The sequence below is a fragment of the Marinimicrobium hydrolyticum genome (assembly GCF_030848505.1).
GTDB lineage: Bacteria > Pseudomonadota > Gammaproteobacteria > Pseudomonadales > Cellvibrionaceae > JAVDDU01.
In genome coordinates, this window is sequence record NZ_JAVDDU010000004.1 from 56,382 (window position 1) to 114,052 (window position 57,671).

Here is a 57,671-nt window from a genome sequence, read left to right on the forward strand (position 1 = left end):
TGGCGGCCCACGATCACCAAGATGCCCTTGCCGCCAGCGCCTTTAGAGGGTTTCAGAACAAAGCCCTCCAGATCCTGCAATTCGCGTTCAATATGGTTAATGGCGTGCTGCTCACGCACCACAAAGCGCAAAGACGGGGTAGCCAATTGGTGCTGCTGGGCCAGTAATTTGGTTTTCAGTTTGTCGTCCACCAGCGGGTACAGGTGGCGGGGATTGTAGCGACCGATAAAGTCCCGGTTCCGGCAGTTCATACCCAGCATGCCCATTTTCGACAAGCGCCAGGGGCTGATCCATCTCATAGCGTATCCCCCGGCTTGGTCAGTGCCATGGCCCGGAAGCGACGCAGCTCGGACAGTTTGTAGCCGGTGTATTGGCCCATCAACATAATCAGCGCCAGCAGTACCAGATTGAGTTCCGGGAAATTGAAACTCAAGTGGCCCGCGAGCGGGATTTCCATCAGCAAGTACGCCAACACGGCCACCAACAAGCTGCCACCGCCTTGCACCAGGACTTCTCTGGGGCCTTCTTCCTCCCACAAAATGGACATGCGCTCAATGGTCCAGGCAATGATGATCATGGGGAAAAAGGTGATGGTCATGCCGGTACTCAAGCCCAGCTGATAGCCGAGCAGGCTCAGAATGGATATTAAGAAAACCACCAGAACCACCAGGGTCGCTATCCGTGAAACCAGCAATAGGTTCAGGCGCGAAAGATAGGTGCGCAACAATAGCCCCAGCGCCACGACGAGAATAAAGCTCAGCAGGCCGGGCACCAACGAAGTCTGCAAAAACGCCAAGGAAATCAACACCGGCATAAACGTGCCGGACGTTTTCAAGCCCACCATAATGCGCATGAACACTACCACGGCGGCGCCCAGGGGCAGGAGGAAAAGCATCTTAAACATGCTCTGCTCTTCGATGGGCAATTGCTGCACACCCAACAGAGCGAAGAAGTTATTGCCGAATTGATCCTGTGCCAGGTCCAGGGCCGGCACCGTCTGGCGAATCATGGAAAAGTTTACCTGGGAGCCATGACCGCCGGTGACATCCAGTAAGGACTGTCCGCCCCGGTGCCAGAGGAGCAGGTCGTCAGGTACACCCTGTTGACCGGTGGTCGGGTTAAACAGCACCCAGCCCTGATCGGTATAGGTCTCCACCATGGGCGTTAGCGACTGGCGGCGGCGTGCATCTTCAAGATACAAACCCATCACCACCCGCGCGGGGATCTCAGCCTGATTGAGTAGTCGTGCCAACAGGCGCGAACGCTCTGGAACCTCCTCCAGCAGAAGCGACGCATTTTGATCCGCCTGGGCGTTATTGAGCAGTTTGATCAACTCGCGGGTAAGGCTTTGCGGCGTACTGGAAGTCTCCAATGCCTGGGTCAACAACTGATTGGCGGCCGTGGCCAGGGGTTCGTCCCAATAGACAGAGGCGGGCCGGGGGCGCGGGCCTTGCTCGGCGTCCGAAGAGCGGTCCTCTCCCGACGTCAGCTGGACTTTGTAGTACAGGGTTTGAGGGCCGGCCGCGCTGCGTTTGGACCACTCGCCCCGGCGATTGCCTTCGTGTTCGATGATGGAAAATCCATAGCCCGGCGATGCTGCATGCTCAGAAAACATGCGAAAGCCCGGCGGCGAATCGGGTAAGTCAAGACTGACCAGCACCTCGCCGCCTGCGGCGACAAAGTCCACTCGCGCTTCCACAAACCACACGGCCTGACGCTCTCCGGGAAAGAATGGAATTGCCATTTCCAGGTGGCGCATCCAAGCGGTAGCCAATCCCACCACCACTAGCGTGGTGATGATCAAATAAAAGGGGATGCGCGAATGGGCCATGGTCAGTCCCGACTGTTACTGGATTGCGGCGCCCGGGGTTCGGTTAGGTTGTTTTGCCCGACATCAACCAGCATCAAATCACGCAGCACATTGCGGCCAATGAGGACGGGAAACTCCAGATGGCTGCGGTTGGAAAGGGTGAACTCAGCCACTTGTGTGATTTCACCGATGGTAATACGCATTTCAATCACCGGGCGACGCTCCGGCTCATCGGTGTTGGACTGAGTAATCAGCACCCGGCGCACACGCTTGCGCTCCAGTTCAATCATGCCGTCGTTGTCCGGGTCTTCGATTTTAAAGCGCACCCACTGATCGCCGTCGCGCTCAAATATTTCCACATCCCGCGCATCCAGGGATGAAGTAGTGGCGCCTGTGTCCATGCGCGCGCCTTTCACGATGCCCAAGTCGGTCAGTAGCACCTGCTCCTTGCCCCCCACGATTTTTTTGTCGAGCTGCGCGGGTTGAGTACGGCGAGGTTCATCGACGGTGGGGCAAGATTGATCAACCTGCTCCGGGCGAGTCTCGCGTATCATTTCTCGTGCCAGCATATCGCCCCGGCGCTGCAACTCCAGCGATTCCCGTAATAGGGCCAAGGTCTCGGCGATGTGCTCTTGTTGTTCACGACTGGTTGCCTGGCCGGCTTGCTGCGCCAGCAGACATTGATCCGCCGCTTCGAAGTGGTCTTTTTTGACCAAAACATGTCGAGGCCCTGCGCAGGCTGCCAGGGCCACGGCAAGCAGAGAAATTAGGATGAGTCGGACACAGCTATTCATGATTTTGTTAATCAACCTTGCGGAACAGTAGGGATCATTAATGAAGTCTTTAGTGCGCTGATTGCTTATTGGAATGCCCGTGGCGCCAGTTACTCTAGCCAGCGCCCAAGGCAATGTAAACCGCAGCGCAGCACGGCTATGACTTGCGCGTCGAGCGATAGTGCACCGGGTACTCGGGTGGCAGCCGTCGCAAACGTTTGTATTCCCACTGGTACTGCTCCGGCGCCCGACGAACACAGGCCTCGACGCTGCGGTTCAATGCCGCTACGGACGCTTGCGGCTGCTCGCTATAAATCTCTTCATCCGCCGGTAGCACCACCATTTTAAAACCGCCGGGCACACGCTCGGCGTAGACGCTCACCACCGCACAGCCGGTGCGCTGTATCAAACTGTGCACCAGCGTCATGGTAAGAGCTGGCTGACCAAAAAAGGGCGCCACCTCAGCCCCATTACCTACCTCTGGCACCTGATCAGGCAATATACCGACAATCTCGCCCCGCTTAAGTGCCTTCAACAGTTGCGCTACACCCTTTCGATTGGTGGGAGCCATATCGATATTGGCCTTAGAGCGACCTTTGAGCACCAGCGAATCCAAAGCCGGCAGACTAGGAGGCTGGTATAAGGCGGTGAGCGGTGCATAGTCCGCCAAAAACGGTGCCACCACTTCCCAATTGCCCAAATGGGGAGCCAAAACCAGCAGCCCACGGCCCTCAGCCAAGTGGCGGTGTATCAGCTCATCCCCTTCCACGCTCAGCATCCGTCGCTCCAACCAACTCGCCGGCCGACACCAAACGGCGGCCGCCTCAGGCGCGGTCTTGCCGGTTTCCATAAGGCTGCGACGCCCCATTTCCTCGCGCTGCTGGTCGGACAGCTCTGGCCAACAAAGGTGCAAATTTTCCCGGGTGATTTTGGCGGGCCGGCTGTTGGCGTGCCACAGCATTAACCCCACCAGCGCGCCCAGGGCACGACCGAAACTCAGCGGCAACCATCCCAGTAACCGGATAACAATAGGTACAAACCAGTTTTTCATGCTAATCCTGCTCGCGGTGCAATCTGGGCGCAGCTTAACGGAAAACGCCGGATAACTGAACGCCGATGCCCAGGCTGTACCAATCGCCCCCCAACTACCGCTATAATTCGCGGCTGCTTGCGGACTTCACTAGACGCAAGACGGACTCTTTGCGGCGCGCTCTTGGGGCGCGCCGCTTCATTTCACAGCGATGCTTGGAGGCAGGTAACCCGTGTCAGACAGCCACCCCCCCGCCAGTAGTGACCGGCCCGACGTGAGCACCTTTCAGGGTCTGATCCTGGCTCTGCAAGCCTATTGGGCGCGCCAGGGCTGCGTGATTCTGCAACCACTGGACATGGAAGTGGGCGCCGGCACCTTTCACCCGGCCACGTTTTTGCGCGCCATTGGCCCGGAAACCTGGAACGCCGCCTACGTGCAGCCTTGCCGCCGCCCCACCGATGGCCGCTACGGCGAGAACCCCAATCGCTTGCAGCACTACTATCAGTTTCAGGTCGCCCTCAAGCCTTCGCCTGAAAACATCCAGGAACTCTACTTGGATTCGCTGCGCGAGCTGGGCATCGACACCCATGTACACGATATTCGCTTCGTGGAAGACAACTGGGAATCGCCCACCCTCGGCGCCTGGGGTCTGGGCTGGGAGGTGTGGCTGAACGGTATGGAAGTGACGCAGTTCACCTACTTCCAACAAGTGGGCGGTCTGGAGTGTTACCCGGTCACTGGCGAAATCACCTACGGCCTCGAGCGCATCGCCATGTACCTGCAGGGCGTGGATTCAATCTTTGATCTGGTGTGGACCGTCAATCCCAACGGCGACAAGGTCACCTATGGCGACGTCTTTCATCAGAACGAAGTGGAGATGTCCCGCTTCAACTTTGAAGAAGCCGATGTGGAATTCCTGTTCCACAGCTTTGATGTCTACGAGCGCGAGAGCCAGCGTCTGATTGAACAAAATTTACCGCTGCCCGCGTATGAAATGGTTATGAAAGCCTCCCACGCGTTTAACCTGCTGGATGCCCGGCACGCCATTTCAGTGACTGAACGACAGCGCTTTATTCTGCGTGTGCGTACCTTGTCCCGCGCTGTGGCGCAGGCGTACTTTGACGCGCGCAAAGCGCTGGGCTTTCCGCTGGCGCCGGACGCCTTACGTGCGGAAATGCTTGCGGCCGAAGGAGACGACGAATGATGAGTGCCGACTTTTTACTGGAACTGGGCACCGAAGAGCTGCCACCCAAAACGCTGCGCAATTTAATGGAAGCCCTACGGGACAACGTCGCTGCCGGTTTGAAACACCACGACCTGAGCTTTGGCGAGGTGCAAGCCTACGCCACCCCCAGGCGCCTAGCCGTACTGGTAGAGCAGCTGGCGGGCGAGACACCGCAAAAAGACCTGGTAGTCTGGGGCCCGCCTGCCAAAATTGCCTTTGATGACTCCGGTGCGCCCACCAAAGCTGCCGAAGCGTTTGCGCAGAAAAACGGCGTAGCGGTGAGCGAATTGCAAACCGAAAACGATGGCAAAGCCGACAAGCTATTGGTGCGCCAGCGGGTTGGCGGTCAGCCTTGTACCGAGCTGTTGGGCGATATTGTCAACGACGCCCTCGCCAAACTCCCTATTGCCAAACGCATGCGCTGGAGCGACCGGCGCGCGGAGTTTGTGCGCCCCGCCCACTGGCTGGTGATGCTGTACGGAAGTGAAATCGTTGATGCTGAAGTATTGGGCTTGCGCGCCAACCGCACCACGCGAGGCCATCGCTTCCACTACAACCACGACATTTCGCTGGAAGAACCCAGTGAGTACCTGAGCAAGCTCAAGGGTACTGGCTTCGTATTGGCGGACATCAATGCCCGTCGCGCGCTGATCCGACAACAAGTCGACGCGGAGGCGGGCAAAGTCGGTGGCCGGGCGATCATTGACCGCGACTTGTTGGACGAAGTCACCGCCCTGGTTGAATGGCCGGTAGCGCTGTTGGGCAATTTTGAAAAACGTTTTTTGAACGTGCCCCCGGAAGCGCTGATCGCCTCCATGAAAGAGCACCAAAAGTATTTCCACTTGATGGACAGCCGGGACAAATTGTTGCCGCACTTCATTACTGTGGCCAACATTGAGAGCGACGATCCCGCACAAGTGATCGACGGCAACGAGCGGGTTATCCGACCGCGCTTGTCCGACGCGGCGTTCTTTTTTGATACCGACAAAAAACGCACTCTGGAAAGTTTGCGCGAGCGGCTCAAGCCGATCGTCTTTCAGGCGCAACTGGGCACCGTGTACCAAAAGACCGAACGCGTCGCCGCGCTGGCCGTGGCCATTGCCGGTCAATTGAGTGCCGACGTGGACAAAGCCCGCCGCGCCGGTCAGTTGTGCAAGTCCGATTTGGTCACCGACATGGTGAGCGAGTTTGACAATATGCAGGGCATCGCTGGCTATTATTATGCGTTAAACGATGGCGAGCACAGCGAAGTGGCCAAAGCGCTCAACGAGCAGTACTTGCCGCGTTTTGCCGGCGACCAACTGCCGGACACCATGACCGGCACCATCTTGGCGCTGGCGGATCGTCTGGACACCATTACCGGCATTTTCGGTATCGGCCAGCACCCCACCGGCTCCAAAGATCCCTTTGCGTTGCGCCGGGCCAGCCTGGGCGTTTTGCGTCTGCTGGTGGAAAAAGAGCTGGACCTGGACTTGCGCGCCCTGCTTACCCAGGCCGCCGGTCAACACACCGCCCTGACGGTGGGCGATGGGTTGGTGGACCAAGTACTGGCGTATATGCTGGAGCGCTTCCGCGCCTGGTACGAGGAAGATCGCATTCCCGGGGAAGTCTTCCAAGCAGTGAGCGCCAAGGGTGTCTCCCGCCCGTTGGACATCGACCAACGGGTGCGCGCCGTGTATCAGTTCAGCCAAATGCCCCAGGCTCAATCCCTGGCGGCTGCCAACAAGCGCGTATCCAACATATTGGCCAAGTCGGGCGCACCCAAGGCGCCGTTGGAGCAAAGCCTGTTGCTGGAGCACGCCGAACAAGCGCTGGCCGAAGCGGTACACGCCAAGGCACAACATGTGAAGCCAATGTTTCGGGAACGGGACTATAGCCGTGCTCTGGAAAGTCTGGCCGACCTGCAGGCACCGGTAGACGCGTTTTTTGATCAGGTCATGGTGATGACCGATGACGCGGCTTTGCAAAGCAACCGTTTGGCGCTGCTGCAACAACTGCGAGAGCTGTTTTTGGAAGTCGCCGACATCTCTCTCCTGGTCCCGGCAAAAGGCTAATTTATGAAGCTGGTAATTCTGGATCGGGACGGTGTCATCAACGAAGACACGGCGAGTTACATCAAATCCGCCGATGAATGCGTACCCATTGAATCCAGCCTGGTCGCCATCGCCAAGCTGTGCGACGCTGGTTACACACCGGTGGTGGCCACCAACCAATCCGGGCTCGGGCGCGGTTACTTCGATCTGGACGACCTGGAAGCGATCCACGCCAAATTGACTCAGCGAGTGGAAGAGGCGGGGGGCTTTCTGGGCGGCATTTTTTACTGCCCGCACCACCCGGACGACGGTTGCAAATGCCGCAAACCCAAGGCCGGCATCCTCGATGCCATCGAAGCCGAGTTCAACACCAGCGTGGAAGGTGCTCCGTTTGTGGGCGATCATCTGCGGGACATTCGCGCCGGCCTAATCAAAGGCTGTGTGCCCTATCTGGTGCGCACTGGCCGCGGCTTTGAAGCCGAACCGGAGATACGTCAGGGTGTGGCTGCCGACGGTGAGCTGCCGGCGGTCGAACCGGGGCAAGTGGATGTTTTTGATGATCTGGCCGCGGTGGTCAATCATCTTTTGAACCCGAAGGATTCAGACTGACCGTGTACAAATTTTTACTCTACTTGCGCACTACGCTTTTTAACATTGGGTACTACGGCAGCGGCATTGTAGTAGGTGGACTCAGCCCACTTATCTGGCTCTTGTTGCCGTTTCGGGCCCGCTACTGGCTGCTCAACCGCTGGAACGTGTTTGTGATGGCCTGGTTGCGATTGTGCTGTGGCGTGCGCATACGGGTGATCGGAGAGCGGCATCGGGACCTTGAGCCCTGCGTGGTAATGGCTAAGCACCAGAGCACCTGGGAAACGCTGTATTTGCAGTACTACTTTGCCCCTATCAGCCCGATCCTGAAAAAAGAGCTGTTAAGCATCCCATTTTTCGGCTGGGGACTGGCCAGCCTGCGGCCCATCGCCATCGACCGCAGCAACCCCATCCAAGCCCTCAAGGATGTGAAAGCAAAGAGTCTGCTTCGGCTCAAGCAGGGCTGTAATGTGCTGATTTTCCCTGAAGGCACGCGCACCGCGCCCGGCAGTGTCGGTACCTATGCCCGCAGCGGCGCTGACATCGCCTGCAAGGCCAACACAGCGATCATTCCGGTCGCCCACAACGGCGCCGAGTGCTGGCCGCACAAACACTACCTCAAATACCCAGGCACCATTACCCTGGTGATTGGTGAGCCGATTTCCACCGAAGGCCGCAACCGCAAGGACCTGACCATCGAAGTGCAGGAGTGGATCGAAACTACCCTCAAAACCCTTCCGCCGGGCCGGGCCGATGGAATCCGCCTATGGCAGACCCAACCCTAAATCCAAGCCAACCGCAGACCTTTTTTCATGTTTCTTCTAACCCTCAACGCGTAAAAACTCGACGCCTAGCTGCGCGACAGGCCAGTTTGCGCCATTCGGCCTCAAAGCCCAGCAGGTGTGCCGGGCAAATACTCCGGCCCTTTGCATGCAAAGCGCGCCACTCACCTCTATAATTTATCGTATAAAGGGCAAAACGACCCTTTCCTTAAAGGTGATTTATGGCTTTCTCGCGTTCAGGTCTGCGCAACTCCGGTTTTGACCGCTTAATGTGTTTATTAGCGCTGCTACTGGCGATCGTGTGCCCGAAGCTCGTTGCGGAGCAAGAGCCCCTAAGGCTGGTTATCCCGCCCCTGGAGGAAACGGCCAGTCCCAACACCATTTACTTCCCCCGTTTACTGGCGCTGGCATTGAGTAAAACCGAGGCCAGCCACGGCCCATTTACCATCGAACACCACCCAAGACTTTGGACCGCTGGCCGATTCCGGGCCGAGCTACAACGCGGACGCACTGTGGATGTTATGTGGGCAGTACCCGACGAAGAATGGGAGCAACACCTACGCAAAATTCCCTTCCCTCTAACGCGGGGCCTGAATAGCCATCGGGTGTTATTGATCCGCGAACAAGACCGCGATGTGTATCAGAACATTGCTTCCCTACAGGATCTGCGCTCGCTTCGCGCCGGTCAGGGACGCCATTGGGTCGATACCGAGGTGCTGCGCGCGAACCGATTACCGGTAGTGACATCCGCCCACTACGAGCTGTTATTCATTATGCTCGCAGGCAAACGTTTTGATTATTTTCCGCGTGGGCTGTCCGAAGTCTGGGACGAGCATGAGCAGCATGGTCACCGAGGGTTAATCGTCGAACCCAAATTGATGTTGCGCTACCCTTCACCCATTCATTTTTTTGTACACAAGGCGAACCACGAATTGGCGGAGCGAATTGAGCTGGGATTAAATATAGCAAAAGAAGATGGCAGCCTTGATGAGCTATTTTTCAGTGTTCCTGGATTCCGTCGTGGCTACCAAGAACTCCAAAACCCTGATCGCCTGCTGCTTGATTTGGAGCTGCCGAAAACCGGTCAGAAGTCCCGTCAAAAGTAAATTCAAACACTTTTAATCGGATTGGGGCGGACGGTTTTTAGCCTCGATCCACTGAGCCATGTACTGGGTGCTTTTATGCTGATGATGTTGGAGCATGGCCCCGATAAAATTGCTACGCCGGTGTTGATCCAATTCCGCTTGGAGCAACTGCACACGCGCCAGCAGCGTGCGGCCAATAACCTCAGAATCGAAGCGCTCCGTCATTATGATTCGCCCTCTCACTCTCGCTTCTAACCAAGCTTGTTCATTACCATACAATTCAGTAGCAGCCGCAACCCATTCCTGAGCCGAGTCGGCCACGGCACCCGCCCAGGGCCTATCGCCGGCCATACCTTCCACGCCAATGCTGGTAGTCACACTGGGTGTACCGCACTGCAAGGCATCCAGTAATTTACCTTTCAAGCCAGCACCAAAACGCAGCGGTGCCAAGCACACCCGAGCGCGCGCCATGACTTCATGCGCGTCTTTGGCCCAGCCGCATAAGTGGAAGCCTTGCTTGGGATTGTGCAGCGCGGTCGCCTTGGCCGGTTGATAGGCGCCATAGATGCGCAGCTGCGCATTGGGTAAACGCTGGCGCAGCATTGGCCACAAGTGGTGCTTAAGCCACAGCACTGCATCCCAGTTCGGTGGGTGACGGAAATTACCGATAGCGACAAAGTCTTCCCGAGCGGAAAAGTCCAAATCAAAATCCGGTGCGGGCCCAGGCATAAAAGACGTGTGCAGAAGCAGCGCGGCTGGCACCCCGAACGATTCTTGCAGCAAAGCGCACTCAACGTCGGAAATCATCAGAGTCAGATCGCAGCGATAAATGGAAGCGATCTCACGCTGCGCCATATCGCTGGGCGCCATGATTTGAAAGAGTTGCTCAAAACTCGCCGGAACCGGACCAACGGCCTGCCGTTCCGTTTCCGTCTCACAGCGCTTTTGGGCCTGCTTCAGCAATTGCTGACGCGCCCAACGCAGGCTGTGTAAATCTTCCGTATCCAGAACCCGCAGAGCACGAGGACAAACTTGCGCTACACGCCAGCCGAATTGCTCTTCCGTGACAAAACGATCAAAGATCACCACATCCGGTTGCAGCTCGGCGATCACGCCATCAAAGCTGCTGCAGTTCAAGGCAATCTCAAGATCGCGCGCGCACCACGTAGAAAGGTCGGCCGCTTGAGGCGAACGAGTGGCGGCGCTGGCGAAAGTGACTTCCCACCCCTTAGCCTGAAAGCACGACATCAACTGCAGGATTCGGCTGCCAGCCGCAGAAGAGCGCGGTTCGGGCCAAACGTAACCGAGGATTAATAAACGGGGCATGCGTTTTCTCTGGTGTAATTCACAAGCGCCAAGCAACCATCAAGGAGCCGAAGTTTTGCCGCGCGGTAGAGTTTTTGTCGAGGCTGCTGCTCCCGGAAAACCCAACGGTGACACTGAGTTGTTCCCAAGCGTAAGCCCAACCGGTGAATACCGAATACTGATCGTGACGTAGATCCGCACGAGGGCCGGACCGAATGCCGCTACCGCTGACAAATATCTGGTTGTACACGTAATCCATGCCGACACCGAAGTATAGGTTCCAGCCCCGATCCACCGCCATGGGGTTGCTGATACGCCCGGTCGCTTGACTGGCGGCGATAACGCTGCGCCGCAGATCAGTTCCGTAGCGCATTACCATCGCGACACGCGCGGCACTCTCCAAATTACCCACAGACCCCGAGACCAGCAACAGCATATCCATTTCTCGCTGATCCTCTTCGTCCAACTCAAAGCGCCACAAGCTCGAACGCTCGATCTGGCCGATGGGCTCGTTGCGGATTTGATTATCCCAGCCGAGCGGTTCTTTGGATCCAGTGACTTTGTGTACCCAGCTTTGCGTGCGCTCCGCGCCCGACGCAGGGCCGACAACGCCCACGGTTACAGCCACCGAATCCACTCGGTTGTCCTTGCGGGTGAAATAACCTGAGCGCCAATACAGAAGTCCGGCGTAAGGGGCATCACCGGGGTCGCGGTCCACTTTGGACACGTCCTCGGGGGTGATCATCATTTGCCCCAAAGTGTGAACGCCTAACTCCAGGCCGCGATGGTTCTTATCAATCAGCCAGCCCGTTAGCGGGCGAGTCAACCACGGGGGAGAGAAGTCATCTCGAATATCGTCGGAGAAGGTGTACAGCGATAGAAAAAAACCGTTGGTATAACCGCCACCGTCTTTACCGATCAATAAGTCATTGTGCCAAATAACGGACAGCCAATCGGTTTCGGCCCGAACCGTTAGGCTCAGGGGCAGCAGAAAACAGAAAACGGCCAGACGCAGTGGCATATGCTTGATCCGAGAAGCCCATCGGGAAACGAGGGCCTTATTGTACAGGGTCAGTGACGCTGTTACCCATGTGAACGGTTAGTGCCCGTACTGCTGTCCAGAATAGATAGGAGTTCACCGCTTCGTAAGCAAGTCCAAGGGCCGCGCAGGGTGAGTGTTCAGCAAACGTCGTGAACCCATCCGTGGGGACTGCCTCAAAAGGTCCCTCTTTTGAGGCTTGCTGAACACTCACCCTACACGTCCCTAATAAACTACGACTAACGAGTTCTTTTCTCCCAATTCCCACCCACTGTAGTCTTTGCTGCCAATGGGGAGCCCAAAGTTTGAATGGTTTGGTTGACGCGACCGAGACAGGAGGGCGACGTGTAGCCGAATACCGATGCCCAAACGCACCACCCAAGCTGAGGGAAAGGTTAGCCGGTGTTCTGAGTCCCTCGGACGCAGGAAGTCGGCGCGGAGCGTACACGGACTGGGAATTCTAAGCCCAGACGTACCACCCAAGCTGAAGGAAAGGATAGCCGGCCTTCTGAGACCCTCGGAGGCAGGAAGCCGACGCGGAGCGTACAGGGATGTATTTACAGCGTGTCTCAGAAGGCCGGCTATCCTTTCCAACGCCCAGACCTAAACCCAACGGACCGAGACCAGTACCCAGATCAGTCGTCGTCAGACTCAGGCCGCTCCTTCGCGATGTAAACTTTGTAGTTTTCCCGATAATCTTCCAGATCCGCACGCAAGTGCTCGCGGTATTGCGTGGTCAGGAACTGCAGGGAAGAATCCATCTCTTCAGTGAATTCCTTGCGATCCAATGACGAGGCGGCCACCACAAAAGCGCTGAAGCGCGCACTGGCCTGCAGCAAGGCGGCGCTAACCGCGCTTGGGTCGGCGTCATCGCACGCCTCGTTGGCGCGCTGGATAAACTCATCCACCAAATTCCAGTAGGCCTCGTCTTCAGGCGCTTTGCTCATGCAGATCTCCTTTGTTGCGCTGCCAAAATGCGGTCCAACGCTGACCAAAACGGTCCGCGCTCACATAAAGTGTGGGCACCAAAATCAGAGTGACCAGGGTCGCAAAGAGTACACCGAAGGACAGGGAGATGACCATGGGAATTAAAAAGCGTGCCTGTACACTCTGCTCAAACATGATGGGCATAAGGCCGATAAACGTGGTCACCGACGTGAGCACAATGGCGCGGAAGCGATCGCGCCCGCCCTGCAACACGGCTTCGAGCACCTCCATGCCCTGGCGGCGTAGGGTATTGATGCGGTCTAGCAAGACCAGATTGTCATTGACCACCACGCCCGCTGCAGCCACAAAGCCGAGCATGGAAAGCATACTTACCTCGCGCCCCATAATCAGGTGCCCGATGATGGCGCCCATAAAACCGAACGGAATCGCGGTCAGAATCATTAACGGTTGCCAGTAGGAGCGGAAGTTCACCGCCATCAGACCGTAAATCACCAGCACCGCCAACAGAAAGTTTTTGCCCAGCGTGCTCATAAAATCCGCTTGATCCTGCATGGTGCCATCCGGGGTCAGAGTCAGGCCGGGAAATTGCTGACGCCACTCGGGCATGTGCCGATCCATCAGGTCGGCAACAATCGCTTGAGCATCGCCCCCCTCTTCCAATTCAGCGGTGAGCGTAATATTGCGTTTGCGGTCGAGCCGCTCGATGGACGAATAGCCGGGCACAAAATTCACGTCCGCCACGGATAGCAGCGGCACCTGGGCACCGTCGGCGGTGCGTACCCGCATCTGATCCAAATGGAACAAATCGTCTCGCTCCTGCTGCGAATAACGCACCAGGACTCGCACGTCCTCCACGCCTCGGGGAATCCGCTGCGCCTCCTCGCCGTAATAGGCCTGTCGTACCTGGCGCGCCACCTGATCGAGGCTGATGCCGAGCATTTCCGCGCCGGGGCGCAGGGTCAGTTCAATTTCTGGCCGCTCGGCTTCCATGCTGTTGCGCACGTTGGACGTTTCCGGGTATTCACGCAAAGCCTGGCTGACCCGCTCGGCAATGGCACGCTGAGCGTTGGGGTCATTGTCTGCAATGCTCAAATTCAGGCGAATGTCGTCGCCGGGTTCATTGATGGTGAAATCCAGGCGGTATTCCCGCGCTTCCGGAATATCGCCGATCAGCTCACGCCAGCGGCGGCTCACCTCCGGGCTGGAAATCTCCCGGTTTTCAGCCGCAGCCAGGTTCACGGCCACGTACACATTGACGCCCCAAGCCCAGGTGGTGATGCCATCGATAAAATCCCGTTGTGCGCTCACGCGCAGCTCCGGGTCAGCGGCCAACTGCAAGGCCGCGCCTTCCACCTGACGCATCACGCGGCGGGTTTCGTGAAAGGGGGTTCCCTCGGGTAGCACCACCCTTGCCTCCACATAGTCCGACGGCACCTGAGGCATAAAGCTCGTGGTCAGCCAGCCGGTCATAAACAAGGTCAAAGAGAGGACAAAAGCCACCACAAAGGCCGATAAAGTGGCGAACTTGTGTCGTAAAAAGTGATGTAAGCCACGCAGATAAACTCGATCCCCCACCCAGTCCAAGCCGGAAGCCAACTTGCGGCGCCCGTTGCTGAGCTTGCGCAGGCTGGCAAAACGGCTCTCCTGCTCCGGCTTCATGTGGGCCAAGTGCGAGGGCAAAATGAACAGGCATTCAATCAGAGAAAAAACGAGGCAAAGAATCACCACCGCCGGAATGGCGAAGGTGATGGTGCCCATGGGACCGGGAATCGCCAACATGGGGGCAAAGAAGATCATGGTGCTGATGACGGCAAAAAATACCGGCACGGCAACCATTTTTGCACCGCTGGCCGCACTGGCAGCGCCCTTCAAGCCATGTTGCTGGCGGGAGTAAATATTCTCACCCACGATAATTGCGTCATCCACCACAATCCCGAGCACCAACAGGAAGGCGAACAGGGAAATCATGTTCACACTCACCCCGGTATAGGGCAGCAGCCAGACGGCGCCCGCAAATGCGGTGGCAATACCCACACACACCCAAAGCGCAAGCAAGGGGCGCAGGAACAGCATCAGCACAATAAACACCAGCAACAGGCCCTGCAGGGCATTGCCCAACAACAGGTTCAAGCGGCTTTCGTACAGCTCCGAAGCGTCCTGCCAAACAGTTAATTGGACACCGCTGGGTAACTGCACGGATTCCATATAGGCGCGCACTTCTTTTGCGGATGCCACAATGTCCGGGTTCTCGGTAATGCTCAGCTCCAGAAAGGCGGCGGGCTGACCATTAAACTGAGCAAACACATCCCACTGATCAAAGCCGTCGCGAATATCGGCGATATCGCGCAGCAATACCCGGGTGCCATCGGCGCGGGTGATCACGGGTATGGCCCCGAAATCGTCGGCAGTGTAGGCCTGATTGCGGGTTTGAATTTGGATATCGCCTTCATGGGCTCGAATCTGCCCGGCGGGCACGTTCAGGGACGAAGCCCGAATGGCGGTGGCGATTTGCTCAAAGGTGAGTTGGTGGCGGCGCAACGCCTGTTCGGACACCTCTATGCCCATTTGGTAGGGGCGGGTGCCGTTGAGGGCTACGTGGGAAACACCGGGCAAAAGGGACAGCTCATTGCGTACCCAGTGAGCGGTCTCCTTCAGAGCGGCCTCGTCTACGTCCCCATGCAGCGCCAAACTCATAAGCGGGCTGCGGCCAACAATTTGGGTGGTAACCGGACGCTCCACGGCACCGGGGAAGGTGTCAATGGCATCGACGCGGGTTTTGACTTCGTTCAGCACTTGCTGGGCGTCGTAACCTTCCATGACTTTAATGGTGACTGTACCGAAACCCTGATTGGCGCGGGCGACGATTTCCTCCACGCCATCCAGATCGGCCACCGCCTCCTCAATCCGGATCACCACCTGCTGCTCCACCTCCGACGGCCCGGCGCCGGGGTAGCTCATGCTCACCTGAATGTAATTGATGGCAATGGTGGGAAAGACTTCCTTGTCCAGTTTGGTCGTGCTCATAAAGGCACCGATAAAAATCAGTACCATCAGCAGATTGGCGGCGACTTTGTTTTCAACAAACCACTGAATCAGCCGGTTCATTCATCGGCTCCCGCCGAGGTAGCGGCAAGCTGCTCGTCCTCACCGGCCTCATCTTGCTCGCCGGCAATGGCCACCTGAACGCCCGGACGAAGGTAGCCTTGGCGGTCTGTGATCACGGCCTCTTGGTCGCGCAGATCGCCCTTAACCCACACTCGGTCTGCTTCCACGCGCACAATCCGCACCTGTTTGGGGGTCACCTCCCCCTCGTCGGACACGGTATAGATTTGATTGCGCTGAAATACGGCGCTGCGCGGCAAGGCGGCCAAGCCGGGGATCGATCGACCGCTGATTTCCGCCTCCACAAACAGCCCCATCAGCAGCGGTGCGGGCTGTCTCTCCCGATTGAACGGTTCGGGAATTTCCACAATCGCATGGAACATACGAGACTGGGCATCCAGGCTCGCCTGGGTGCGCGTGATACGACCTTGCCATTGGTAGCGTTCCCCGGCGATTTCACCACTCAGCACCACCTCCGGAAAAACCTCCTCGTCCCGATCGAAGCCAAGGGGCAGATCCAGCAGGGCCGCTTCGCCATCCGTCAGCGCCAAATGCACCTCAGCCACCGAAGCATCATAAATGGTCGCAATGGGTGTGCCGGGGGCCACGTATTGCCCCAAGTTCACTAATGTGTCGCGAATTCGCCCTCGAAAGGGCGCACTGACTCGCGCCCGCTCCAAATCTAACTGCGCGCGTTCCAGATCCGCCTGGGCCGCTGCTACCGTCGCTTCCGCCGCCGCTAATTGCGGCTTGCGAAGAAATAGGGCGTTGGCATCTTCGCTGCCCAAGTCACGCCACTCCCGCTGTGCCTGCCGGCTCAGTCCGCGCTCGGCGGCCAGTGCCTGCTGGGCATCGGCGAGCCGGGCCTGAGCGCCCGCCAGGGCAAAGCGGTAATCCCGCTCATCGATTTGCACCAGCCATTCGCCGGCGGCAAACGTCCCGCCGCTGGCATAGTTGGGGGCCACATCCACGACTGTACCGCCCACTTGGCTAACCAGCTGAATCTCCCGCCTCGGCTCGACGGTACCCTGGCTGCGCACCGTCAGGGCTCGGTCTTCCAGAACGACACGCGTCACATCCACCACCGGCGGTGGTGGTTCCGGCTCGGGCCTGGGCTCGGGGCGCGGCCGCAGGGTAATCAAGGCCGCCATTAGCGCGGCGCCCAGCACCAAAATGATCAGCGCTGGCGGCAAACGCCGCCATAGGGATCCCATTTTCAAAACCTCAAACCTCGTCGTGTTCTTGCTCACTGACCCAATTAATGACGAAAGGCGCCGTCGCTAATACACAGCTGGTCCAAAACTCCCGTCTCCCACACCGTGACGACTTTGTCATCTTGTATTTGAGTTCGTCAATTTCACCTTTGTGTAGGCTCGCCTAAACGCAAAAAATTCCTTTTTCCGATGATAAGCGCTGACGACACCTCATCGCAGTTCTCAATCACGCAAGCGCTGGCTGAGCCGGGAACCGCTGCTGTACCCGTGCCTTCAATCGCACACCTCCGTAGTAAGCACAGGGCACCAGGAAGAGTGTGATCACCGAGGCGAACGCCACGCCGAATGACAGGGAAACCACCATCGGCTTCAAGAACTGCGCTTGCAGGCTACGTTCAAACAGAATCGGCATCAAGCCCACAAAAGTGGTTACGGAGGTGAGCACAATCGGCCGGAAGCGGTCCACCCCGGCGTGCAGCACTGCCGTGAGGGTGTCTTCACCGCGCTCGATTAACTTATTGATGCGCTCAAGCAGTACCAGATTGTCATTCACCACGACGCCCGAACAGGCTAGAAAACCGAAGGCCGAGAAGAGACTGAAATCCAGCCCCAATAGAAGATGACCGAACACAGCCCCGACGAACCCGAAGGGCACGGCAAGCATAATCAACAGCGGTTGGAACACCGAGCGGAAGGCGATGGCAAATAACGCCAGTACCAGAACAAAAACCGCGAGAAAATTACTGGCAAAGTTATCCCCGAATTCGGCTTGGGAGCGCAAATTACCATCTGTGGTGAGATCAAAGCCCAGGTGTTGTCGACGCCATTCGGTGAGGTTCTGATCCAGCATATCACTGACGATTCTGCCGGCGTCGTGTCCCTCTTCCACCTCAGCGGTAATGGTAATGTTGCGTTTGCGGTCCACCCGGCGGATGGTGCTGGAGCCGGGCACCAGCTTGATGTCCGCCACGGCGGAGATGGGTAGCTCCCGGCCATCATCGGTACGAATTCGAATATGGTCCAGGGTATCCAGGGTCTGGCGCTCTTCGGCCGGGTAGCGCAGCATGACCCACACATCTTCCTTGGCGCGGGGAATGCGCTGAATCTCTTCGCCATAGAACCCCTGGCGAACTTGCCGGGCTACGTCAGCTCGGGTGATACCCAGCGCCTCGGCAAAAGGCTTGAGCTCCACCTCCGCTTCAACGCGCTCGGAATCGAAATCGCTGCGAACGTTGGATACGCCGGGGTAAGACGCCAGCACCTTGCGCACCTCATCAACCGCCGCTTGCTGCATCTCCCTGCGGTTCTCCAGCATGGTGAGGTTTAGCGTGATCTCGGGGCCGCCACCACTCATAGCGGCGTTGAGAGAAAAACTTTGCGCCTCCGGCAGCGGGCCAATCAAAGCGCGCAATTTTTCACCCACTTCAGCGGATGACACGTTGCGCTCTTCGTCCGGCGTTAACCCGATAAACACGCTGGCGTGGGTGTTGTTTAGGCTGCGGTTTACCTCGCGAATAAATGGCTGGCCGTCATTCTTTCTCAGCAGCTCTTCATCCTGGCTCACAATGTCGATTTGCTCCTGAATGTGCAGCGCCGTTTCCTGAGTACGCGAAAAGGGCATGCCGTCGGCGAAGCCAACGTTGACGAATATAGCGGGCTGCGGCACCTGCGGGAACATTCTCAAATTGACCCAGCCCGTCATCACGATGGTCACGGTTATGGCGAATACGAAAAAGAATCCCAAAAAGACATTGCCCTTGTTCGCCAGTGCGCGTTTTAAGCCGGGCTGATACACGTTGGAGGCAAACCGCTCCATACCATCGGAGAACCGGTGTCGAACCCGGCTAAGTTGCTGCAGGGCGTAAAAACGGCTGGGCCGTTCTGGCTTCATATGGGACAGATGCGACGGCAATATGAGTAAGGTTTCGATCAAAGAGAAAACCAAGCACAGAAATACCACCCAAAAAATAGACCGGGTATAGATCAACACATCCGATGGAACATTCATCATGGGCAGGAAGAACAGTATCGTGCTCATCACCGCCAAGAAGACGGGTTTTAGAACAGAAACGCTGCCAGAATAGGCCGCCAGTTTTCCCGTCTCGCCCCGTTGCTGGTGACGGTAAACACTTTCACCAACGATGATGGCATCGTCCACCACGATGCCCAATACCATCAGAAAGGCAAACATGGACAGCATGTTAATGGACACGTTCAGATAGGGCAGCAACCAAATGGCGCCGGCAAATGTGGTAGCAATGCCCACCACCACCCACATGGCAAGTACGGGGCGCAGGAACAGCATCAGAATCATAAACACCAAAAACAAGCCCGCTAAGGCATTTCCCTTAAGCAGGTCATAACGGCTGTCGAATATGCTCTTGGCTTCAAAGTTGATCTTGAGCGTCACGCCTTCCGGCAAGTACTGCTGAAAATTTTCCACATAGGCGCGGGCGTTCTCCGTGCCTTCTACCAAAAGCGGGTCATCGCTCATTTTTACTTCGAGATTCAGCCCCGGTTTGCCGTTCATGGAAAATTCCATGTTCTGCTCGGCAAAGCCGTCTGTGATGTCGGCAATATCGCTTAACAGTAAGCGGCTGCCATCGCGTCCGCTGCGCACCACTATCCGGGAAAAATCTGCGTAATCAAATGCCTGAGCACGAGTCTGCACCGCCAGGTCGCCGTCCTTTGAGCGAATGGTCCCGGCCGGCAAGTTAAGGGAGGAGTTGCGGATTGCTCGGGCGACTTCGTCAAAGGTGAGGTTATAGCGCCGTAAGGTGGCTTCGGAAACTTCAATGCTCACCTCGTCGTCGCGCAAGCCCATGATCTGAACTTCGGAGACGCCTTCGAGCAGGGCCATTTCATCCCGTATCTGATAGGCCAGATTCTTAATCACGCGCAGATCGACATCACCGTAGATGGCCATCCACATCAAAAACTCGCGGTACACCAGCTGGGCGATGATCGGCCGCTCCGCGGAGGAGGGGAAGGTGTTGATAGCATCCACCCGGCCTTTGATGTCGCTCAGTAGCTCGCGCACAGCAAAGCCTTCCGTCACCTGCACGTTCACTCGACCAAAGCCCTCATGGGCTTCTGAGCTAATCTGGTAAATTCCGGGCAAACCCGCAATGGCTTCTTCAATACGTACCACGATCTGTTGCTCCACTTCACCGGGAGCCGCACCTGGGTACACCATGGAAATACTAATCTGATTGCCTTCGTAGGTGGGGAAGGCTTCTTTATCAATCATGCCATAACTGGCGATACCACCCAGCAGGACGGCAAGCATCAAAAGATTGGCTGCAATAGGATTGTCGACAAACCACCGCATAAGTCCGCGCATGGGATTAATCCTCCTGCGGAACGTGGAGTGCCTGAGTGATTACATCACTCGGCATGGCCGGGGCGATCTCAGTATTCCACACCGGCTCGACCAGGGTTCCAGCGGGCGTGAGCGACTGTTTCTCCAGGGCGATGAACGCATCGTGCGCAACCTCTCCTTGAACCCACACAAAATCTTCCGACCGGCGCAGCACGCGCACCCGTTGCTCCGTAATTTTGTTCTGTTCGTCCAAGGTCAATAGTTTGTCCCGCGAGTAAAGTGCCGAGCGGGGCAAGCGTAGGACCTGATCGAGAAGTCGACCTTCAATCTCCGCGTCAACGAACACGCCCGGCAGGAGTGGCACTTGCGGTTGCCCGTCGAGTGCTTCGATGCCAAAGGGATCCTGAACCTCAACCACAGCGAATATCATGCGGGAGTTATCATCAACGAAGGCATCGGTGCGGGTAATTTCCCCTTCCCATTGATGACGACGCCCCGCCACCGTGCCGGTAAGAGTCACTTTAGGGCGCCCCAGAACCCGGGCTTCAGCGGCTGTCAGAGGTAGGTCAAGCAGTGACGCTTGTAGATCCGTCAGGGGCAGCCTGATCTCAACGGTAGTAGAGTCATAGACCGTGGCCAGCAATGTGCCGACGGAAACATATTGCCCCACATCGGCGTGCTTTGACTTAACGCGACCATAGAAGGGAAGCGTTACCTGAGTGTTTTCCAGATTCATTTCCGCGACTGCCAGGGCGGCCTGAGCGGATTCGACACCCACCTCGGCGGCGGCCAGTTGGGGTCTGCGCAGAAACAGATCGTTCGCACTCGCATTGCCCAAGTCGCGCCATTCACGTTGGGCCTGATGGCTTAACCCGCGCTCCTCCGCCAGGCGATGTTCCGCCTCGGCCAACTGAGTCTTGGCCTGCAACACGGCTGCGCGATACTCTCGGTCCTCGATTTGTAGCAAGACCTGGGACGGATCAAAGAAACCGCCGCTGACAAACACCGGCTCCACGTTGACGATTCGGCCGGAAACCTGAGCGACCAGCTCAATTTCCCGCTTAGGCCTTACCGTTCCCTGCGCATTGACGGATAGGCGCATCGCCTCAGCTCTGGCCTTGGTGACAGCCACTTCGATAACCGTTGACTCGTCCTGCATGGGCTGCGGTTCAGGCCTGGGTTTGGCTACCACCAGAGTAGCCATAATCAGCCCGCCGAACACACTAATCCCAACTGCGACCAAAATCTTCCTAAGCATTGAATGTTCCCCAATAGTCCCTAATATTTGAAAGGCTGTTTACGCCGAGCGCCAGCGTTCGGCAGAAAAAAATGCAAGCAACCAGTGACATAATCCTCACAACTGCTCGTCCCGAAGTTTCAACTCCCACGCTGTGATCAGCATGTCGCGCCTGATGCTGTATTCGAGCTCGTCGATATCACCTTTGCTATAGGCGATCCTCAACGTAGAGATTTCCTTCTCCAGTTGAGGATCGCCGGCAAATTTGTTGTCCCGCGTCTCGATTACACAAGCTCCGGCGGTAACCGATAAAAGCAGCAACGCAGCGATGGCTAGCTTTGTGTTCATTGTTCCGCTTCCCGCTAAATGACAGTGTTGTCTATGCGATCGTCCATGCGCAAAGCTAAGCTTTCCGCGGCCCAAGCGCTGACCGATGCCTACTATGACGCTCGCCCGAGGCGGTTTGGATTCAGCGTCTGAAAAAAATTGTTAAAAAACTTGGCAGGGTTGTGTTGATAAGAGAGTCAGCACTGAATGCGCTCCGCTACAGGCCAACTCTGCTGCCTATTGCTACCGAGACTGTGCGCGGATCAATCGGCGCTTTATCTCTGCATGTTCCTGCTCGGTAATAACTCCTTCGTCCAGCGCCGCTTGCAAGTCGGTCAACTCGGCTCCCAAGGTCGGCGGATTTACATGCCGCTCGTCACCTTCGTGAATTGCACAACCCGTGGCAGCAGCGCACAGCAGTAAGAGCGCGGCCAATCTGATCCTTGAAGTCGACATGTTTGTTGATGTGGTGCTCATTGGACTTATCCTTTTCGTTGAGAGGCTTTAATTCGATGGGTTTACTAGCGCTTGCGCTTTTGGTCCGCCGCCGGCGCTGTGCGGCCATCGATCAAGCGCTCTTTTTTACGTGCATACTCTTGCTGGCTGATGGCGCCTTTATCCAATGCCGACTGCAAGTCCAACAATTCCTGGCCGAGCGTGGGCTGATGGATGGTTTCCTGGGTGCCGCCGTGGTACATGCAGCCCGCCATCGTGAGGGACAGGGCCAAAAATGATGCCGCTTTGATTTTGTTGTTCATTGGTAAACTCCTTTCGTAATTGAAACGTTGTGGTTGGGCTTTCCGAGCTCAGCGCTTACATTTTGTAGCCTCTGATTTCGTCATCCCCGCGAAAGCGCACCTCTGTCCGGGATAAATGGATTCCAACTTCGTAAGCAAGTCCCTGGGCCGCACAGGGTGAGTGTTCAGCAAACGTCGTGAACCCATCCGTGGGGACTGCCTCAAAAGGTCCCTCTTTTGAGGCTTGCTGAACACTCACCCTGCACGCCCCCAGTAACCTCAGACTATGGTTTTCTTTTCTCAAGCCCGAAGGCAGGAGTGCCGTAGTCGCGGCAACGGAGGCGCTTAGTTGATACGTTGTTCACTGCGCCCGTGAAAACTTCAAACTCTAAATTTCGTAGCGGTTGTTGCGTAGCCAGATGCTGGCCAATACAAACATTGCGCAGACCGCCAGGCCCCCGAACAGTGCCGGGCTCACCAAGCCATTGCCAAGTTGATTCGTCAGTTCGCTCGGCCCCTGTATGGCCGCAACAAAGGCCATAACACCCGCGCCGATTTGCCCGGCAATGGCGCCCCCGAGATAACTGCTACCGAGTACCCAACGCTCCAGAATCACCGCGCCCAGGGGCAGCCCTATAGCCCACAAAAAAGGCGCTTTTTTGGCGACCGCCGAGGCCAGCAACAACCAGGAAAACAGCGGCAGCAGCCAAAGCGCCAACAATGTCCAAGCCAGCACCATCTCAAATGCGCTACTCACGAGTGCAGATAGCACAGCACCGATTCCAGGCAGTGGCACGCCCAGCGCGATAGCGCCATATAGAAAGAGCAGCAAAAGGTAGATCACACCGGTAGCCAGTGCCGCCAAGATGTAGATGCCGGGCGCTAGCAAAAGGGCGGTGCCCAATTTGGTCAAAACGCTCTGAGTCTCGCTCATGGGCAGAGATTTCCAGAACAAAATACTTTGATCGCGCCGATCCGTATAAAGGCTGCCGAGTAAATACGAGGGAATGACCAGCAGCAACACCAGCACAAACATGGTATGGATAGCGGCCAGGCCAGCGGTCAGGATACGTGGATGCACTTGAAACAAGTCGCCGCTGAACAGCAGCGCCAGAAACTCACTCGCATCGCCCTCAACGTTTACCTCAGCCCACTTGCCACCCGTCAGCTCTTGAACATTCTGCTGAGTGGTAAACATGCCCACCAACAAAAGCGCCACCAAAATACCGCCCAATATCAGTGGGGTACGCAGAATGCTCGCTCGAGACTCCCAAAGTTCACGTTGAAACTGCATCAGCATCTTATTCATGTTCACCTCCCGCCGCCGCGTCCCGGGGCATTTCCATTTTGGCCACAAACAGATCCGCCAGTGTGGGCGTTCGAGTTTCCCCGAGCGGTTCCAACTGTGCGCGTGCAACGTCTTCAAAAATCATCGCTCGACCGCCCAGAATGGGACGGCTGTGTATGGGCTGTAACGCTTGCGCGGCAGCCACTTGCTCCTGGCTGACCTGCAACTCGGTGTAGCGATGTTCGATGTCATCCATCTCGGCCTGCAAGCACAACTTGCCGTTTTTAATAAACACCACATGGGTGAGCAGGTTTTCGATCTCCTCCACCTGATGAGTGGTGACCAGTATGGTTTTTTGCTCGTCGAAATAATCGTCCAGCAGGGCGCGGTAGAACTGTTTGCGGTAGAGAATATCCAGGCCCAGAGTTGGCTCATCCAACACCAGCAGTTTGCTGTCGATGGCCATAATCAGAGCCAGGTGCAACTGGGTCATCATGCCTTTGGAAAGTTCACGCACCCGGCTGTCACGCTTAATGTCAGTGCGCTTGAGGAAGACTTCCGCCTTGGCGCGATCAAAGCGCGGGTGTACTTGCTCCATGTAACTGACGGCCTCGTGCACCTTTAGCCAGCGGGGCAGAATCGCGGTATCGGCGATAAACGACACTCGCTCCAGCAGGCGGCTGCGCTCGTGGCGCGGGTTCATGCCCAGTACCGATAAGTCGCCTTCCACTGTAGCCAGGCCGAGTATGCCTTTTAAGAGGGTGGTTTTACCGGCGCCGTTGGGCCCGATCAGGCCCACGATCTGTCCGGGGGCCACATCCAAGTCAACGCCATCCAGCGCCGGGGTTTTGCCGTAGACTTTGCGCAGGTCACGGGCGTGAATTACTGAGTCCATCAGGGTGTCTCCTTCAACATTACTTTGATTTGGGCATTGAGTTCGGCCTCCGAAATGCCCAGTTGCCGTGCCCGCTCCAGCAGGCGCGGCAGGTCATCCTTCAACAGCTTGTCGCGCTCGGTGGCGGCTACTTTGTCGCGCGCACCCGGCAGTACAAACATGCCCAGGCCGCGGCGTTTTTCCACCAGCTCCAGCTCCACCAGCTCTTGATAGGCCTTGGCCACGGTCAGGTGGTTGATCTGGTAATCGGCCGCCACTTGGCGGACCGAGGGAATGGCTTCGCCCTCCTTGAGCGCGCCTTTCAGAATTAACGCCAAAATGCGCTGGCGCAGCTGGCGGTAAATGGGCTCGTCGTCTCTCCAGGGTTCTTGCATGGGTCAGTCTCTTTAACCTCGTCAGGCTAGCGGTAATCCGGGACCGGCCTCCGTACCGGTGTTATACATAACTATATCACAAGGAAAGCGGGACGCAAGTATTTTTATGCGCGCACAGATTTTTGCCAAAAACAAGACTGTTCTCGCCATGGGTTTTGCGCATAATAAGCGGCTCAGCTTAAGGCCCGGCGACCGCACCGGGCCCCACTCAAGGTGTCCGACGTCAGCCGTTGGCACTCACCTGAACAGACCCCGTTATCAGAGTCAGCTTGCCCATGAACAGTATTTCCCAACGCATTGCCGAAGAACTTAACTGCCGTGAACAACAAGTGGCGGCCGCCGTGGCCCTATTGGATGAGGGCGCCACCGTGCCTTTTATCTCCCGCTACCGGAAAGAGGTGACTGGCGGCCTGGATGACACTCAGATGCGCAACCTGGAAGAGCGCCTGCGTTACTTGCGTGAATTGGAAGACCGGCGCGCCGCGATTCTGAAGAGCATTGGCGAGCAGGAAAAGCTGACCCCGGAGCTGGAGCGAGACATTCGTCAGGCAGACACCAAAACCCGCCTGGAAGATTTGTACCTACCCTACAAGCCCAAGCGCCGCACCAAAGGGCAAATCGCCCGGGAAGCGGGTCTGGAACCCCTGGCCGACGCGCTTCTGGCCGACCCGGCGCTGGATCCGGAAACCGAAGCGGTGAAATACCTCAACGCGGAACACAAGATCGACGACGCCAAGGCCGCACTGGACGGCGCCAAGTACATTCTTATGGAGCGTTTCAGTGAAGATGCGGCGCTATTGGGCAAACTGCGCCACTTCCTACACCAGGAAGCCAAGCTCAGCGCACGCGTCGTCTCTGGAAAAGAGGCGGACAACGCCCAGGAAGTGCAAAAATTTCGCGATTATTTCGAACACGACGAACCCCTTAAATCCACTCCCTCCCACCGGGCTCTGGCCATGTTCCGTGGCCGCAATGAGGGGGTACTGACTCTGGCACTCACCGTGGGTGATGAGGCCGAACGCAGTGGCGGGCACCCCGGCGAAGTGATGGTGGCCGAGCACTGGCAGGTGCGTGACCAGGGCCGGGCGGCCGATAAGTGGCTGGCGGAAGTGGTGCGCTGGACCTGGCGGGTCAAGTTGCTCACGCACCTGGAAACCGACCTGTTAGGTGAGCTGCGGGAAAAAGCCGAAGAAGCCGCCATCAAAGTCTTTGCCGACAATATGAAAGACCTACTACTGGCGGCACCGGCCGGCCAGAAAGCCACCATGGGACTGGATCCCGGATTGCGCACTGGCGTTAAACTGGCAGTGGTGGATGCCACCGGTAAAGTACTGGATCACGGCGCCATTTTTCCCACCGCGCCCCAATTCAAAATTGCTCAAGCCGAAGCGGTGGTCGTGGAGTTGTGCAAAAAGCATCAGGTAAGTCTAATTGCCATTGGCAACGGCACCGCGTCGCGGGAGACGGAAAAATTTGTTAAAGATGTGCTCAAAAAACACAATGACCTGAACGCCACCAGCGTCATGGTGAACGAGTCCGGCGCCTCGGTGTACTCGGCTTCTGAGTTCGCGGCAAAAGAATTTCCGGATTTGGATGTCACCATTCGCGGCGCTATTTCTATTGCCCGGCGCCTGCAGGACCCGTTGGCGGAACTGGTGAAGATCGACCCCAAATCCATCGGCGTAGGCCAATATCAACACGACGTGTCGCAAACCCAACTGGCACGCTCCCTGGATGCGGTGGTGGAAGACTGTGTAAACGCCGTGGGAGTGGAAGTGAACACCGCGTCGGCGCCCTTGCTGGCACGGGTTTCTGGTCTTAACCAGACGCTGGCCAACAACATTGTGGAATTTCGCAACAGCAATGGCGTTTTTACATCCCGTGATGCGCTGAAAAAAGTCCCGCGCTTGGGAGACAAAACGTTTGAGCAAGCGGCCGGCTTTTTGCGCGTGGCTGGTGGCGATAATCCATTGGACGCCTCCGCAGTGCACCCGGAGTCCTACAGCGTGGTGGAAAAAATCGCTCACGCTAGCGGTCGGCCGGTAAAAAGCTTGATCGGCGACTCACCGTTTTTGCGTAGCCTCAAGGCCGCCGACTACATTGATGAAACGTTCGGTTTGCCCACTGTTACCGACATTATTCTGGAACTGGACAAACCCGGCCGTGACCCGCGCCCGGAATTCAAAACCGCTCAGTTCCAGGAAGGCGTGGAAACGATCAAAGACCTGAAAGAAGGCATGATCCTCGAAGGCACCGTCACCAACGTCACCAACTTCGGCGCCTTTATCGATGTGGGCGTGCATCAAGATGGCCTGGTGCATATTTCCGCGCTCTCCAACACCTTTGTGAAAGATCCGCGCGAAGTGGTTAAGGCGGGTGATATCGTCAAGGTCAAAATGATGGAGGTGGACGTGGCGCGCAAGCGCATCGGCCTGTCCATGCGTTTGGATGACGTGCCTGGGGAAAGTGAATCCCGTGGAGCGAAAAGAACTGATGGCGGTGGCCGACATGCACAGCGCACGCACAACGGCGGGCAAGGTCAACGTCAAGGAAAAGGCCAGGGCGCTCCAGCGGTTGGCTCCATGGGAGCGCTGTTGACCGAGGCCATGAGAAAGAAGTAGAGAGTGCATGCCGATCAAACACTTTTCGGCAACCTGAACGATTCCGAAGTTAAAGCCTTGAGCGAAAACTGGTCACGGTTACTTCAATCAGAGCGTTATCTCGCCGAGCGATTGCACGGACTGGAAAAGTCTCGGCGATACATGGATTACTTCGAGCAGGGCTTGAAGTCCCGAACGGGAGGAATTTTGATTGAAGGTGCTGAAAACCAATGGCTAGAGGTAGCGTTCACGCGCGGAAACGCGGTAAGGCTGACTTTTTTCCAGGGTTATCGGAAGTGTATATATTACGCGGTGTGTACGAATAAATGATACTCCCCGCATGAACAAAAAATTTACAACCATGTGATGCCTGCGAAGAGCACTCAAGGGACACCGTTCTTTTCTTTGGAGTACGCGCGATGTTAAACCATCTTTGGTCTGTCCTGGCCCTATTGACGCTGGCGCTTGCTTTTCGGCACGAATCTGCAAGTGCACATGAAGAGATAGTGGCGCCGCTTTCAAAGCTAGAAACTGTCTATTCAGCACCCGCGCCACTGGATGATATACGGGTCACCTATATTATTGATAGCCGTTCTCATGCGACCCTAACCGTTGAGAGCCGTTTGTTCAGCACTCGTGTGTCAGCCACGGGGTTGGCGGATTTGCCGCGCCCGGACTGGGGTAGCATGCAGGTATACTACTCGCTGATGTCCCGCAAAGAAGAGCGATGGGAAGATAAACCTTACGTCTCTGTCAGAGTGCCACTGCATGGGCCCACCGGACAAGCTTGGGAGCTAACCTGGGCTACCTTTATTATCGATGCGGATAGTTCAGCAAAGCGATATTTGTATTATTTCATTCCAGACGAGTCGACGAACAGTGCCCGCAGTAGGCGCAAAGAGTGGCCGATCGGGTCCGGCGTCTCAGCCGAGAGTCTTCGTGAATTCACCCCCGATCCCTAAAGCGATTAGCTTGCCAATGCCACGATCTTTCGTTGGGTAAAACGACGAATTTAATCCCGATCTTTGCTCCAGCGTCCCCAAAACCCTCTACTTGCATCCAGATCGCCCCGGGGCATATACCTTCCTGACAGTAACGCTTGCGAATGCCCACCACAGCAGCCACGGCCTCCTTGTCCGTGGTGTATAACTTCTCATTGATAATTTCCGGCGTGCTAGCGAGATAAAAGGACATCCATAGTTTAAGGGCCATTCGCCGCCGATCAGTTCACGCCCTTTTCCGGTACTCAGCACTCCGCTTTAGCCTCACAATGGGAACCAAGTTCAAGTGTGCTCTTCCATAGCACTACAGATTCTTTGAGCCTGTCGATTTTCAGAAGCCTCGTTCGACGATAGGTGGGAGCAAATCGTGCCAGCCGGATTACCACGTTCCCCTAAACCACTATCCAACAGGAGAAGCAATCATGAAATCAGTCAATATCTATCTCAACTTTCCAGGCAACACCGAGGAGGCCTTCAACTTCTACAAATCCATCTTTGGCGGCGATTTTATGGGGGGCATCATGCGCTTCAGAGATTTTCCGCCAATGGGAGGCATGGAGGACATGCCGCCCTTAAAGGAGGAGGAAAAGGACCTGGTCGGGCACGTTTCCCTGCCCTTGACGGAACACGCTACCTTGATGGGAACTGACTTCACGTCAAACATGCCGCAGGAGCTGATAGTCGGCAACAATATGCAAATCACCCTCGAAACGGACAGCGCCACCGAAGCGGAGTCGCTTTTTAATCAGCTATCCGAGGGCGGCGAAATTGTTATGCCTTTGAGTGAGACGTTTTGGGCGGACAAATTCGGTGCCTGCGTCGATAAATTTGGAATCCAATGGCAGCTTAATTACACGGGTGACAAGACGATGGATTGACGGGGACCGTCCCTTATGGGCTCCCAGCGGACGTTGCGTCGCTACGAATGCTGGGAGCGCTACAACCTATGACGCCTTAGTGTCTGTTTTGCTTTGTGTTTTAATGACCACGGCGTGACCCGCACGACACTTCGGGCTTGCGCCCATACGGAACTCGCTCCCGGGTTCCCGGTCCCCACTAGTAGGCGGTCGGCAAGCTGACCGTATTCATTTGAGTCACTTTCCGTCAACTCGCCGATGCCGAGACAGTGCGGGTTGATACTGACTCGTTGTCGTTAACACGCTGGCTGGAGGCCCGTGTTCTTGCCATTCGCGGTACTCCCCAGAAACCACTTCCCGAAGGAGTACGTTATGAAAGTGAAAAACGTAATGAGCGATAACTGTGAGTTCGTATCCCCCGGCTCGAACCTTCAAGAGGTCGCGCGGAAAATGCGTGATCTGGATTGCGGCTTTATGCCTATTGGTAATGAAGAAAACGGCCGACTGGAAGGCGTTATAACGGATCGGGATATTGTTATACGCGCCGTTGCCGAGGGCCTGAATCCCTCCGAATGCCTGGTTCAGGATTGTTCCACCCATCGAGTACTTTATTGCTTTGAAGACGACGACTTGGATTCCGCCGCCATGAGCATGCGCGAGCAGCAAGTGTACCGGCTCATTGTGTTGGACAACCCGCAAAACAAGCAGCTACGGGGTGTAATTTCTCTCGGGGATATACTTCGGCACCACGAAGCTCAACTCGCGGCGCGCACCGCCGAGGGCATTGCAGCCGGCAGCCCACCCTTAAGCTGAAATTCAAAGGAGGAAGCGACTAATGCAACCCATCAGTCATAGTGATCTGAAAACTATGAACGACGCTCAACATCAGGACTTTGTGCTTATTAATGTTCTACCTCGGGACACGTTTAACAAGGAACACATCCGCACCTCTGTGAATGTGCCCGTGAGCGAAGACGACTTCACGTCCAAAGTGGAAACGATTGCCGGCAATAAGGAACGCAAAGTTGTCGTGTACTGCGCGAGTTTCGATTGTGACGCTTCAACCAAGGCGGCCAAGAAGCTGGAGGACGCGGGCTTCACGCAGGTTTACGATTATGAAGGCGGGACCAAGGACTGGTTTGAACATTAGAATGTTCCCTAAGCGCGTGACGGTTTCACAGGGCGGCATTCAGCCGCCTTTTTTTGTGTCCCTCTTGCGGCGAAAAATCTCACCCATCCCGGGTGAGATTTTTCATCCATAAGCGTTTACCGATACGCCACCAAGCGGGGAAGAATTTGAAAGCATCCTCTAAAAACATCAGCGCATAGATCACCAGAAAGGGCCACTCCAGCCAAAAAATAGCCAAAGCCACTACCGGCAATCCAATGACCCACATCACCGTAAAGTCCATGGTCAGCACAAAACGATTATCACCGCCAGCGCGCAGCACGCCGATAATGCGCACCATGTTCAAAACTTTTATCCACACCAACACACAGAATATAATCAATGTGTGATTGAGCAAGCTCGCCGCTGGTTCTTCTACCTGCCCAAAAAAGCTCAATATCCAAGGCCGAATCGACCAAAGCAGCAAAGCCAAAAGCAACACTAGAATCAACGTTAGGCGATCGAATATTTTGTACAACCGCCAGGCCTCATCTTTCTTATCCGCCCCCAGGCTCCTGCCCACCATCACCGCACTGGCGTTGGCCAAACCCACAAACAATGCGAAGAATGCGCTTTCAATAGGTACGATCACGCCCATCACCGCCAGGGCATGAGTTCCGGCGTAGCCAGTGAGTACGTGGTACGTGGCATTACCCAAACCCCAAATGCCATAGTTGATCATCAGAGGCAGCGTAAAGGCCACAAAGCGGGAGATGGTCTTCCAGACCAGGGCTTCCTTAAAGTGATGCCAGCGCAACGCGAAGCCGTGATTGCGACCGTAGACCCAGCCAACAATAAACAGCATTTGTAGCGTCCGGGCCACCAAAGTGGCCCAAGCCGCGCCGGCAACACCCAGCGCCGGGAAACCAAAATGCCCGAAGATCAGCACATAATTCAGTGCGATGTTGATCAGTACTGATACAGCGCCGGCCACCAACGGTAGGGTGGTGTTACCCAGCGCGCGCAGAGAGGCTTCAAAAATCACCGATACTTGGATCAGCAACAGCGCTGGAGCGGTAATGCGCAGATACTGCGCCGCCAACTCCACCACTTGCGGGTCCGGGTTAATCCAGCCCAGCCACACTTGTGGAGCCACACCAAAGAGCAACACAAACGGCACGATGGTGACCACACCCACCACCAGGGTCACAGCTAAAGTGCGCTGGCAACTGGAAAACTTGTTTGCGCCGCTGTATTGGGCCACCAGCACGCTGCAACCGGTGCCCAGCCCGCTCATCAGCACCAGCAACAGGAAGTGTAATTTGGCCGCGAGGCCCACAGCCGCCACCGCCTCTGAGCCCAAACCACTGACCATCACCACATCCGCCATGCCCAGCAGGGATTGCAGCAACATTTGCAGGGCTATGGGCAGCGCCAACATCACCACAGTCCACCAAAATGTGGATGAGCGGGGCATAAGCTGGCCGGAGGAGTTGGTCTGCATAATAGGGGCGGGCTCAGGAATACAACAGGAGGCCACGCATTGTACGCCCTCCATAGCCCTAGGAAAACGGCAACTTGTAACCACAAGCAACCCTATCGCAATGACTACTATTCAGCGCGAGCGGTGACGAATCTCGGAAGCGAGTAGTTTACGTGGAAGTAAGCAGCTCCAAGGGTCCGCCTTGGAGCTGCTCCTTAGGAGCTAAATCGACACTTAATCGATCGGCCTGACCATAATAGCTTAGTCGCGCTCGCCAATATGCGTGTCGAGGAACGTCACCAGATGTTGAAGTGTTTCCAAACGGCTCTCAGCCCGGTGCAGGTTGTGATCGTCGTTACGGATAGTCACCAGCTCCACGGATTTATTAGCCCGCCGCAGGCGTGAGCGCATGACTCTTGACTGATCATGATCCACCACCCGATCATTTTCACCGTGAATCAACAGTACCGGAGCCTGAAAGTTATCCGCTGCGCGGGCTGGAGACACGGCGCGCAAGCTGTCTCGGGTGGCCTCGCCCTTGGCAATAGAGTCTTCCCAGTAGCTTAATACCCAGTGATTTCGGCCGTACTGGCTTCTTTCGGTACTCATCATTCGGGGCAAGTCACTGACACCATTGATGGACGCTACGCACTGGTAGAGCTCCGGCGTAAACGCACCGCCTGCCAAAGCCGCGTACCCGCCGTAACTCCATCCGACGATGCATACCCGGTCCGGGTCAACGAGATCTTCCCCGATTAGCGTTTTCAACCCGTCGGTGACGTCATCCTGCATTTTTTTACCCCATTCTCCGCGGCCGGCGTTCAGGTGCGCCAAACCAAAACCCGTGGAACCGCGAAATTGAGGTTGAATCACCAGATACCCCTGACTGGCCAGTGCTTGCGACAGCCAATCAAATCCCACCCGGTCATGGTAAGCCGGGCCACCGTGAGGCAACATGACGGCGGGTAGCTTGTGCAAACTCTCCTGATGGGCACGGGGTACAGTAAGCAGGGCGGGAATCTTCATGCCATCTCGAGCCTGGTAGAAAAATTCCACAATTGGATTGATGTCCGCCGCCGCAATAGTAGGCCGGGCTTCGGCAAGAAAGCGAGGCTCTTTCCCTTGGGAGTAAAGCATAAAATCGCCTGCAGAAGCACTGCCTTCCACTTTGATCACCAAGTGCTTCCAGTCAGGGCTCCAACTCACCAAGTTCACAGACTGCCCCGGATAAGCGGCGACAATCGCCTCCACACGCTGATTCAGCTCGTCATCAAAAAACTGGTAGCTGGGTCGAAAACCGCCGTACTGGACACCCTGCACCACCCGATTAACGCCCATAAGGGGGCGGCTCACGTCGGCATTCTCACGTGCAAATAAAGGTTCGACTGAGCCGTCATGCAGATTCAGCGCACTCAAGCTTAGCCGCCCTTGTGCAGCGTCACTGATCACCAGCGCTTTCTCGTCCAGCGTTAAACCCTCAACGTCCAGTTGCGGAAAAGGAGCTTCCACTTCGAACAGATCCTTTGGGCCTTCTTCGGCGTAATACACGAGGGAATGCCGGTTCGCCCGATTATTGAAACGCTCTTCCGCCAGTAGCTCTCCATTGCTGTCCAGGAAATAATCGATGGTGTCGATGGTGCCTGAATGGGCCGTTCTCGGGCGCCTGGGTCGCGCCAAATCCACCTCCATCAAGGAGTAGTTAGGGGTCGCTTCAGGGCCTCCCCCCTGAACCAAACCTACTGCACGTCGGCGCGAAGACGCGAAAGCCGGCATATAGACATGCTTAAGATCCGTGGAAACACCGACTATACGGCCCAGCCCCGTTTGGCCTACGATGATGTTGTCGCCAGGGGTGAGTAGTTGCTCGAGTTTCCCCGAGCGGGGGCTAAACACAAAGGCAGTGCTGACATCAAAGCTACTTCGGTAACCTAGCACTCGGCGGTGCTCGGAGGTTTCCAAGATAAGTTGATCCTCAGCCAAAAAGTACGCCCGCCGGAGCTGGAGGTTATTCACACCCAGTCCATTTAACATTTCGCCGGTTTTCAGAGAGACAACGACGAGCGTGTCCTCACCTGACGTGTTGGCTCGAAAGGCCAACGTCTCGCCGCTGGGCGAAATGGCCATTAAGGAGACAGAGGGCAGAGCGGCGTAGTCTTCAATGGTCGGCCCCTCCGCTGCAGAGGAGTTCGGGGCGCCAAAAGCGGATTGGGCAAGTAAGGCGACGGTAGAGAAACACACGGCCAACCAGCGGGTGGCTGATGATTGAAAGGGGTTCATAGATTCGCTGTTCCCTGTTGGTTTTTATTTTGAGTCCTGACCAGTTGTACTGGTGTCTGCCATGGTAATCCTGAAACTCTCTCAACGGCAAATTTTTGTGCCATAAATACTCATTCGCACCTTTTTTGGGCGAGTTAATCCGTTAGTGGCGACCCTTCCCACCTATACCGATGTGCCGCTGAATGGCGCCTACATTGCCTTACCAGAACTCTGATGACTAGCAAATATTTGCAGTTGGGAGCATGGGGATTGGGTGCCGACGTGCGTTTGTCCATGCTGATCGATTAGTCCATTAAGCGTTGCTTTCAATTCACCTGCAGATTAGGCTTGCTGCTCAATAACAATCCATACACGAGGCAAGCCATGGACACCATCCGAAGCCGGTTTTTGGGCATTCTTCTGCTATTTGTTTCTATTCCCGCCCTGGCCCAAACCACGCTGTTTGAAGTCACCGACGGCGAAAGCCGCATTTTGGTGGGCGGTACCATTCATTTACTGCACCCGGATGAGTTTCCGTTGCCCGATGCCTTCGATCGAGCCTATGAACAGGCCGACCGGGTGTATTTCGAGATGGATCTGGGTGAGGCCCTGAACCCGGCCTTCGGGATGCAGATGATGGAGGTTATGAAAAACCCCGAGGGACGCTCACTCCAATCAAAACTGAGCCCGGCGGTCTGGGAGCGTCTGGAGGCCTACGCTAAAGAGACGCAATTCCCACTAGCCATGTACCAACCGTTTGATCCGGCACTGCTGAGCATGGTGCTAGTGGTGTTTGAATCCCAGCGCCGGGGCATACAAGGCGGCGTGGATGAGCATTTTTACCAACGCGCACGTGCGGATGATTTGCCGTTGGGCAATCTGGAAACCACCGAAGAAGTGCTTGGCTATATGGAAGCCATGACCGGACTGGATGGTGACTGGTTGATCGAATCAACGCTTAGGGATTTAAACAACTTTGATGACATGATGACCGCCCTGGTTAGGGCTTGGCGCCGCGGCGATATGGACACTATTTATAAAGAGATGGGAAAACCCATGCGCGAGGAGTCTCCTGAGTTGTACGAGCTGTTGCTGATCAAACGCAACCAGCAATGGCTGCCGCAACTGGAAGCCATGTTCTCTCAGCCGGGCACCGAGTTGGTATTGGTGGGCGCTATGCATTTGGCAGGCCCCCACAGCGTACTCAAGATGCTTGAGGACGAAGGTTATAAGGTGACACGGTACAACGCTAGCCACTAGCACGCAGCGCCCCGGAGCCATTTACCGCCGGGGCCACTCCCGCTGGCATCGCCGTGCGCAGAAGAAAAAAGAGTCTGCTAAGGCGGGACTGGTAACACCGCTACGCCGAACCAAAAGTCCTCAATGGTTCGCGCCACTTGATAAAAGTGCTTTAGCCCGGCTGGCTTGATGATGTAACAGTTGGCGTGCAACTGATAGCAATCGCGAACGTCTTTTTCCGCTTCGGAGGATGTCAACACCAGAACCGGTATATGCATTAACTGCGGATCGCTCTTCACCACGGCGAGAACATCGCGCCCATCCATGCGCGGCAAGTTCAGGTCTAGCAGGATAATATCCGGTTGCACGGCCTCAGCGTAGTCGCCTTCACGATTCAGAAATTGCAAAGCCAGCTCACCGTTACTCACGGTATGGAGGCGGCTGGGAGTCGTCGACTCCTCAAAACTTTCCAGAATTAAATCCACGTCGGCGGGGTTATCTTCCACCAACAAAATTTCGATCGGCCGTACGCGCTTGGTCATATTGGAGGGTCCTTCTGCCCTTTTGGATGCATGGGCAAAGTGAAGAAAAACGTCGTACCGTGCCCGGGCTGAGATTCGAACCAGATCTCACCCCCGTGGCGCTCGACAATACGCTTGGTAATGGCCAGACCAATGCCGGTTCCCGGATACCGGCTTCGTTCGTGTAGGCGCTGGAAGACCAGGAATACCCGATCGGCGTATTTCTGATCGATACCGATACCATTGTCCGTAACCGAAAACAGCCAAGTATCTCCTTTGGCTTCACAGCTCACGTGCACACGCGGTGGTTCATCACCCTGAAATTTGAGTCCGTTACCCACCAAATTCTGAAACAGCTGTACCACCATGGACTCGGTCGCGCAAAGTACCGGTAGTGGATCCCAGGTAACCTTGGCGCCGGGGCGTTCCTCAATGGTAGCCCGCAATAAAGTCACCACATGACTGAGCACTTTGTTGAAGTCCACTGGATCCCGCTCCAACTCCCGGCGACCAGCCCGTGAAAAGGCCAACAGGTCACTGATCAAACGCTGCATCCGCTCCGCGCCTTCAATAACGTAGTGCATATACTTGCGGGTTTTTTCATCCAAGCTGTCTTGAAGCTTCTGCTCCAATAACTCGGTATAACTGCGCACCATGCGCAGTGGCTCCTGCAAATCGTGAGACGCCACATAGGCAAACTGCTCCAATTCCGCGTTGGAGCGACGCAGCTCTTCGGCTTGTTCGGCAAGCGTTCTTTGCGCCTGTTTGCGGTGGGTTAAATCAATGATGGCGCTCAGTACATGCAAACCATCGGGCATTTCAATGGGCGTCAGCCCCACTTCTATGGGGATTTCGTCTCCTTGCTTGCTGATCCCGTAAAGATCCCGCCCCTGCCCCATAACCCGAGGCTCGGGTTGAGAGAAGAAGTGGTTTCTGAACGAAACATGATTTCCGCGTATCGACTTTGGCAACAGGATTTCCACCTCCTGCCCCAAAAGCTCTCCATCCTCGTAGCCGAACAGTTGCTCCGCCGCTTGGTTTACCAGAGATATTTTTCCATCGCTGTTGATCATGACCAGTGCCGAGGGCGAGGTATCCACCACAGCGCGATAGCGCTTCTCGGCCGCTTCAATCTCCGCGGTTTTTTTGGCGAGTTCACGTTCCGCCTGCTTACGAAAGGTGAGATCCACAATGGCACTTAAGACATAAGTACCATTGGGCATTCTGATGGGGGTAAGGCCCACCTCAATGGGAATTGAAGCACCGGTTTTACTGCGTCCGTGCAGGTCCCGGCCCTGGCCCATAATACGCGGCTTTGGGTCACTCACATAATGACTGCGGTAAGCCGCGTGATGCCCGCGCGCGGCTTCCGGTAAAAGAATCTCTACGGGTTCGCCCAGCAGTTCCGTTCGACTGTAACCAAACAGTCGTTCTACGGCGCGATTCACCAAGCAGATTGACCCCTTGGGGTCCACCATCACCAGAGCCGAAGGTGCTGTATCAATAACGTTTCGGTAACGCTCCACGGCGGCTTCCAAAGTGTGCACCCGCTCCTGATCGGATTCCGGACGAAAGCGCTTAGCCCGATACGCGATCGCCGCCAAGCAAGTGCAGACGATAACCCCTGTGGTCAGTACAACCATCGGCGAAGGCGCCCAGCCCGTGTATAGGCTCCAACTCCAAACCAAAAACACGGCGAACACAATGACACCCATCAACATCGGCAGGCTTTTAGTCAGCACTCTTTCAGAGCGATTTTTTTTGTTACCGCCGCGCAGCATGACAATTTCCTTAAAGCGAGTGCGCCTAAAGCGCCGGGGGGTGGTCACGCAGCCAATTGGTTATCTGCGCTGGTGTTCCGGGCCGACAGATGTGAAAACCCTGCAAAATATCGCACCCAGCATCGGTAAGAAAGTCGCGTTGTATCTGAGACTCGACACCCTCGGCGACGACTTTTAATTTGAGTGCGTGCGCTAACCCCACGAGACTGTGTAAGATGGCTTCAGTCTCCTGGTTGTGGCCAATATCCTGAACGAAGCTCTGATCGATTTTAAGCACGTCCACGGGCAAGCGCCGCAAGTAGCTCAGTGATGAATAACCCGTGCCAAAGTCGTCAATGGCTACCGTTACGCCCAGCGCCCTGACTTCCTCCAGTGTTCTTTGGGCCCGCTCCGGATCACCCATAATGGAGCTTTCCGTTAACTCAAGCTCCAGGCAGTCCGCAGGCAAGCCAAACTCTTTAAGAACTTTCTCTACCTCCGCACCCAAGTGGTTCTCATACAACTGCCGCATCGACACATTCACGGACACGCGAACGGGCACGTTGGTTAGCTCCATGGCAACCTTTGCCATAGCCGCCGCTGAACGTAAAACTTTGCGCCCGACTTGGCCGATGAGACCGATGTGTTCAACCACCGGAATAAATTCTTCAGGCCCCAGACATAGAGTGGAATCTTCTGGCCAACGGATGAGAGCCTCCATACCCACAGTAGCACCGTCACCTGCACTCACCAAAGGTTGAAACGCAAACCAAAACCTGTCGTCCGCGACCTCCTTCCGCACGGCTTGTTCGATTCGAATGCGATTCAATACTGAATCCTGCATATGGTCCGCGTAAAATTGAAAGTGGTTTGTGCCTTGCTCTTTGGCCCGATACATGGCGGTATCGGCGGCCCGGTACAAGGCCTTAACACCGGTACCCGAGCCAGGGTAGGTCGCAATACCAATGCTCAAGCCTATGGTCACTTCTGCGCCATGAACTTCAAATGGCGCCTCGAAGCGATGTATCAATTTCTCTGCCACATGAGCGATTTCCTGAGGGCTGGAAAAAGACGGCAGGATAAGAGCGAACTCGTCGCCGCCAAGCCGGGCCAAAAAATCTTCTTCGCGCACTGAAGACTTCAAGCGCTTGGCCACCTGGCACAACAGCTCATCGCCAGAATCGTGGCCCATGGTGTCGTTGACGTATTTGAAGCGGTCCAGATCGATAAACAGCATGGCTAACAGGTACTTTTTCCGGTCGACGCTGCTGATCTGTCGCGCCAAATAGTCGAAGAAGTAGGTGCGGCTCGCCAGGCCAGTGAGCTGATCAAATTGCACCAGCTCCTTCAAACGCAGCTCCGCTCTCTTGCGCGATGTAATGTCCCGGTAAACAATCAGCGCCGCTGGCGCAGAATTCCAATCCACATCCACGGACCGAACTTCCACCACTTGCTGCCCAGACAGGGTAACTTCGCTATTGCCTGAACTCCTAAGTTTCTTCGGCAGTGGCAGCCCAACTGAGTTTATGGGGTCAAGGTCCAACAGGGTGCAGGCCATCTGATTGGCAAATAACACTGTGCCATCTTTGCTTAAAACCACGACGCCGTCCGGGCTGGTTTCCAACACCCGGGAGTATTGTGTTTGCAAACGGTGACGCTCAATGGCATGGCGAATAGAGTGCATGAGCAAGGTGGCGTTCAAGTCTTGCTTGGCGCAAAAATCCTGCGCGTGTTCTCGAATCACCTGAATGCCCAACTCTGCATCTCGGTTGCCCGTTAAAACCACAATAGGAATGTCGGGCGCGAAGCTTCGAATGGCGGCGACTGTGGCCACTCCTTTGGAATCTGGTAATCCCAAATCCAGTAACACCACATCCACGGTATGATTGCGCATCAATGTTTCTGCAGTTTCTACTCGGGTAGCGTGCAAAATGGTTATACGGGTGCCAAACCCCTCTTCCAGGTAATGCCGGCAGAGATCAGCGTCGCCTTCGCTGTCCTCCACTAACAACACCTGAAGTCCCGATGATTCTTCAGCTAGAAATCGATCCCGATTATACGCATGCATTGGCGGCTCCTCCGCTTGGCCATATCTGGCTGCCAAGGAGCGCAGCTGCGGTACTACCTAAGAAAAAAATCATTACACTGTTAGCCTTTTTTCTGTACAAATATTCTTTGCAAGCACTTTGGCATGAGTCTTCCCCATTGGTTGCATGCGGAGGGTGACTTATATTCAACGCGTGGTAACAATATTCATTTCCATGTCAGAAACGTTTTCGTCGTAAGCGTTTTTCTGTCGGGAATGTGCAATCGGCGGGCCAGCCAGAGAAAATAATGACTTTGTGACTATATGCGCAGCCGCGCATTTTCATTAGCAAACTAGTTTTACCCCAAATCCCCGCAATAGTGAGTCCCCCGCTCCGCCGAGTCGATGTTTCCCGGCTATACGGTCTCATTAACGAATTTACTTGGAAATAGCGTGGATCAATTTAGAAAGGAAAAATTTACGTACTCAAAGGAAATTTTTTCCAGCTGATACAGAGAGCCATAAACAGCGCCACTCGATCCCTCATTCGTAAACTCACTTTCAGCCGAGAGGGCAATAACGTCGTGAGGCCGCAACCTTAGGCATGGGGGTAAGTTTTGTCGATCTCCATTCGCCGTACCAACTGTCGATACCACCGGTGGCCAATCCAAGCAGAGACACCCAGATAGGGAATGGCACCCAACACCCACATTATTAAACCCGCCAATTGCTGGTCGGTAAGGCTGCGCGCTTCGTCGTAAAGTGGCGTCTGTGCGAAGGTCAGTAATGCGCCCAAGAAACCCGTGTGCATAAGCGTGAATAACAACGCAAGCAGTGCCCAGGGTGCGCGGCGCTCGCTGCCGGTCATTATGGACCACCAAAACCAACCGGCGGTCAGCAAAAAACACGCGTGTTCAAACGCGTGCCACCAGGGGTCTTCTACGGCGACCATATAGAACACGGGTGTGTGCCAGATCCAAATAGCGGCGGCATGAAGATAGGCAGTTAACATTGGATGGCGCACCAAACGCAGCATAGGGCGGGAGCACCACAGGGCGACTCGTCCCGCGCCGGCGACCATCTGCGGCAGCGGTCGGCTCAGAACCCACAGAGGCGCTATTACCACCATAAGCATCATATGCTGGGTCATATGTGCGGCGGTGCTGGTTTTGGCCCAATCATCCAAAGGCCCCAGCAAAGCTAACGCGCACAGAAGTGCCGAGCCGTGGAATAGGAAGGCTTGACCACGTGTTGGGCGGCGACGCCAGGAACCTAAACCATAGATTCCCCAAAAGGCCATAAGAAGGAGTGCACTGACTATGGCCGCTAGCTGCTCCTGCCCGTCGCTACTCAGTGGGTTGTGCGCCATGGCCACGGGGCTGTAAAACAGCAGCCCCAACAGGCACGGACCTATTACACGCACGGCGGCAACACCAATCCGGGCAGAATCATAAAAACCACGGCACCTGCGGCCACCAGGTGAGCGCCAGCGGCCACCTGAGCAATAAAACGAGCCGTAGCCGTTAAGCCTGCATCAACCGAAGCACGCCAGCTTCGGCGTGCCCAATACAAAAGTACCGCGATGAAAGGTAAGCTCAAGGCAATCAGGAGCCAGTTGATCCAGGATAGGGAAGCACCAATGGATTCCGGCGGCGCCAGCGCGCAGCCCAGGGACAGAGCCGAGTACCAAACCACAAACCAGAGGGCCCATACCGTAAGGCCTAACGCCAATTGCATCGGGTGGGTGGGTGCCAACATCAGTGCGCTCCCCAGCCAAGCGGCATCAAAATAAAAGCGGCGATACTCAGCCAGAAAATGCCCAGGGTATAAATCCACAGCGGCCGCAACACAATGGGTTCATACACCAAGGCTTTGCTGACATAGCCTTTTCTAACCCTAAGCGCCTGCAAGGCTGTCGTTATCGTCGCCAGGCCAGAATGTATTAATACATAAATCAGCATTACCGTTAGCACCGCATCGTGCGCCAACTGAGTGGGAGAAAGCGTCGAGCTCGCAAACGTCCAAACAATCAGCAGCACGTGCGCCAGGCCCAGCAGCGTTACCCACCAAAAATTCCCTTCAAGACGATCGCCGCGCCCTTGTTTCAAACCCGACACGATCCAATGGTAAAAAACCACCGCCACGCTGAGCACTACACCACTGACGATTAAGGGGACCAGTGCGATCGGTGTTTGCTCAGGCACCTGCCACTCTGACGCCACCGTCCACAAATAAAACCAGCCAAAGAGCAGAGACATGTACAGGGTGGCATCCGCCAACAACGCCACGACCATGCCCCACAGGCCTGGTCCGTCCTGGGTACGCGAGTGCAAGGGGAAGTCGTTCGGTTCGGTTCCTTCAATGGGCGCCGCCTTAGGGTGTACACCGTTCTCCCAGCTCCAGCACAGGAAAAACACCAGCGCTACAAGCGTCGCTCCCAGGGCCGGCCAGTAGGTGCGTACCAACAAACTGATGCACACGACGGCGAGCGCGGCCGCAGCCAACAGCGGCCACCAGGAATTGGTGGGCAAGTGCATAATTTCACGGGTGCGCCCGCTGATCGGGTCGCAACCAAAAATCTCCCGCCGACCGTGATCACTCGTGGCCAGACCGTGCTTGCCCTCGGCCATGGTGTCCGGCAGTTTCGGATCCTCCCAGAGCGGATGGCGACTGGTTACCGTCGGTAGACTGACAAAGTTGTAGGTGCTCTGGGGTTTGTCGACCGCCCACTCTAAGGTGTCGGCATTCCAGGGGTTACGGGCGGCCTTGCGGCCGAACCGGAAGTGCAACGCAATATCCACAATGATGGCCGCTATGCCGGCCGCCATCACAAAACCGCCGATGGACGACAGCAGATTGAGCCAATCCCAGCCCAAGCCGGCCTCGTAGGTGTAAACGCGGCGGGGCATACCGATCAAGCCGGTCAAGTGCATCAGGAAAAACGTCAGATTAAAGCCGACGAAGGTCAACCAGAAGCCCCAGTAACCCAACTTCTTGGTCGGCATACTCCCGGTGGCCTGAGGCAGCCAATAATAAAAGCCTGCCAACGCGGGGAACAGCATGCCCCCAACCAACACGTAGTGCATGTGCGCGACGACAAAATGGGTATCGTGGACCTGCCAGTTAAACGGGACCAACGCGAGCATGACACCCGTTAAACCCCCGGCCACAAAGATGAATAAAAAGCCCATAATCCACAGCATGGGCAGCGCGAAAATTACCTTTCCCGTCCACAGAGTCGCCAACCAGGCAAAGATCTGTATCCCCGTCGGTATCGCCACCAACATACTCGCCGCGGAGAAAAACGCTTGCGCCAACTGAGGAATGCCCACGGTGAACATATGGTGCACCCACAGCCCGAAACTGATGAACCCCATAACAATGATGGACAACACCACCCAACGGTAGCCCACCAGGGGGCGCTGCGCGAACACCGGCAACAAGGTGGATACCACACCGGCGGCGGGCAGGAAGATAATGTAGACGTCAGGATGACCAAAGAGCCAAAACAAGTGCTGCCACAAAAGTGGATCGCCGCCGCCAGCCACTTCAAAAAATGGCAAGCCGGCGCTGCGTTCCAGCTCCAGCAATATACTAGCGAGAATCAAGGGCGGAAAGCCAAAGACAATCATCAACGCCATGGCCAGGATATACCAACAAAAAATCGGCATGGTGCCGAGCGTCATACCGTTGGTGCGGGTGCGCAAAATCGATACTACTAACTCGACACCCGCGGCCATAGCCGATATTTCCACAAAGGTAACGCCCAGCAACCAAAAATCGGAACCAGGGCCCGGCGCGTATGTGGAACTGCTTAATGGCGTATACATAAACCAGCCGGAATCGGGCGCGACGCCCAGAAACAGGCTGGAAAGAATGATGATTCCACCGAATAGATAACAGTAATAACCGAAGGAACTGATGCGCGGGAAGACCAGATCGCGCGCACCGATCATTTTGGGAATCATATATATCGCCAAACCTTCGAGAATCGGGATGGCGAAGAGGAACATCATCACCGTGCCGTGCATGGTGAAGATTTGGTTGTACAATTCGGCGTGCAGAATTTCCTGTTCGGGCAGGGCCAATTGGGTGCGCATCAGCATGGCCAAAATGCCGCCAATCAGAAAAAACACCACCCCGGTTAAAATAAAGCGCAAGCCAACGGTGGTGTGGTTCACTGCCGATAGCGTGCCCCAGCCCGGCAGGTTGGCCCAAATTCGCTCCAATTGTTGGTGCAAGCTGCCGTTGTTGTGAGCGCTGTTATTAATCATTCGCTTCCAACTCCTCATGGGCGTCCTGCCACCACTGCTCGAAATCTTCCTCCGCGTGGGCGTGTACTACAAATTTCATGTGCGCGTGGTCACGGCCACAAAACTCCGCACATTGGCCGCGATACACGCCCGGCTCATCCGCTTGTATCCGCAGCACGTTGGTATGGCCAGGAATCATGTCGGTTTTGCCACCCAAGCGCGGCACCCAGAAGGAGTGAATCACGTCCGCGCTGCGCAAATGCACATCCACCGGCACGCCCGCGGGAATATGGACTTCATTCACCAGAGCCACGATGGAATCGGGGTAGCGCACATCCCACCACCATTGGTGGCCGGTGACGTCGACTCGAAACGCCTCACCATCCTCTGGCGGCAAAGGGAGCATTTTGTGCCCAGCAGGGATACCGAAAATCAACAACGCCGTAATGCTAACAAGCGGCAATACCAAGCCGCCGCCGATAATCCAGCGCCGATTTAATCGCGTAGTCGTGTTTGTGTCAGAGTCGTCGTACTTATGACGTATGGCATAAATCCAAAGCCCTAAAACCACCAACAACACCACGCCCGCATAGGCCGCCATGGCCCACCAGAGCCAAAGGGCAATTCGTGCAGAAGGGCCGGCCGGATCCAATGTGGAGTACGGTCCCGCGCAGCCGCTGAGCAAGATGGGGATGAATACCCAGCTCAGGCCTGTTAATCTTTTCTGGACAGCATTCCAAAACCCGCTACGGATGAGAGTAAGCCAATGCCCCTGGAACCCATACTGAGCAAGATGTCGATCCGCGGCCATCCCATTCACCCCGCGTTGATTCATTTTCCTGTCGCAGCGTTGATCCTGCTGATTGGTGCGGACTTGGGGTACATACTGACCGAAGACGTTTTTTGGGCTCGGGCCGGCTTGTGGCTCGCGGGGGTCGGTACCATCGGTGGGTGGGTTGCCGGCACAGCTGGCTTGATTGACCTTGTATTGGTCATGCGCATCCGCCGGCTGATTACCGCTTGGTCCCATGCCATACTGGCGGTAATGATGTTGTCTTTGGCCACGCTCAATTGGCTGTTGCGATACGCCGACCCTGTCGTCTTTATCGTGCCGTGGGGCGCGTACCTTTCGCTTTTGACCGGCGCACTGATCGCTGCCAGTGCTTTTCTGGGCGGTCAGTTGGTTTACGAGTATGGGGTAGGTGTCAATACGGAAGAAGCGCTGCGCCGACGCGTGAAACCCTAAGTATCCACTAACAAAGCCCATCAGCTTTTTCATACAAAGGCCCCCGTTAGCCAGGGAAAGGACTCCGCGGGCGGCTTAGCGAGGACAATCCACACAATCAACAGCATAAGCACACACAACACTACACCCAGCACCCAGCACCACAAGCGTTGAGATTCATCCGGTTGACGCTCCAGGCGCAATACCAGAAGACCCGATGAGGCATGCGCCACAACCAGCCCAGCCACCAGCGTTAACTTCACGATTAGCCAAGGATCCAGTATTGGCTCCACAACGAACACCAAAGTGCCGAAGATAATCGCTAACAACGCCGCAGGTGTTGCAATGTGCGTAAAAACAAAACGCGCCACGGAGTCCTGGCGGTAGGGTGTTTCAGTAATTTCAATTTGCTCGTTCGCTGCCCCAACGATGAGCGCAGGAAGATAGAGCAGTGCCGCACACCAGAAAAGCAGTGCGGATATGTGCAGCACAAGAAACCATAGCATTCTCAGCACTCCCTCCTTTGGCTTGGCCTACTTGCACCCCAGTATAAAGATCCGCGTGTTCTTTTCAATGACACGGGCACAACGGACCGGATATTTCTCCTCAACAAACCCCGAATCGGCAATGAAACTTTGCTTAGTACTGCTACTCGTAGCTGTTAGGTGAAGCTATCCGGAATTACCTAAAGGAAAATTGGGCGCGCTACCGAGATGCATACGGCGGCGCACAGCGCTTAGGGCGACTCATTTATAAACAAGGGAGGTTTGTCATGTCGAACAAAGCGATAGAACGTAAAAAGCGCTTCAGAAAAAAAGTGCTGTACGGAGCCGTTACCTCTGCAATATTAGTGGCGCCACTGACTCATGCCTCTTCATTTTATTTATTGGAACAGAGCCCAGCGCATTTGGGCCACGCTTTTGCTGGCACCGCTTCCAATATTGGCGACGCCAGCACCGTTTACTTCAACCCGGCCGGCATGACCCAACTAGAAGGGCGGCAGCTGACGGGTGGACTAAACTGGGTACGGCCTAGTTCACGGTTTACCGATGGCGGATCTAACACCGGCGACGTTGGCTCGCGCACCAATGAGTCCGCGGTCATTCCCAATCTGTACTACACACACCGCCTGAACGAACAATGGTCTTTTGGCCTGGGCTTAAGCGTTCCTTTTGGCCTGTCCAGTGACTGGGGAGATGAATGGTCTGGTCGGTATCTCGCCACTTTCAGCGAATTGGAAGTTTTGAATTTCAATGCCACTGCCGCCTTCGCCGTCAATGAGCAACTGTCAGTGGGCTTCGGCATTAACTACCAAACGATGGACGTGACCCTACAGAGTCAAGTTGACTCCACTTTAGGGACAAATCCTTCGCCCGGTTCTGACAGTTATGGCCAGATCACGGGTGATGCCGACGATGTCACTTTTGATCTCAGTGTTTACTATCAACTGGACGACGCGACAGCCTTTGGGCTTACGTGGCGCCAAGGCGGAACCTTCGGCCTGACCGGCCGCGCGAACTTTTCGCGCAACGCCTTTTGCGAGCCCGGTGCAGGCGCGCCCGTTGGCGAGACGGGTGCGACCACCGGTACCCTCTGTGCGCAAGCGCTGGATCAGCTCGAGGGTAATGTTAGAGCTGACGTAACACTACCGGATATTCTGACCTTCAGTGCCAGCCATCGCTTCAACAACGATTGGAGCTTCCACGCGGATGTATCCTGGACCCAGTGGAGCAGCATTCAATACGTTGACGTAGTCAACAACGAAACCAACAGCCTGGTGGAAACACTCGACCTGGAATACAGCGACACCTTCCGAGCGGCCCTAGGAGCGACTTATCACATGGACGGACCCTGGACGCTGCGTGCGGGCATTGCCAGAGACCACGCACCGCAAACCAGTCCTACCCGTATGACTCCGCGCATTCCCGATGAAGATCGCACCTGGTTGAGCGCAGGTTTTAACTACGCGCATTCCGAGGAGCTTACGTTTGATGCTGGCTACGCGCACTTGTTTATAGGCGATGCGGATATTGCCAACTTGGACCCCGACACAGGAAACAATGTGGTCGGGAGCTTTAGCTCAAACGTTAATATCTTCAGCGCTCAAGTCAACTGGCGTTTTTAAGCAAGCTGGATCTTGCCGAGGGCAGGGACGCCCGTTTTTTTTGCCAAGGCGGGAAGCACCTCACCGGAAAATCAGTCATTTTTACAAAAATATATTCGCGTACTACCGAGCTTAGAGCCAATGGAAGACAGATACTCAGAAAGAGCGGGGTTTCCCCTCATGGCCCACTCTTTGCTTTTAGGCTTATTGGCCTTTTAGGTAAAACCTACTTCAATATTTGTCATTAGGAGGAACCCAATGAAATTGTCTGCCACTGCGGATCGAGTCAACAGCAATACACCGGAAGAGCTCAATGAGCGCATTCAACGCGCTACTGAAGCCTCCATTGAGTATCACCAGAATCATCCAGAGTTAATTGAACAAAGACTTCAAGAACTGAACGAGGAGTGGGACATTGAGCGCGCACTACAGACCAACGCCTCTGCGTTAATATTAGGCGGCAGCGTGTTAGGCCTGTTTGTGAACCGCTTATTTCTCACCGTGCCCCTGGGAGTCAGTGCATTTTTGTTGCAACACGCACTGCAAGGCTGGTGTCCACCCTTGCGAATGCTGCGCCAAAATGGCTACCGCACGGCAATGGAAATTGAAATGGAGCGCCACGCTCTGCAGAGTCTCAGAAGCAATGGCAAGGCGGGAGACGCTGAAAGACCCAGAGGAAATGGCCGCAAGGCAAAGGCCTCCGAAGGCAGCGGGCAGTCAGCGCAAAAATCGTAACAAGCCACCGACGTTATACGCCAGTTGGTGCCCGCTCCGGATGAGTCGACAGTTGGCGATATATGTCGTCCACTGTCGACATATCATCAATTTGATTGCCCGCCGTTTTCACTGCGGCGGTGGCCGCTGCAACCCCATATCGAAACGCTTCGGGCACCGAGTTGCCACGATGAAGCTGATAGGTCATAACCGCTACAAAACTATCGCCTGCCCCCACATGGCTAACAATTTTTGTCGGCGGTGGCGTTAGCGCCCATCGGTCGCCTGCGCGGCTCACCAATAGCGCCCCTTTCGGGCCCAAGGTGACCACTAAAACTTCCACATAGCCTTTGGCTACAATATCTTCCATCGCCGTCAATTGTGCTTCGGGATCGTCCGGGCCAGTGTAGCCAAGTTGCGCGAACTCCTTTCGATTGAGCTTAGCAAGATACACGCCTTCATCGAGCGGTGGCTGTAGGGCAGAACCGGAGACATCCAGCACAACCTTAGTGTTTCGCTCCGCGGCCGCTTTGGCGACGCGCCCATAGAAATCGCTGGGGGTTCCCCGAGGTAAGCTGCCACTAATGACTAGGTACTCGGGCGCCGGGTCCATAAAGCTGATTCTGTCCAGGCACAGCTGCCATTCAGAATCCTGTAGCACAGGCCCGGGAAAAACAAAGTGATACATTTTTGTGGTAGAGGTTTCGGTGAGCGCCAGGTTTTGCCGCGTTTCGCTGTCCACCGGCACACCTAGGCAGGGCAAACCTTCGTCGCGCAGCAGTCGCTCTAAAAGCTCGCCATTTAAGCCGCCACGGGGGAACACCGCCAGCACATCCGCACCCAGGCGTCGCAAGTTACGAGCGACATTAATGCCGCCCCCACCGGGCTGACGTCCAGTTTCCTGGCAGCGTGTTTTACTTTCATCAAGAAGACGCTCAGCGGTTCCGAACAAATCCACTGAGGGGTTCATGGTTAAGGTAATAATGGCACTGATAGCTCGCACTCCTTCGGTTGCAGTCGCGGGGCTTTCAATCAAAAACAGCGCGCGCTTTTTCCTAGCCATTATAGCGAGTGCATAGGCCCAAATGTTGAGGTAGATCAAGTTGGGAAGCGGAAATGACGAGTAGCATAAATCTGAAGGACGAACCCAGGAGAGGCTAATTCATGTCGTACTTTAGAGAGTTGCAAGCGACCATTGATGATCTCGCGGACCCGCACCGGGGCATATTGGCGGCGGACGAAAGTAGCGGCACCATCGCCAAGCGATTCGAAACGGTGGGGGCGGAAAATACCGAAGATAATCGGCGCTGGTATCGGGACATGTTGTTTTCCGCCCCGGAAGTCGGCAAGTATCTGAGCGGTATCATATTGTTTGAAGAAACTCTCAACCAGACCGACACTCACGGCACGCCCTTTCCCGAGTTGATCGTCAACCAGGGCATGGTACCGGGAATTAAAGTGGATTTAGGCAAAGGATCTCTACCGGGCGCATCCGGCGACATGATCAGTTATGGTCTGGATGGCCTGGCGGACCGGCTCGCCACATACCGGGAGCGCGGCGCACGCTTTGCCAAGTGGCGCAGCGTTTATCCAATCACCGATCATAACCCGACACCTTTGGGCCTATCCGCTAATGCCGAGGTCCTGGCTCGTTACGCGGCCGAGTGTCAGGCCGCAGGAATCGTCCCCATCGTGGAGCCGGAAGTGCTGATCGACGGCAACCACAGCATGATGCGCGCGGCGCGTGTGAATGAACACGTTTGGCATTCGGTGTTTCATGCCTTGCACCAGCACGGTGTTACCCTGGAGCACATGATTCTAAAACCCAGCATGGTTACGCCCGGGAAAGCCATCGGCAAAGCCTCCCCCGATGAAGTGGCCGAGGCGACACTGAACAGCCTGTTGCGCACGGTGCCCGCCGCCGTACCCAGCATCAACTTTCTCTCCGGCGGACAAACCCCCACCGAAGCCACTGCAAACATCAACGCTATTAACCAGCACGGCACGCGCGCGCCCTGGTTATTGAGCATTTCCTTCGCCCGCGCTTTGCAGGAGCCCGCATTGGAAGCCTGGGGTGGAAAACCAGAAAATCACGATCGAGCGCAAGCGGCGTTTTTGAAGCGGGCACGACTGAACAGTTTGGCACTGCAGGGTGAGTACTCTGAAGATATGGAGAATCGTTAGTCGGGTGCGTTAGCTTTTGCACTGGTTAGCGATGAACCTTGCTACCCGTGTGCGAGATAACGCCACGAAAGAAAAGGAGCACACCCATGCATGAGGACGTACAAACCTACATCCAAGCACAAGTTCCAGAAGATCGTGAAATTTGTGAATTGCTGGCGAAGGAGATCGAACACCATCTTCCCGAGGCAGAGAATAAACTGTGGCATGCACACCCCGTCTGGTTTCTAGAAGGCAATCCCACTGTGGGCTTCAGCAAACTCAAGAACTGCATACGCTTGCTCTTTTGGAGCGGGCAGTCCTTTGAGACTGAAGGACTAAAAAAAGAAGGCAGTTTCAAGGCCGCCGAGGCCCGCTACTCCCACGTTGAACAAGTCGATACACACAAGTTGAAGCAGTGGTTGGCTGAAGCTCGTAATATTCAATGGGACTATAAAAACATCGTCCGCCGCAAAGGCAAACTGGAGCGACTTAAGTAGTCAGTCTCCCGCTCTCGCCCAAACGTAATGGCTTTCATCCTCGTCCTCGCGCCCACATACGGCCACCGAAATTCTAATGATTGCGCTTTCACATTCCCTGTTCGTGCACCAAGCGGCATATAAAAGCGCTTGCTAAGACGTGTGCCAGATAGTGCAAAAGAATCTAGCGAAATCTGCCCCAAATCGCTCACCTTGACCGATACTTAAAGACGAGGAGCAGGGCACTTCCTGGATCCTCCCACCACAATACTGTCAAGGCAGTAAGGAGGTGTTAGATGACCATGAAAACAACAATGGTTTCCACCCTGGCGATATGCGCCTTTCTCTCAACGGCGGCTACCGTCGCAACCAACGACCATCCCATTTGGAACGACGGGGTTAATTCCGCTCTCGAAGCTCTAAATCTCAGTGAGCAAGAAGCCATTGAGGTTCAAAGCGCGGTCGAACAATTTCGAGAGGATAGACGCAGCGCCAGCGATACTCTGCGTAGTACCGGTGAGAACCTGCCACCGCAGGAAGAAATACTCGCGGTTCGAACTTACTCGGAAGCCAGTCTGGAAGAACGCCTCGCGCATTTGCTCTCGGAAGAGCAGCTGGAGACACTGATGGCTGCCATCCACGAGCAACGTGAACAGCAGTTACGGTTACAGGCGCAACGCTGATCGGTTGTGTAGTCGCTAATCGCGCGTCCGCTATCGGCGCAGGCGCCGTGTGGGAGTTCGCGTGAAAAAATCTTACAACTCGGGGCAGCGCCCTTCGAGTTTAAGAACGCTGTGCTGTACTTTTGATTAGGCCTTCCATGCGAGGCCGGATATGGATATTCATCGCAAGTCGATAATTCAATCCCCAGACTTTTTCCTCTGCGCACGCGGGTGCGCCTGATCATAAACTTTCGCCAGATGTTGGAAGTCCAGGTGGGTATACACCTGGGTGGTGGAGATGTTGGCGTGGCCGAGCAGCTCCTGCACCAGACGCAGGTCGCCGCTGGATTCGAGCATGTGGCTGGCGAAGGAGTGGCGGAGCATGTGCGGGTGCACGGGGTTGTCCATGCTCTGGCGTTGGCTCAGTTGCTGCAAGCGCAGTTGAATGGCGCGGTGGCTGATGCGCCGTCCTCGGGCGGTGATGAACAGCGCTTGCTCGTCAGCGCTGACAGCTTGTGTGCGAACCGCCAGCCATTGTCGTAATGCGGCAATGGCTTGTTTTCCCACCGGCAGAGTACGGGTCTTACTGCCTTTACCAGTCACTACCACCAGGGCGTCCTGCAAGTCGATATCCTGAATATTCAGACCGGCGACTTCGGCCAGACGCAGGCCGGAGGAATAGATCAGCTCCAACAGCGCGCGATCACGACGGTCCAGAAAGTTATCGCCGGACAGCTCCACAAATTGGCTGGCCTGATCGGCATCCAGCACTTTGGGCAGTTTCTTTTCGATCTTTGGCGCTTGCAGATCTTCAGCGGGGTTGTACTTGAGCCAGCCGCGGCGGATGGCAAAGCGGAAGAAGGCGCGCAGTGATGACAGCCAGCGGCGCAGGCTTTTACCGCTGAGCCCGGCGCGGTGCAGTTGCGCTAGGTTTTGGCGCACGCTTTGGGCGTTGATTTGATCGAACTGAGTGATGTTGTGGTGCTGGCAGTAGGCGAAGAATTTTTTCAGGTCGCGTGCGTAGCTTTCCTGGGTGCGGGGGGAAAGTTGCTTTTCGCTGCGCAGATAGGAGTCAAAAGCCGTGCGCTCGTCAATAAAGGGCTCGGTAGCGTCGGTCATGGAAGCGGCCTCTTTTTTATCCACCTGCGGAGCGGGCACGGCCGTGATTTTTTTGTTTTCGTGACCGCGGCGCGGATTCAGCTTAGCGCGGCAGGTAGCTGGGCAGCAAGCGATTTAGCACTTCGGCAATGTACCCCAAAAACAAGGTGCCCATACTGGAGCGGTAGTAGTGAGGATCGCGATTGCCGATAGCCAGCAAACCGAACGCGGTGCCGTGCACCAAGGGAACAGTGGCGACGGAGCCAATGTGTTGTGCCTGTTTGCCGAACAGGAACTGCAACTCGGCGTCGCCCAGGGTGCCGCACATGGCGCGATTGTTTTTTAGCAAGGGGCCTATGTGCTGTTTGGCTTCGCTCAGCGTGACGATTTTTGCCTGACTGCTGGGAATTTTTTCTTCGTGGCCAAAAAACAGCAGGCTGGTGTAATGAATCTCGTAATCTTTGTCGAAACTGTAAAACAACGCATCGACGATATCACCCAAGTCATTGCCTTCCACCAGCGCTAATACCAAGCGTTTGGTTTTATCAAACAGCTTGTCATTTTCCCGGGCGTTGTCCAACAATTTGCTCAAACGATGACGCATGTCCATATTGCGTTCTCGCAACACGGACACCTGACGTTCAACCAAGGATACGGCCGGGCCACTTTCGTGAGGCAGGTTCAAGTCCGCCAACAGACGCTTGTTGTGCACAAAAAAATCCGGGTGCTCTTGCAGGTACTCACACACCTGTTCGGCGCTCAGTCGAGTACTCGGGCGGCTGTCTTTGGGCTTATCTGACATTATAGTTTTACCTGTCCATGAAATACGGTAGTGGCCGGGCCTGTCATGGTGACTGGTTGGCCCGGCCCCGGCCAGTCGATGGTCAACCGACCGCCGGGAAGATTGACGTTAACGGTGGCGTCTAGCAATTGGCGCTGGCGCCCGGCCACCACGGCGGCACAAGCGCCGGTGCCGCAGGCAAGCGTTTCGCCCACGCCGCGTTCATACACGCGCAGGTTGATTTCAGCCCGGGAGACAATGTGCATAAAACCCGCGTTCACCCTTTTGGGGAAACGGGGGTGGGACTCGACCAGAGGCCCAAGCTCCTCGACAGGCGCGTTGGTCACATCGTCCACCAGGGTGACGGCGTGAGGGTTACCCATGGACACGGCGGAAACTTCCAAAACGCGACCATTCACTTCCAGCTCGTACACGGGCGCTTGGGCTGAGGCCTGAAACGGAATCGCCGCTGGCTCCAGTTGTGGCACGCCCATGTTGACGCTGACGTCACCATTTTCCAGCACGTGAAGTGTCATATCGCCGCCAGCGGTTTCCACCCGAATGGTGCGCTTGCCGGTTAGGCGGCGATCCAGGACGAAGCGGGCGAAACAACGTGCGCCATTGCCGCAGTTCTCCACTTCTCCGCCATCGGCGTTGAAGATGCGATAGCGAAAATCCATATCCGGGCGGGTGGGGTGTTCCACCACCAAAACCTGATCGCAGCCCACGCCAAAATGACGGTCCGCCAGTTGCCGGACTTTGTCGGCACCGAGACGCACCTTTTGGCTGACGCCGTCGATGACGACGAAATCATTGCCCAAGCCGTGCATTTTGCTAAACCGCAGGCGCATGTCCCATCCTTACCAAACTGCTATCACGATCATTCAACGTTTCGGCTGACTGAGTTCTTTGGTGGGCCAAGCCCACCTCACCATACACCGCTAGGGTAACAGCTGCTCGCCCCGCAGTTGATCCTCTAACGTTTCCCGCGCCCGAGCCAAGTGGGCCTGGTCGCCATCGACGACCACTTCGGCCGCCCGGCCACGGGTGTTGTAGTTGGAGCTCATGCTAAAACCATAAGCACCCGCAGACATTACCGCCAGCAAGTCGCCCTGCGCCAGCGCCAGCTCGCGCCCTTTGCCCAGAAAATCGCTGGTTTCACATACCGGGCCCACCAGATCCCAGGTTTTTGTTTCGTTGGCCTCAGACGGCTGTACGGACACGATGTCCTGCCACGCCTGGTACAGGGCCGGCCGCAGATTGTCGTTCATGGCGGCATCAATGATGGCGAAGTTCTTGTGCTCCGCAGGCTTTAGGTAAAGCACACGCGTGAGCAGCACACCGGCATTGGCGGCAATGGAGCGCCCGGGCTCGAACATCAAGCTCAGCGCCCGATCGCCCAGCCGGGTTTTGATGGCCGTCATGTAATCACTGATGGGCGGCGGTGTTTCATCCCGGTAGGTCACCCCCAAACCACCACCGAGGTCCAGATGGCTGATGTGAATACCTTCAGCCGCCAACCCATCCACCAGCCGCAACAGCCGGTCGAGAGCGTCCAGAAAAGGGGAGATCTGGGTCAACTGGGAGCCGATATGGCAATCCAAACCCTTGACCACCAGACCGGGCAGGGCCTCAGCCCGGCGATAAACCGCTGGGGCGCGCTCAATGTCTATGCCGAATTTGTTGTCTTTCAGCCCGGTGGAAATATACGGGTGGGTCTGGGCATCCACGTCCGGGTTGACCCGCAGGGAGATATGCGCCGTTTTACCCAGAGCGGTGGCCACGTCATTCAGCTGTTCCAGCTCCGCCTCGGACTCGACGTTAAAGCAGTAAATGCCCACTTCCAGCGCCCGAGCCATTTCCTCACGGGTTTTGCCCACGCCGGAGAACACCACGCGGGCGGGATCTGCACCCGCGCGCAGCACGCGCTCCAGTTCGCCACCGGAGACGATGTCAAAACCCGCCCCCAGGCGGGCCAACAGATCAAGCACGGCGAGGTTGGAGTTGGCTTTGACCGCATAGCAGATCATGCCCGGGTGATCACCCAGCGCCTGGGCGTAAGCCAAATAGCGCTCGGTAAATGCCGCCCGGCTGTAAACATACAGAGGCGTGCCGTAGCGCTCCGCCAACTCAGCCAGTGGAGTCTCTTCTACATAAAGTTCGCCTTCACGGCGTTGAAACACGTGCATGGGGTCCGAATTACTCCTCGTCGCCGGCCTCCTGGGCCGAACTATCGTCATTATCTGGTAGGTAGAGCGGGCCCTTTTGACCGCAGCCCGCCACCAACAGCAGTGCCGCCAGAAGGCCGGCACAAACGGGCATACGCCAAATTTTCATGACGGTTCCTCTCGCCGGATAGGGTGAAAAAACAGTGGGGCAGTATAACCGCGCCCCGACACAGCCACAACAAAAGGCCGCGCGCCGCGTGGCCCTGGACAGACGTCATAAGTTGTCGTGAGCGAGGGGGAAATGAGGAAGGGGAAAGTGGTCGGCGCTTAAGCGCCGACCACTCGGGTTAGCGGGCGGTTGAAAAACGTTTTCGAGGCAGGCGATGCCGACAACTGCTCCTGCGTTGTCTAATACATGCCTTCCCTGGCATAAAAGGCAAAAACAGGCGAAAAAGCGGACGCCTACACGGATGTAGGCGGTAGGGCGTCGCAGGAGCCAAAGCCGAGTTTATATGCAATAAATGAGCATTTTGATCGGACTGGCGCACCAGCCTGTTTTTAACGCCGCAGCGGCCACGCAGATAGTTTTTCAGCAGCCTGCTAGGTAGCCCAGGCCCGATCGCCCTCTTCGTAGGGCATACAGCCATCGAAGTGGCCGGGAATGGCCACATAACGAAGCACTTCAGTACCGCCTACCTTTGAGGTGAAGAAGCTGAACAGGGTCAGCTGCTTGATCATGGTGAAGTAATGCGGATCCTCGTGGTTGAGATTGTACTCCCGCGCTTCCCGGTCTAATTTGGTCACCACTGCATGACGCTGCTCCGGTGTCAGCTGCAGAAAGTCCCGGCCGAACTCGTTTTGACTGGCCACATCGATCTGCGGTATCCCCCGGTGGAAGATTTCTTGTTCCTCCGGAGTGTAGGTGTTGTTCACCATTACAGTCATATGAGCACCAACCTCGGCATCCTTAGCGCCCGGCGTGTCGGTACGGGGGATGATGGTTTCCGCCACTTCATCGAGCAGGATCACGTCCTGAGAAGTGAAGCTCTTGTCGAGCTCAGTTTCGGTGCGGGCGCAGCCCGCAGCCAACAGGGTGCTGCCGCCAATCATGGCTGTGCCGGTGGCGGCTGCAATACACTTTAAGAGTTCGCGCCTGTTCATCACAGATTACCTTTCTTCAGTTCTTTAACAGCGAAGTCCGCCGCTCGGGCGGTAAGCGCCATGTAAGTTAGAGACGGGTTCACGCAAGAGGCGGACGTCATACAAGCTCCATCGGTTACGAACACGTTCGGGGCATCCCAGACTTGGTTGTTGCCATTGAGTACGGAGGTTTTTGGATCCCGCCCCATGCGCGCGGTGCCCATTTCGTGGATACCCATACCCGGCGCGTAGCCCCAATCGCCACCGCCTACGTCTTTCACGCCCGCCGCTTCGAAGATCTCCACGGCATCCTGGATCATGTCCTTCCGCATGGCTTTCTCGTTATCCCGAATTTCCACGTCCATGGCCAGCACCGGCAAGCCCCAGTGGTCGGTCACATCCCGATTTAGGTAGGCACGGTTTTCGTGATAGGGCAGCATTTCGCCAAAGCCTGTCATGCCGATGGTCCACACGCCCGGTTCACTTAGGGACTGTTTCAGCTCTGCGCCAATGCCCATTTCGGCAACGTCGCGGTTCCAACCCTGGCGACTGGCCGAGCCCTGATAGCCAAACCCGCGCAGGTAATCGCGCTTGTCGCCGTTGACGTTCCGGAAGCGCGGCACGTAGAAGCCGGTCGGGCGCCGGCCGTAGTAGTACTTGTCCAGATAACCCTCGACGCGCCCACCCGCGCCCGCGCGGAAGTGGTGGTCCATGACGTTGTGGCCCAGCTCGCCACTGCTGCTGCCCAGACCATCCGGCCAGATGTCTGTGGCGGAGTTCATCAGAATCCAGGTGGAGTTAAGGGTGGAAGCATTCAAGAACACGATGTTGCTGGTGAACTCGTATGTTTGGTTGGTTTCCGCATCAATGACTTCAACACCGCGTGCACGCTTGTTGTCTTTGTCGTACAGCACTTGGGTAA

Annotated in this window: 52 protein-coding genes (2 of these 52 cut by a window edge); 17 read left to right on the forward strand and 35 right to left on the reverse strand. The window is 56.0% G+C overall.

From position 1 onward, the window contains the following. From RBH33_RS08860 to RBH33_RS08875, 4 genes are all read right to left on the reverse strand, one after another. Positions 1–299 carry the 5' end (the start) of an alpha-L-glutamate ligase-like protein gene (locus RBH33_RS08860; protein ID WP_306731815.1) on the reverse strand. The gene continues 694 nt to the left of window position 1, outside the view, so only the first 299 of its 993 coding nucleotides appear in the window; its start codon is at positions 297–299; the stop codon falls past the left edge of the window. Next, complete coding sequence (locus RBH33_RS08865; RefSeq protein WP_306731816.1) at positions 296–1,831, reverse strand: UUP1 family membrane protein; 1,536 nt, start codon at positions 1,829–1,831, stop codon at positions 296–298. The genes RBH33_RS08860 and RBH33_RS08865 overlap by 4 nt, the downstream gene beginning before the upstream one ends. A gap of 2 nt (positions 1,832–1,833) precedes the next feature. Continuing rightward, positions 1,834–2,604 (reverse strand): ATP-dependent zinc protease family protein, encoded by a 771-nt coding sequence (locus RBH33_RS08870; protein ID WP_306731817.1) that lies wholly within the window; start codon positions 2,602–2,604, stop codon positions 1,834–1,836. Between the two features lie 136 nt (positions 2,605–2,740). After that, positions 2,741–3,634 (reverse strand): lysophospholipid acyltransferase family protein, encoded by an 894-nt coding sequence (locus RBH33_RS08875; RefSeq protein WP_306731818.1) that lies wholly within the window; start codon positions 3,632–3,634, stop codon positions 2,741–2,743. A gap of 211 nt (positions 3,635–3,845) precedes the next feature. On the opposite strand from RBH33_RS08875, the gene glyQ reads away from it, so the two are divergent. The 5 genes from glyQ (at position 3,846) to RBH33_RS08900 (ending at position 9,347) form a co-directional block, all read left to right on the forward strand. After that, positions 3,846–4,817: a glycine--tRNA ligase subunit alpha gene (glyQ, locus tag RBH33_RS08880; protein WP_306731819.1), complete on the forward strand. Its 972-nt coding sequence runs from the start codon at positions 3,846–3,848 to the stop codon at positions 4,815–4,817. Then, positions 4,817–6,892 carry a glycine--tRNA ligase subunit beta gene (glyS, locus tag RBH33_RS08885; RefSeq protein ID WP_306732126.1) on the forward strand — a complete coding sequence of 692 codons (2,076 nt, stop codon included), beginning with the start codon at positions 4,817–4,819 and terminating at the stop codon, positions 6,890–6,892. Before glyQ ends, glyS begins: the two co-directional genes overlap by 1 nt. Positions 6,893–6,895: 3 nt before the next feature. Beyond that, on the forward strand, positions 6,896–7,480 hold the full coding sequence (gene gmhB, locus RBH33_RS08890) for a D-glycero-beta-D-manno-heptose 1,7-bisphosphate 7-phosphatase (RefSeq protein WP_306731820.1): 585 nt from the start codon (positions 6,896–6,898) through the stop codon (positions 7,478–7,480). Positions 7,481–7,482: 2 nt separating this feature from the next. Further along, positions 7,483–8,244 (forward strand): lysophospholipid acyltransferase family protein, encoded by a 762-nt coding sequence (locus RBH33_RS08895; RefSeq protein ID WP_306731821.1) that lies wholly within the window; start codon positions 7,483–7,485, stop codon positions 8,242–8,244. A 218-nt stretch (positions 8,245–8,462) separates the two neighbouring features. Next, positions 8,463–9,347: a type 2 periplasmic-binding domain-containing protein gene (locus RBH33_RS08900; protein WP_306731822.1), complete on the forward strand. Its 885-nt coding sequence runs from the start codon at positions 8,463–8,465 to the stop codon at positions 9,345–9,347. A gap of 12 nt (positions 9,348–9,359) precedes the next feature. Here the strand turns inward: RBH33_RS08900 and RBH33_RS08905 are convergent, their stop codons facing one another. From RBH33_RS08905 to RBH33_RS08965, 13 genes are all read right to left on the reverse strand, one after another. Beyond that, positions 9,360–10,652 (reverse strand): glycosyltransferase family 4 protein, encoded by a 1,293-nt coding sequence (locus RBH33_RS08905; protein WP_306731823.1) that lies wholly within the window; start codon positions 10,650–10,652, stop codon positions 9,360–9,362. Positions 10,653–10,671: 19 nt separating this feature from the next. Beyond that, positions 10,672–11,652 (reverse strand): lipid A deacylase LpxR family protein, encoded by a 981-nt coding sequence (locus RBH33_RS08910; protein ID WP_306731824.1) that lies wholly within the window; start codon positions 11,650–11,652, stop codon positions 10,672–10,674. 653 nt (positions 11,653–12,305) lie between these two features. Then, positions 12,306–12,617, reverse strand: coding sequence for a DUF3144 domain-containing protein (locus tag RBH33_RS08915; RefSeq protein WP_306731825.1), 312 nt, complete (start codon positions 12,615–12,617; stop codon positions 12,306–12,308). Next, complete coding sequence (locus tag RBH33_RS08920; RefSeq protein WP_306731826.1) at positions 12,601–15,723, reverse strand: efflux RND transporter permease subunit; 3,123 nt, start codon at positions 15,721–15,723, stop codon at positions 12,601–12,603. The genes RBH33_RS08915 and RBH33_RS08920 overlap by 17 nt, the downstream gene beginning before the upstream one ends. Further along, on the reverse strand, positions 15,720–16,934 hold the full coding sequence (locus tag RBH33_RS08925; RefSeq protein ID WP_306731827.1) for an efflux RND transporter periplasmic adaptor subunit: 1,215 nt from the start codon (positions 16,932–16,934) through the stop codon (positions 15,720–15,722). Before RBH33_RS08925 ends, RBH33_RS08920 begins: the two co-directional genes overlap by 4 nt. 226 nt (positions 16,935–17,160) lie before the next feature. Then, positions 17,161–20,277 carry an efflux RND transporter permease subunit gene (locus RBH33_RS08930; protein ID WP_306731828.1) on the reverse strand — a complete coding sequence of 1,039 codons (3,117 nt, stop codon included), beginning with the start codon at positions 20,275–20,277 and terminating at the stop codon, positions 17,161–17,163. Between the two features lie 4 nt (positions 20,278–20,281). Then, positions 20,282–21,514: an efflux RND transporter periplasmic adaptor subunit gene (locus RBH33_RS08935; RefSeq protein ID WP_306731829.1), complete on the reverse strand. Its 1,233-nt coding sequence runs from the start codon at positions 21,512–21,514 to the stop codon at positions 20,282–20,284. 96 nt (positions 21,515–21,610) lie between these two features. Beyond that, entirely contained in the window at positions 21,611–21,841 is a 231-nt protein-coding gene (locus tag RBH33_RS08940) for a hypothetical protein (protein WP_306731830.1), read from the reverse strand. A gap of 222 nt (positions 21,842–22,063) precedes the next feature. Next, positions 22,064–22,297, reverse strand: a complete 234-nt coding sequence (locus RBH33_RS08945; protein WP_306731831.1) for a hypothetical protein — start codon at positions 22,295–22,297, stop codon at positions 22,064–22,066. Between the two features lie 44 nt (positions 22,298–22,341). Beyond that, positions 22,342–22,578, reverse strand: coding sequence for an SHOCT domain-containing protein (locus tag RBH33_RS08950; protein WP_306731832.1), 237 nt, complete (start codon positions 22,576–22,578; stop codon positions 22,342–22,344). 367 nt (positions 22,579–22,945) lie between these two features. Beyond that, positions 22,946–23,866: a hypothetical protein gene (locus RBH33_RS08955; protein WP_306731833.1), complete on the reverse strand. Its 921-nt coding sequence runs from the start codon at positions 23,864–23,866 to the stop codon at positions 22,946–22,948. After that, positions 23,859–24,740 carry an ABC transporter ATP-binding protein gene (locus tag RBH33_RS08960; RefSeq protein WP_306731834.1) on the reverse strand — a complete coding sequence of 294 codons (882 nt, stop codon included), beginning with the start codon at positions 24,738–24,740 and terminating at the stop codon, positions 23,859–23,861. Before RBH33_RS08960 ends, RBH33_RS08955 begins: the two co-directional genes overlap by 8 nt. After that, the gene (locus tag RBH33_RS08965) at positions 24,740–25,114 is read right to left on the reverse strand and encodes a GntR family transcriptional regulator (protein WP_306731835.1); all 375 of its coding nucleotides are present in this window, start codon (positions 25,112–25,114) and stop codon (positions 24,740–24,742) included. Before RBH33_RS08965 ends, RBH33_RS08960 begins: the two co-directional genes overlap by 1 nt. 275 nt (positions 25,115–25,389) lie before the next feature. Between RBH33_RS08965 and RBH33_RS08970 the strand changes: the two genes are divergently transcribed. The 5 genes from RBH33_RS08970 to RBH33_RS08990 all read left to right on the forward strand — a co-directional run bounded on the left by RBH33_RS08970 (position 25,390) and on the right by RBH33_RS08990 (position 30,722). Next, entirely contained in the window at positions 25,390–27,735 is a 2,346-nt protein-coding gene (locus RBH33_RS08970) for a Tex family protein (protein ID WP_306731836.1), read from the forward strand. Positions 27,736–28,133: 398 nt separating this feature from the next. Continuing rightward, positions 28,134–28,676, forward strand: coding sequence for a hypothetical protein (locus tag RBH33_RS08975; protein ID WP_306731837.1), 543 nt, complete (start codon positions 28,134–28,136; stop codon positions 28,674–28,676). A 461-nt stretch (positions 28,677–29,137) separates the two neighbouring features. Continuing rightward, positions 29,138–29,593 (forward strand): VOC family protein, encoded by a 456-nt coding sequence (locus RBH33_RS08980; protein ID WP_306731838.1) that lies wholly within the window; start codon positions 29,138–29,140, stop codon positions 29,591–29,593. Between the two features lie 351 nt (positions 29,594–29,944). After that, a complete protein-coding gene (locus RBH33_RS08985) occupies positions 29,945–30,385 on the forward strand; it encodes a CBS domain-containing protein (protein ID WP_306731839.1) in 441 nt (146 codons plus the stop codon). Between the two features lie 22 nt (positions 30,386–30,407). Further along, positions 30,408–30,722 (forward strand): rhodanese-like domain-containing protein, encoded by a 315-nt coding sequence (locus tag RBH33_RS08990; RefSeq protein WP_306731840.1) that lies wholly within the window; start codon positions 30,408–30,410, stop codon positions 30,720–30,722. A 79-nt stretch (positions 30,723–30,801) separates the two neighbouring features. Here RBH33_RS08990 and RBH33_RS08995 read toward each other — a convergent pair whose 3' ends face one another. Further along, entirely contained in the window at positions 30,802–32,184 is a 1,383-nt protein-coding gene (locus RBH33_RS08995) for an MATE family efflux transporter (protein WP_373568248.1), read from the reverse strand. A 240-nt stretch (positions 32,185–32,424) separates the two neighbouring features. Next, the gene (locus RBH33_RS09000) at positions 32,425–34,440 is read right to left on the reverse strand and encodes an alpha/beta hydrolase family protein (RefSeq protein WP_306731841.1); all 2,016 of its coding nucleotides are present in this window, start codon (positions 34,438–34,440) and stop codon (positions 32,425–32,427) included. A gap of 363 nt (positions 34,441–34,803) precedes the next feature. Here RBH33_RS09000 and RBH33_RS09005 point away from each other — a divergent pair, with 363 nt between their 5' ends. After that, positions 34,804–35,679 (forward strand): TraB/GumN family protein, encoded by an 876-nt coding sequence (locus RBH33_RS09005; protein WP_306731842.1) that lies wholly within the window; start codon positions 34,804–34,806, stop codon positions 35,677–35,679. A gap of 77 nt (positions 35,680–35,756) precedes the next feature. Here the strand turns inward: RBH33_RS09005 and RBH33_RS09010 are convergent, their stop codons facing one another. The 7 genes from RBH33_RS09010 to coxB form a co-directional block, all read right to left on the reverse strand. Continuing rightward, positions 35,757–36,200 (reverse strand): response regulator, encoded by a 444-nt coding sequence (locus RBH33_RS09010; RefSeq protein ID WP_306731843.1) that lies wholly within the window; start codon positions 36,198–36,200, stop codon positions 35,757–35,759. Further along, a complete protein-coding gene (locus RBH33_RS09015; RefSeq protein ID WP_306731844.1) occupies positions 36,197–37,960 on the reverse strand; it encodes a sensor histidine kinase in 1,764 nt (587 codons plus the stop codon). The genes RBH33_RS09010 and RBH33_RS09015 overlap by 4 nt, the downstream gene beginning before the upstream one ends. 25 nt (positions 37,961–37,985) lie before the next feature. Next, complete coding sequence (locus tag RBH33_RS09020; protein ID WP_306731845.1) at positions 37,986–40,007, reverse strand: putative bifunctional diguanylate cyclase/phosphodiesterase; 2,022 nt, start codon at positions 40,005–40,007, stop codon at positions 37,986–37,988. Between the two features lie 556 nt (positions 40,008–40,563). Continuing rightward, positions 40,564–41,388, reverse strand: a complete 825-nt coding sequence (locus tag RBH33_RS09025; RefSeq protein ID WP_306731846.1) for a cytochrome c oxidase assembly protein — start codon at positions 41,386–41,388, stop codon at positions 40,564–40,566. Further along, entirely contained in the window at positions 41,379–41,723 is a 345-nt protein-coding gene (locus RBH33_RS09030; RefSeq protein WP_306731847.1) for a hypothetical protein, read from the reverse strand. Before RBH33_RS09030 ends, RBH33_RS09025 begins: the two co-directional genes overlap by 10 nt. Beyond that, a complete protein-coding gene (ctaD, locus tag RBH33_RS09035) occupies positions 41,723–44,239 on the reverse strand; it encodes a cytochrome c oxidase subunit I (protein ID WP_306731848.1) in 2,517 nt (838 codons plus the stop codon). Before ctaD ends, RBH33_RS09030 begins: the two co-directional genes overlap by 1 nt. After that, positions 44,232–45,053: a cytochrome c oxidase subunit II gene (coxB, locus tag RBH33_RS09040; protein ID WP_306731849.1), complete on the reverse strand. Its 822-nt coding sequence runs from the start codon at positions 45,051–45,053 to the stop codon at positions 44,232–44,234. Before coxB ends, ctaD begins: the two co-directional genes overlap by 8 nt. On the opposite strand from coxB, the gene RBH33_RS09045 reads away from it, so the two are divergent. Then, positions 44,985–45,464 (forward strand): DUF2231 domain-containing protein, encoded by a 480-nt coding sequence (locus RBH33_RS09045; protein ID WP_306731850.1) that lies wholly within the window; start codon positions 44,985–44,987, stop codon positions 45,462–45,464. The genes coxB and RBH33_RS09045 overlap by 69 nt on opposite strands. Before the next feature lie 29 nt (positions 45,465–45,493). Here the strand turns inward: RBH33_RS09045 and RBH33_RS09050 are convergent, their stop codons facing one another. Then, complete coding sequence (locus RBH33_RS09050; protein ID WP_306731851.1) at positions 45,494–45,949, reverse strand: CopD family protein; 456 nt, start codon at positions 45,947–45,949, stop codon at positions 45,494–45,496. A 266-nt stretch (positions 45,950–46,215) separates the two neighbouring features. Between RBH33_RS09050 and RBH33_RS09055 the strand changes: the two genes are divergently transcribed. Together RBH33_RS09055 and RBH33_RS09060 are read left to right on the forward strand one after the other, a co-directional pair. Beyond that, positions 46,216–47,568 (forward strand): OmpP1/FadL family transporter, encoded by a 1,353-nt coding sequence (locus RBH33_RS09055; protein ID WP_306731852.1) that lies wholly within the window; start codon positions 46,216–46,218, stop codon positions 47,566–47,568. A 237-nt stretch (positions 47,569–47,805) separates the two neighbouring features. After that, a complete protein-coding gene (locus tag RBH33_RS09060) occupies positions 47,806–48,282 on the forward strand; it encodes a hypothetical protein (RefSeq protein WP_306731853.1) in 477 nt (158 codons plus the stop codon). 13 nt (positions 48,283–48,295) lie between these two features. Here RBH33_RS09060 and RBH33_RS09065 read toward each other — a convergent pair whose 3' ends face one another. Continuing rightward, positions 48,296–49,324 carry a 1-phosphofructokinase family hexose kinase gene (locus RBH33_RS09065; RefSeq protein ID WP_306731854.1) on the reverse strand — a complete coding sequence of 343 codons (1,029 nt, stop codon included), beginning with the start codon at positions 49,322–49,324 and terminating at the stop codon, positions 48,296–48,298. A 101-nt stretch (positions 49,325–49,425) separates the two neighbouring features. Between RBH33_RS09065 and RBH33_RS09070 the strand changes: the two genes are divergently transcribed. The 3 genes from RBH33_RS09070 to RBH33_RS09080 all read left to right on the forward strand — a co-directional run bounded on the left by RBH33_RS09070 (position 49,426) and on the right by RBH33_RS09080 (position 51,583). Next, positions 49,426–50,445 (forward strand): class I fructose-bisphosphate aldolase, encoded by a 1,020-nt coding sequence (locus RBH33_RS09070; RefSeq protein ID WP_306731855.1) that lies wholly within the window; start codon positions 49,426–49,428, stop codon positions 50,443–50,445. An 86-nt stretch (positions 50,446–50,531) separates the two neighbouring features. Further along, complete coding sequence (locus tag RBH33_RS09075; RefSeq protein ID WP_306731856.1) at positions 50,532–50,921, forward strand: DUF1801 domain-containing protein; 390 nt, start codon at positions 50,532–50,534, stop codon at positions 50,919–50,921. A gap of 275 nt (positions 50,922–51,196) precedes the next feature. Beyond that, the gene (locus RBH33_RS09080; protein ID WP_306731857.1) at positions 51,197–51,583 is read left to right on the forward strand and encodes a hypothetical protein; all 387 of its coding nucleotides are present in this window, start codon (positions 51,197–51,199) and stop codon (positions 51,581–51,583) included. A 177-nt stretch (positions 51,584–51,760) separates the two neighbouring features. Here RBH33_RS09080 and xerC read toward each other — a convergent pair whose 3' ends face one another. The 7 genes from xerC to RBH33_RS09115 form a co-directional block, all read right to left on the reverse strand. After that, positions 51,761–52,681 (reverse strand): tyrosine recombinase XerC, encoded by a 921-nt coding sequence (gene xerC / locus RBH33_RS09085; protein WP_306731858.1) that lies wholly within the window; start codon positions 52,679–52,681, stop codon positions 51,761–51,763. A gap of 82 nt (positions 52,682–52,763) precedes the next feature. After that, positions 52,764–53,462 (reverse strand): DUF484 family protein, encoded by a 699-nt coding sequence (locus RBH33_RS09090; RefSeq protein ID WP_306731859.1) that lies wholly within the window; start codon positions 53,460–53,462, stop codon positions 52,764–52,766. Then, a complete protein-coding gene (dapF, locus tag RBH33_RS09095) occupies positions 53,462–54,292 on the reverse strand; it encodes a diaminopimelate epimerase (RefSeq protein ID WP_306731860.1) in 831 nt (276 codons plus the stop codon). The genes RBH33_RS09090 and dapF overlap by 1 nt, the downstream gene beginning before the upstream one ends. A gap of 90 nt (positions 54,293–54,382) precedes the next feature. Then, positions 54,383–55,630 (reverse strand): diaminopimelate decarboxylase, encoded by a 1,248-nt coding sequence (gene lysA, locus RBH33_RS09100; protein WP_306731861.1) that lies wholly within the window; start codon positions 55,628–55,630, stop codon positions 54,383–54,385. Positions 55,631–55,640: 10 nt separating this feature from the next. Next, positions 55,641–55,778 (reverse strand): LPS translocon maturation chaperone LptM, encoded by a 138-nt coding sequence (lptM, locus tag RBH33_RS09105; RefSeq protein ID WP_473752975.1) that lies wholly within the window; start codon positions 55,776–55,778, stop codon positions 55,641–55,643. 431 nt (positions 55,779–56,209) lie between these two features. Then, complete coding sequence (locus RBH33_RS09110) at positions 56,210–56,770, reverse strand: gluconate 2-dehydrogenase subunit 3 family protein (protein ID WP_306731862.1); 561 nt, start codon at positions 56,768–56,770, stop codon at positions 56,210–56,212. After that, positions 56,770–57,671, reverse strand: partial view of a GMC oxidoreductase gene (locus RBH33_RS09115; RefSeq protein WP_306731863.1) — the 3' portion only. It continues 784 nt past the right edge of the window; the window shows 902 of its 1,686 coding nt (coding positions 785–1,686); its start codon lies off the right edge, out of view; it ends in the stop codon at positions 56,770–56,772. The genes RBH33_RS09110 and RBH33_RS09115 overlap by 1 nt, the downstream gene beginning before the upstream one ends.

Bases quoted from the DNA above. Each gene is read 5' to 3' on its own strand.
- RBH33_RS08865 (WP_306731816.1), bottom strand. From the start codon at position 1,831: ATGGCCCATTCGCGCATCCCCTTTTATTTGATCATCACCACGCTAGTG.
- RBH33_RS08870 (WP_306731817.1), bottom strand. From the start codon at position 2,604: ATGAATAGCTGTGTCCGACTCATCCTAATTTCTCTGCTTGCCGTGGCC.
- RBH33_RS08875 (WP_306731818.1), bottom strand. From the start codon at position 3,634: ATGAAAAACTGGTTTGTACCTATTGTTATCCGGTTACTGGGATGGTTG.
- glyS (WP_306732126.1), top strand. From the start codon at position 4,817: ATGAGTGCCGACTTTTTACTGGAACTGGGCACCGAAGAGCTGCCACCC.
- gmhB (WP_306731820.1), top strand. From the start codon at position 6,896: ATGAAGCTGGTAATTCTGGATCGGGACGGTGTCATCAACGAAGACACG.
- RBH33_RS08900 (WP_306731822.1), top strand. From the start codon at position 8,463: ATGGCTTTCTCGCGTTCAGGTCTGCGCAACTCCGGTTTTGACCGCTTA.
- RBH33_RS08905 (WP_306731823.1), bottom strand. From the start codon at position 10,652: ATGCCCCGTTTATTAATCCTCGGTTACGTTTGGCCCGAACCGCGCTCT.
- RBH33_RS08910 (WP_306731824.1), bottom strand. From the start codon at position 11,652: ATGCCACTGCGTCTGGCCGTTTTCTGTTTTCTGCTGCCCCTGAGCCTA.
- RBH33_RS08915 (WP_306731825.1), bottom strand. From the start codon at position 12,617: ATGAGCAAAGCGCCTGAAGACGAGGCCTACTGGAATTTGGTGGATGAG.
- RBH33_RS08920 (WP_306731826.1), bottom strand. From the start codon at position 15,723: ATGAACCGGCTGATTCAGTGGTTTGTTGAAAACAAAGTCGCCGCCAAT.
- RBH33_RS08925 (WP_306731827.1), bottom strand. From the start codon at position 16,934: ATGGGATCCCTATGGCGGCGTTTGCCGCCAGCGCTGATCATTTTGGTG.
- RBH33_RS08930 (WP_306731828.1), bottom strand. From the start codon at position 20,277: ATGCGCGGACTTATGCGGTGGTTTGTCGACAATCCTATTGCAGCCAAT.
- RBH33_RS08935 (WP_306731829.1), bottom strand. From the start codon at position 21,514: ATGCTTAGGAAGATTTTGGTCGCAGTTGGGATTAGTGTGTTCGGCGGG.
- RBH33_RS08940 (WP_306731830.1), bottom strand. From the start codon at position 21,841: ATGAACACAAAGCTAGCCATCGCTGCGTTGCTGCTTTTATCGGTTACC.
- RBH33_RS08945 (WP_306731831.1), bottom strand. From the start codon at position 22,297: ATGAGCACCACATCAACAAACATGTCGACTTCAAGGATCAGATTGGCC.
- RBH33_RS08950 (WP_306731832.1), bottom strand. From the start codon at position 22,578: ATGAACAACAAAATCAAAGCGGCATCATTTTTGGCCCTGTCCCTCACG.
- RBH33_RS08955 (WP_306731833.1), bottom strand. From the start codon at position 23,866: ATGAATAAGATGCTGATGCAGTTTCAACGTGAACTTTGGGAGTCTCGA.
- RBH33_RS08960 (WP_306731834.1), bottom strand. From the start codon at position 24,740: ATGGACTCAGTAATTCACGCCCGTGACCTGCGCAAAGTCTACGGCAAA.
- RBH33_RS08965 (WP_306731835.1), bottom strand. From the start codon at position 25,114: ATGCAAGAACCCTGGAGAGACGACGAGCCCATTTACCGCCAGCTGCGC.
- RBH33_RS08970 (WP_306731836.1), top strand. From the start codon at position 25,390: ATGAACAGTATTTCCCAACGCATTGCCGAAGAACTTAACTGCCGTGAA.
- RBH33_RS08975 (WP_306731837.1), top strand. From the start codon at position 28,134: ATGTTAAACCATCTTTGGTCTGTCCTGGCCCTATTGACGCTGGCGCTT.
- RBH33_RS08980 (WP_306731838.1), top strand. From the start codon at position 29,138: ATGAAATCAGTCAATATCTATCTCAACTTTCCAGGCAACACCGAGGAG.
- RBH33_RS08985 (WP_306731839.1), top strand. From the start codon at position 29,945: ATGAAAGTGAAAAACGTAATGAGCGATAACTGTGAGTTCGTATCCCCC.
- RBH33_RS08990 (WP_306731840.1), top strand. From the start codon at position 30,408: ATGCAACCCATCAGTCATAGTGATCTGAAAACTATGAACGACGCTCAA.
- RBH33_RS08995 (WP_373568248.1), bottom strand. From the start codon at position 32,184: ATGCAGACCAACTCCTCCGGCCAGCTTATGCCCCGCTCATCCACATTT.
- RBH33_RS09000 (WP_306731841.1), bottom strand. From the start codon at position 34,440: ATGAACCCCTTTCAATCATCAGCCACCCGCTGGTTGGCCGTGTGTTTC.
- RBH33_RS09005 (WP_306731842.1), top strand. From the start codon at position 34,804: ATGGACACCATCCGAAGCCGGTTTTTGGGCATTCTTCTGCTATTTGTT.
- RBH33_RS09010 (WP_306731843.1), bottom strand. From the start codon at position 36,200: ATGACCAAGCGCGTACGGCCGATCGAAATTTTGTTGGTGGAAGATAAC.
- RBH33_RS09015 (WP_306731844.1), bottom strand. From the start codon at position 37,960: ATGCTGCGCGGCGGTAACAAAAAAAATCGCTCTGAAAGAGTGCTGACT.
- RBH33_RS09020 (WP_306731845.1), bottom strand. From the start codon at position 40,007: ATGCATGCGTATAATCGGGATCGATTTCTAGCTGAAGAATCATCGGGA.
- RBH33_RS09030 (WP_306731847.1), bottom strand. From the start codon at position 41,723: ATGTTGGCACCCACCCACCCGATGCAATTGGCGTTAGGCCTTACGGTA.
- ctaD (WP_306731848.1), bottom strand. From the start codon at position 44,239: ATGATTAATAACAGCGCTCACAACAACGGCAGCTTGCACCAACAATTG.
- RBH33_RS09045 (WP_306731850.1), top strand. From the start codon at position 44,985: ATGCCCCTGGAACCCATACTGAGCAAGATGTCGATCCGCGGCCATCCC.
- coxB (WP_306731849.1), bottom strand. From the start codon at position 45,053: ATGAATCAACGCGGGGTGAATGGGATGGCCGCGGATCGACATCTTGCT.
- RBH33_RS09050 (WP_306731851.1), bottom strand. From the start codon at position 45,949: ATGCTATGGTTTCTTGTGCTGCACATATCCGCACTGCTTTTCTGGTGT.
- RBH33_RS09055 (WP_306731852.1), top strand. From the start codon at position 46,216: ATGTCGAACAAAGCGATAGAACGTAAAAAGCGCTTCAGAAAAAAAGTG.
- RBH33_RS09060 (WP_306731853.1), top strand. From the start codon at position 47,806: ATGAAATTGTCTGCCACTGCGGATCGAGTCAACAGCAATACACCGGAA.
- RBH33_RS09065 (WP_306731854.1), bottom strand. From the start codon at position 49,324: ATGGCTAGGAAAAAGCGCGCGCTGTTTTTGATTGAAAGCCCCGCGACT.
- RBH33_RS09070 (WP_306731855.1), top strand. From the start codon at position 49,426: ATGTCGTACTTTAGAGAGTTGCAAGCGACCATTGATGATCTCGCGGAC.
- RBH33_RS09075 (WP_306731856.1), top strand. From the start codon at position 50,532: ATGCATGAGGACGTACAAACCTACATCCAAGCACAAGTTCCAGAAGAT.
- RBH33_RS09080 (WP_306731857.1), top strand. From the start codon at position 51,197: ATGACCATGAAAACAACAATGGTTTCCACCCTGGCGATATGCGCCTTT.
- xerC (WP_306731858.1), bottom strand. From the start codon at position 52,681: ATGACCGACGCTACCGAGCCCTTTATTGACGAGCGCACGGCTTTTGAC.
- RBH33_RS09090 (WP_306731859.1), bottom strand. From the start codon at position 53,462: ATGTCAGATAAGCCCAAAGACAGCCGCCCGAGTACTCGACTGAGCGCC.
- dapF (WP_306731860.1), bottom strand. From the start codon at position 54,292: ATGCGCCTGCGGTTTAGCAAAATGCACGGCTTGGGCAATGATTTCGTC.
- lysA (WP_306731861.1), bottom strand. From the start codon at position 55,630: ATGCACGTGTTTCAACGCCGTGAAGGCGAACTTTATGTAGAAGAGACT.
- lptM (WP_473752975.1), bottom strand. From the start codon at position 55,778: ATGAAAATTTGGCGTATGCCCGTTTGTGCCGGCCTTCTGGCGGCACTG.
- RBH33_RS09110 (WP_306731862.1), bottom strand. From the start codon at position 56,770: ATGAACAGGCGCGAACTCTTAAAGTGTATTGCAGCCGCCACCGGCACA.